General features: G+C 69.8%; 51 protein-coding genes and 1 pseudogene (1 of these 52 only partly in view). 25 read left to right on the forward strand and 27 right to left on the reverse strand.

Translation table 11 applies throughout. The annotated features are described in order from the left end of the window. Positions 1–367 precede the first annotated feature (367 nt). The 3 genes from WCD84_RS05235 (at position 368) to WCD84_RS05245 (ending at position 2974) form a co-directional block, all read left to right on the forward strand. On the forward strand, positions 368–1615 hold the full coding sequence (locus WCD84_RS05235; protein ID WP_343280656.1) for a DNA/RNA non-specific endonuclease: 1248 nt from the start codon (positions 368–370) through the stop codon (positions 1613–1615). A 16-nt stretch (positions 1616–1631) separates the two neighbouring features. Further along, positions 1632–2051 carry a hypothetical protein gene (locus WCD84_RS05240; RefSeq protein WP_343280657.1) on the forward strand — a complete coding sequence of 140 codons (420 nt, stop codon included), beginning with the start codon at positions 1632–1634 and terminating at the stop codon, positions 2049–2051. A 74-nt stretch (positions 2052–2125) separates the two neighbouring features. Beyond that, positions 2126–2974 carry a protein tonB gene (locus tag WCD84_RS05245; protein ID WP_343280658.1) on the forward strand — a complete coding sequence of 283 codons (849 nt, stop codon included), beginning with the start codon at positions 2126–2128 and terminating at the stop codon, positions 2972–2974. 28 nt (positions 2975–3002) lie between these two features. Here WCD84_RS05245 and cyoE read toward each other — a convergent pair whose 3' ends face one another. From cyoE to WCD84_RS05265, 4 genes are read right to left on the reverse strand one after another with little or no spacing between them, the layout of a single operon-like run. Next, complete coding sequence (cyoE, locus tag WCD84_RS05250; protein ID WP_343254602.1) at positions 3003–3923, reverse strand: heme o synthase; 921 nt, start codon at positions 3921–3923, stop codon at positions 3003–3005. 1 nt (position 3924) lies between these two features. Further along, positions 3925–5103: a COX15/CtaA family protein gene (locus tag WCD84_RS05255; protein ID WP_343280659.1), complete on the reverse strand. Its 1179-nt coding sequence runs from the start codon at positions 5101–5103 to the stop codon at positions 3925–3927. After that, entirely contained in the window at positions 5103–5693 is a 591-nt protein-coding gene (locus WCD84_RS05260; protein WP_343280660.1) for a hypothetical protein, read from the reverse strand. The genes WCD84_RS05255 and WCD84_RS05260 overlap by 1 nt, the downstream gene beginning before the upstream one ends. Next, the gene (locus WCD84_RS05265) at positions 5690–6409 is read right to left on the reverse strand and encodes an SURF1 family protein (protein WP_343280661.1); all 720 of its coding nucleotides are present in this window, start codon (positions 6407–6409) and stop codon (positions 5690–5692) included. Before WCD84_RS05265 ends, WCD84_RS05260 begins: the two co-directional genes overlap by 4 nt. Before the next feature lie 60 nt (positions 6410–6469). On the opposite strand from WCD84_RS05265, the gene WCD84_RS05270 reads away from it, so the two are divergent. Further along, on the forward strand, positions 6470–6688 hold the full coding sequence (locus WCD84_RS05270; protein ID WP_189498142.1) for a twin transmembrane helix small protein: 219 nt from the start codon (positions 6470–6472) through the stop codon (positions 6686–6688). A gap of 118 nt (positions 6689–6806) precedes the next feature. Here the strand turns inward: WCD84_RS05270 and WCD84_RS05275 are convergent, their stop codons facing one another. The 5 genes from WCD84_RS05275 to coxB are packed head-to-tail and all read right to left on the reverse strand — an operon-like array spanning position 6807 to position 11102. Continuing rightward, a complete protein-coding gene (locus WCD84_RS05275; protein WP_343280662.1) occupies positions 6807–7691 on the reverse strand; it encodes a cytochrome c oxidase subunit 3 in 885 nt (294 codons plus the stop codon). Positions 7692–7713: 22 nt separating this feature from the next. Beyond that, a complete protein-coding gene (locus tag WCD84_RS05280) occupies positions 7714–8313 on the reverse strand; it encodes a cytochrome c oxidase assembly protein (RefSeq protein WP_449280066.1) in 600 nt (199 codons plus the stop codon). Then, a complete protein-coding gene (locus tag WCD84_RS05285; RefSeq protein ID WP_343280663.1) occupies positions 8310–8450 on the reverse strand; it encodes a hypothetical protein in 141 nt (46 codons plus the stop codon). Before WCD84_RS05285 ends, WCD84_RS05280 begins: the two co-directional genes overlap by 4 nt. Then, positions 8434–10107: a cytochrome c oxidase subunit I gene (gene ctaD / locus WCD84_RS05290; protein ID WP_343280664.1), complete on the reverse strand. Its 1674-nt coding sequence runs from the start codon at positions 10105–10107 to the stop codon at positions 8434–8436. The genes WCD84_RS05285 and ctaD overlap by 17 nt, the downstream gene beginning before the upstream one ends. 23 nt (positions 10108–10130) lie before the next feature. Then, positions 10131–11102: a cytochrome c oxidase subunit II gene (gene coxB, locus WCD84_RS05295; protein ID WP_343280665.1), complete on the reverse strand. Its 972-nt coding sequence runs from the start codon at positions 11100–11102 to the stop codon at positions 10131–10133. A 245-nt stretch (positions 11103–11347) separates the two neighbouring features. On the opposite strand from coxB, the gene putA reads away from it, so the two are divergent. Together putA and WCD84_RS05305 are read left to right on the forward strand one after the other, a co-directional pair. Further along, complete coding sequence (gene putA / locus WCD84_RS05300) at positions 11348–14512, forward strand: bifunctional proline dehydrogenase/L-glutamate gamma-semialdehyde dehydrogenase PutA (RefSeq protein WP_343280666.1); 3165 nt, start codon at positions 11348–11350, stop codon at positions 14510–14512. A 236-nt stretch (positions 14513–14748) separates the two neighbouring features. Continuing rightward, complete coding sequence (locus WCD84_RS05305) at positions 14749–15174, forward strand: hypothetical protein (RefSeq protein ID WP_343280667.1); 426 nt, start codon at positions 14749–14751, stop codon at positions 15172–15174. 79 nt (positions 15175–15253) lie between these two features. On the opposite strand, the gene WCD84_RS05310 is transcribed toward WCD84_RS05305, so the two are convergent. Beyond that, on the reverse strand, positions 15254–16594 hold the full coding sequence (locus WCD84_RS05310) for an OmpP1/FadL family transporter (protein WP_343280668.1): 1341 nt from the start codon (positions 16592–16594) through the stop codon (positions 15254–15256). A 137-nt stretch (positions 16595–16731) separates the two neighbouring features. Here WCD84_RS05310 and WCD84_RS05315 point away from each other — a divergent pair, with 137 nt between their 5' ends. Further along, on the forward strand, positions 16732–17424 hold the full coding sequence (locus WCD84_RS05315) for a rhomboid family intramembrane serine protease (RefSeq protein ID WP_343254681.1): 693 nt from the start codon (positions 16732–16734) through the stop codon (positions 17422–17424). On the opposite strand, the gene WCD84_RS05320 is transcribed toward WCD84_RS05315, so the two are convergent. The 3 genes from WCD84_RS05320 to gpmI all read right to left on the reverse strand — a co-directional run bounded on the left by WCD84_RS05320 (position 17418) and on the right by gpmI (position 21819). Beyond that, positions 17418–18851, reverse strand: coding sequence for a S41 family peptidase (locus WCD84_RS05320; RefSeq protein ID WP_343280669.1), 1434 nt, complete (start codon positions 18849–18851; stop codon positions 17418–17420). The genes WCD84_RS05315 and WCD84_RS05320 overlap by 7 nt on opposite strands. A gap of 86 nt (positions 18852–18937) precedes the next feature. Then, positions 18938–20278 carry a murein hydrolase activator EnvC family protein gene (locus WCD84_RS05325; RefSeq protein WP_343280670.1) on the reverse strand — a complete coding sequence of 447 codons (1341 nt, stop codon included), beginning with the start codon at positions 20276–20278 and terminating at the stop codon, positions 18938–18940. Next, positions 20275–21819, reverse strand: a complete 1545-nt coding sequence (gene gpmI / locus WCD84_RS05330; protein ID WP_343280671.1) for a 2,3-bisphosphoglycerate-independent phosphoglycerate mutase — start codon at positions 21817–21819, stop codon at positions 20275–20277. Before gpmI ends, WCD84_RS05325 begins: the two co-directional genes overlap by 4 nt. 62 nt (positions 21820–21881) lie before the next feature. Here gpmI and WCD84_RS05335 point away from each other — a divergent pair, with 62 nt between their 5' ends. Together WCD84_RS05335 and WCD84_RS05340 are read left to right on the forward strand one after the other, a co-directional pair. Beyond that, on the forward strand, positions 21882–22568 hold the full coding sequence (locus tag WCD84_RS05335; protein WP_343280672.1) for a polymer-forming cytoskeletal protein: 687 nt from the start codon (positions 21882–21884) through the stop codon (positions 22566–22568). Between the two features lie 66 nt (positions 22569–22634). Next, on the forward strand, positions 22635–24344 hold the full coding sequence (locus WCD84_RS05340) for a M28 family metallopeptidase (RefSeq protein ID WP_343280673.1): 1710 nt from the start codon (positions 22635–22637) through the stop codon (positions 24342–24344). A 166-nt stretch (positions 24345–24510) separates the two neighbouring features. On the opposite strand, the gene tyrS is transcribed toward WCD84_RS05340, so the two are convergent. Beyond that, a complete protein-coding gene (gene tyrS / locus WCD84_RS05345; RefSeq protein ID WP_343254618.1) occupies positions 24511–25749 on the reverse strand; it encodes a tyrosine--tRNA ligase in 1239 nt (412 codons plus the stop codon). Between the two features lie 190 nt (positions 25750–25939). Here tyrS and WCD84_RS05350 point away from each other — a divergent pair, with 190 nt between their 5' ends. Both WCD84_RS05350 and WCD84_RS05355 read left to right on the forward strand, forming a co-directional pair. Continuing rightward, entirely contained in the window at positions 25940–27433 is a 1494-nt protein-coding gene (locus WCD84_RS05350) for a peptidoglycan DD-metalloendopeptidase family protein (RefSeq protein WP_343254619.1), read from the forward strand. A gap of 40 nt (positions 27434–27473) precedes the next feature. Beyond that, positions 27474–28592: an anhydro-N-acetylmuramic acid kinase gene (locus WCD84_RS05355; protein ID WP_343254620.1), complete on the forward strand. Its 1119-nt coding sequence runs from the start codon at positions 27474–27476 to the stop codon at positions 28590–28592. Positions 28593–28750: 158 nt separating this feature from the next. Here the strand turns inward: WCD84_RS05355 and WCD84_RS05360 are convergent, their stop codons facing one another. The 4 genes from WCD84_RS05360 to WCD84_RS05375 all read right to left on the reverse strand — a co-directional run bounded on the left by WCD84_RS05360 (position 28751) and on the right by WCD84_RS05375 (position 32564). Then, positions 28751–28999 carry a hypothetical protein gene (locus WCD84_RS05360; RefSeq protein ID WP_343280674.1) on the reverse strand — a complete coding sequence of 83 codons (249 nt, stop codon included), beginning with the start codon at positions 28997–28999 and terminating at the stop codon, positions 28751–28753. 82 nt (positions 29000–29081) lie between these two features. After that, entirely contained in the window at positions 29082–30404 is a 1323-nt protein-coding gene (locus tag WCD84_RS05365; protein WP_343280675.1) for an AmpG family muropeptide MFS transporter, read from the reverse strand. Next, positions 30401–31228 carry an exodeoxyribonuclease III gene (locus tag WCD84_RS05370; RefSeq protein WP_343277052.1) on the reverse strand — a complete coding sequence of 276 codons (828 nt, stop codon included), beginning with the start codon at positions 31226–31228 and terminating at the stop codon, positions 30401–30403. The genes WCD84_RS05365 and WCD84_RS05370 overlap by 4 nt, the downstream gene beginning before the upstream one ends. A gap of 100 nt (positions 31229–31328) precedes the next feature. Beyond that, entirely contained in the window at positions 31329–32564 is a 1236-nt protein-coding gene (locus WCD84_RS05375; RefSeq protein WP_343277053.1) for a cytochrome-c peroxidase, read from the reverse strand. A gap of 129 nt (positions 32565–32693) precedes the next feature. Between WCD84_RS05375 and pyrE the strand changes: the two genes are divergently transcribed. Beyond that, positions 32694–33356 (forward strand): orotate phosphoribosyltransferase, encoded by a 663-nt coding sequence (pyrE, locus tag WCD84_RS05380; protein WP_343280676.1) that lies wholly within the window; start codon positions 32694–32696, stop codon positions 33354–33356. A gap of 26 nt (positions 33357–33382) precedes the next feature. After that, the gene (locus WCD84_RS05385; protein WP_343280677.1) at positions 33383–34012 is read left to right on the forward strand and encodes a hypothetical protein; all 630 of its coding nucleotides are present in this window, start codon (positions 33383–33385) and stop codon (positions 34010–34012) included. A 139-nt stretch (positions 34013–34151) separates the two neighbouring features. Here WCD84_RS05385 and WCD84_RS05390 read toward each other — a convergent pair whose 3' ends face one another. The 3 genes and pseudogenes from WCD84_RS05390 to coaBC all read right to left on the reverse strand — a co-directional run bounded on the left by WCD84_RS05390 (position 34152) and on the right by coaBC (position 38205). Beyond that, positions 34152–36467: a phosphomannomutase/phosphoglucomutase gene (locus WCD84_RS05390; protein ID WP_343280678.1), complete on the reverse strand. Its 2316-nt coding sequence runs from the start codon at positions 36465–36467 to the stop codon at positions 34152–34154. Positions 36468–36483: 16 nt separating this feature from the next. Then, positions 36484–36942 (reverse strand): dUTP diphosphatase, encoded by a 459-nt coding sequence (gene dut, locus WCD84_RS05395; protein WP_343254628.1) that lies wholly within the window; start codon positions 36940–36942, stop codon positions 36484–36486. Between the two features lie 46 nt (positions 36943–36988). Continuing rightward, positions 36989–38205: pseudogene (gene coaBC / locus WCD84_RS05400) on the reverse strand (bifunctional phosphopantothenoylcysteine decarboxylase/phosphopantothenate--cysteine ligase CoaBC). A 201-nt stretch (positions 38206–38406) separates the two neighbouring features. On the opposite strand from coaBC, the gene radC reads away from it, so the two are divergent. The 5 genes from radC to WCD84_RS05425 all read left to right on the forward strand — a co-directional run bounded on the left by radC (position 38407) and on the right by WCD84_RS05425 (position 42968). Then, positions 38407–39081, forward strand: coding sequence for a RadC family protein (gene radC, locus WCD84_RS05405; RefSeq protein WP_343254629.1), 675 nt, complete (start codon positions 38407–38409; stop codon positions 39079–39081). A 76-nt stretch (positions 39082–39157) separates the two neighbouring features. Next, positions 39158–40846: an arginine--tRNA ligase gene (argS, locus tag WCD84_RS05410; RefSeq protein WP_343280679.1), complete on the forward strand. Its 1689-nt coding sequence runs from the start codon at positions 39158–39160 to the stop codon at positions 40844–40846. Then, a complete protein-coding gene (locus WCD84_RS05415) occupies positions 40847–41632 on the forward strand; it encodes an SPOR domain-containing protein (protein WP_343280680.1) in 786 nt (261 codons plus the stop codon). It begins immediately after the preceding gene. A gap of 60 nt (positions 41633–41692) precedes the next feature. Further along, positions 41693–42448: an SDR family NAD(P)-dependent oxidoreductase gene (locus WCD84_RS05420; RefSeq protein WP_343254632.1), complete on the forward strand. Its 756-nt coding sequence runs from the start codon at positions 41693–41695 to the stop codon at positions 42446–42448. A gap of 61 nt (positions 42449–42509) precedes the next feature. After that, entirely contained in the window at positions 42510–42968 is a 459-nt protein-coding gene (locus WCD84_RS05425; protein WP_343254633.1) for a DMT family transporter, read from the forward strand. 6 nt (positions 42969–42974) lie between these two features. Here WCD84_RS05425 and WCD84_RS05430 read toward each other — a convergent pair whose 3' ends face one another. Together WCD84_RS05430 and speA are read right to left on the reverse strand one after the other, a co-directional pair. Further along, the gene (locus tag WCD84_RS05430) at positions 42975–43379 is read right to left on the reverse strand and encodes a cupin domain-containing protein (protein ID WP_343254634.1); all 405 of its coding nucleotides are present in this window, start codon (positions 43377–43379) and stop codon (positions 42975–42977) included. A gap of 44 nt (positions 43380–43423) precedes the next feature. Next, entirely contained in the window at positions 43424–45325 is a 1902-nt protein-coding gene (gene speA / locus WCD84_RS05435) for an arginine decarboxylase (protein WP_343280681.1), read from the reverse strand. Between the two features lie 218 nt (positions 45326–45543). On the opposite strand from speA, the gene speE reads away from it, so the two are divergent. Beyond that, positions 45544–46392 (forward strand): polyamine aminopropyltransferase, encoded by an 849-nt coding sequence (gene speE / locus WCD84_RS05440; RefSeq protein ID WP_343280682.1) that lies wholly within the window; start codon positions 45544–45546, stop codon positions 46390–46392. Between the two features lie 214 nt (positions 46393–46606). Here the strand turns inward: speE and WCD84_RS05445 are convergent, their stop codons facing one another. Next, positions 46607–46945, reverse strand: a complete 339-nt coding sequence (locus tag WCD84_RS05445; RefSeq protein WP_343254637.1) for a P-II family nitrogen regulator — start codon at positions 46943–46945, stop codon at positions 46607–46609. Between the two features lie 144 nt (positions 46946–47089). Between WCD84_RS05445 and ubiK the strand changes: the two genes are divergently transcribed. The 4 genes from ubiK (at position 47090) to WCD84_RS05465 (ending at position 50114) form a co-directional block, all read left to right on the forward strand. After that, complete coding sequence (gene ubiK, locus WCD84_RS05450; RefSeq protein ID WP_343280683.1) at positions 47090–47383, forward strand: ubiquinone biosynthesis accessory factor UbiK; 294 nt, start codon at positions 47090–47092, stop codon at positions 47381–47383. A 10-nt stretch (positions 47384–47393) separates the two neighbouring features. Next, a complete protein-coding gene (locus WCD84_RS05455; RefSeq protein ID WP_343280684.1) occupies positions 47394–48920 on the forward strand; it encodes a YifB family Mg chelatase-like AAA ATPase in 1527 nt (508 codons plus the stop codon). 76 nt (positions 48921–48996) lie between these two features. After that, positions 48997–49395, forward strand: coding sequence for an antitoxin Xre-like helix-turn-helix domain-containing protein (locus WCD84_RS05460; RefSeq protein WP_343277067.1), 399 nt, complete (start codon positions 48997–48999; stop codon positions 49393–49395). Then, positions 49395–50114, forward strand: a complete 720-nt coding sequence (locus WCD84_RS05465; protein ID WP_343277068.1) for an RES family NAD+ phosphorylase — start codon at positions 49395–49397, stop codon at positions 50112–50114. Before WCD84_RS05460 ends, WCD84_RS05465 begins: the two co-directional genes overlap by 1 nt. Before the next feature lie 79 nt (positions 50115–50193). Here WCD84_RS05465 and WCD84_RS05470 read toward each other — a convergent pair whose 3' ends face one another. The 3 genes from WCD84_RS05470 to aceB form a co-directional block, all read right to left on the reverse strand. Then, a complete protein-coding gene (locus WCD84_RS05470) occupies positions 50194–50700 on the reverse strand; it encodes a hypothetical protein (RefSeq protein WP_343254642.1) in 507 nt (168 codons plus the stop codon). Between the two features lie 308 nt (positions 50701–51008). Continuing rightward, positions 51009–52301, reverse strand: coding sequence for an isocitrate lyase (aceA, locus tag WCD84_RS05475; RefSeq protein ID WP_343280685.1), 1293 nt, complete (start codon positions 52299–52301; stop codon positions 51009–51011). Positions 52302–52625: 324 nt separating this feature from the next. Continuing rightward, a complete protein-coding gene (aceB, locus tag WCD84_RS05480) occupies positions 52626–54242 on the reverse strand; it encodes a malate synthase A (RefSeq protein ID WP_343280686.1) in 1617 nt (538 codons plus the stop codon). Positions 54243–54356: 114 nt separating this feature from the next. On the opposite strand from aceB, the gene WCD84_RS05485 reads away from it, so the two are divergent. Beyond that, positions 54357–55319, forward strand: coding sequence for a LysR family transcriptional regulator (locus WCD84_RS05485; RefSeq protein ID WP_343254645.1), 963 nt, complete (start codon positions 54357–54359; stop codon positions 55317–55319). A 115-nt stretch (positions 55320–55434) separates the two neighbouring features. Continuing rightward, positions 55435–55899 carry the beginning of a M28 family metallopeptidase gene (locus tag WCD84_RS05490; protein ID WP_343254646.1) on the forward strand. It continues 924 nt past the right edge of the window, so 465 of the gene's 1389 nt are visible here — the first part of the coding sequence; the start codon lies at positions 55435–55437; the stop codon falls past the right edge of the window.

A 55899-nucleotide genomic window follows, 5' to 3' on the forward strand; every position in this document is an offset into this window, starting at 1 on the left:
CTGGACGGGAGAGCACTCTTGCCGGCCCACGCTTGTGCAGTGCGAGCTGCTGACTCGTTCAACTGTTCGGGCTTTGGCAAGAGCCTGGAGTGCGGGCGCCCTGGCTCCCACACGTGCTTTACGGCACCCCGGCTTGTCGGCGTCCCGCACTCCGCTCTCGCCTACACGCTAAGGCAAAGCTAAGACACAAGCGGCTACAGCCGCGACTACCGGCTCCGGCCCGGCCGCGATCGCCGCCATAGCGGCTCCTGCAAGGACGGTCGGGATCTGATGTGTCATGCGGAAGACAGGGGTTTCCCCCAATGGTGGCCATGGGTACGGCCCCGTATCGTTCGCTGCGACGCTTCCGCCAACCGGTGTCTGACGCATGTCGTTCGAAACCCACAGCCTGCTCGCTTCCCTGCCTCCACCGCAGCCTTGGGGCGATGGGCCCGGCAATCTGCTGCGTCCCGATGCCGGCAAGCCGGCGCTGGATCCGGCGCTGCTGGACGCACGGCCCGAAGAGGTCGCCTTCGAGCTCGACCCGCGCAGCGTGGTCACCGGCAACGAAAGGTCCGACCAGTGGAATACCCACTACGAGGCCAGCGGCCAAATGACCGTGCACGGCCCCGACGGCGCCGCCACCGATGTGCCGGTGCGCTACGAGGTCACCTTGCGCAACGAAGAGGCCACGCCGGCGGCGATGGCATCGGTCAATCCTTTCGATCCCGCGACCATTCCGCTGCGCACCCGCATCGAGGTGCACGGCGCCGACTACGCGGGCACCGCGCTGGAACCGGCCTTTCGCGAACTCGCCGCGGCCAACGACCTGGCCTCCATCGACGACCTGCGCCTGTCGCTTGAAATGACCGAAAAGAAGGGTCTGCGGGTGATGACCGGCTCCGAACGCCTGTTCGACGCCCCGCGCGACGGCGGCCCCGGCTCGCCCGCACTGGAGCGCGAGGACTTCACCCGCCACACCAGCATGCTGTCCGACCCGGCCGGCGCCGACCTTGGGCAGTACACGCGCATGCTGCTGACCGGCCAGGTGCCCGACGGCACCGTGACCGTGAGCGAGGACGTGGAGCCCGGCGCAGTGCGCGGCACCGTGGCCGAAGCCGGCTCCGGCGAAGTCAACGACATCACCTGGACGCTCGACGCCGAAGGCCGCCCCACCGGCGCCGAGGCGGTGCTGACCTGGGAGCCGTCGAGCCGCGGCCGCGACTCCGACCGCATCGAGGGCAATGCGCAAAGCGGGTTTCGCGCCGACAACGATATGAAGGGCAGCGGCGACGACGTCGGCCACCTCGTGGCCTACCGCTTCGCGCAGGGACATGGCGAGGTCAACATGTTCCCGCAGTTCAGCAACTTCAACCAGGGCGCCTACGCCAGGATGGAGCAGGAGTGGAGCGACTGGCTGGGCGCGGGCATGGACGTGCGGATCGACATCGACCTGGTGCGCAATGACGCGGCCCGCCCCGACGAAGTGCACGTCGACTACGAAGTGATCGACCCGGTCACCGGCAGCGTCGTCTACGACCCCTCGCTGCTCGCCTTCGGCAACAGCGATGGCCAGTCCTTCGACGCCATCGCCTCCAGGCGCATGCCCGACATGATCGACAGGGCCGCCGCCTGACGGCAGACTGCCCCGCATGCACGCAGGCCCCGCGCTGGATCGCAATGAACTGATCGCCCGCATCGGCAAGCTGCTGGTGGCGGACCCCGCCGTGTCGGACGGCGAATGGCAGGGCTATGCGCTGATCGTCCGCTACGGCGACGGCGTCCTCGCCCGCCGAATGACCGGCTTCCGCTATGCCGCCGACGGCGGTTACGCCGCCGCCACGCCGGACGCCGAGGCGCTGGGCCCGGCCTTCGACGACCTGCGCGAAGCCACCCGCCTGCCCGGCAGGGAACCCTGGGGCGCCTGCGTCATCCGCCTGTGGCGCGACAGCGGGCGCATGGCGGTGGAGTTTGAATACGACGCACCGCAGCGCTGGGATGTCACCCCGCTGACGCTGGCGGATGTGGCGGCACGCGCGGCGCCCGCTGGATTCGAAGGAACGGTTGCATAGGGCCCAGGGCCTCCCCTTGCGGACGTGTCCAGTGCCGGCTACCGTCCGGACGGCATGATCACGAGGACACAGGGATGCTCGGACGCGTTTTTCTTCTATTGCTGCTCGCGAGCTGTTCGCTGCCAGTCCTGGCACAGAGTGAGCGGGACATGCGCGCGCAGGCGCAAGCATCGATGGTCGTAAGCGGCATGGTCGATATCGAGCCGGACGGCTCCGTGTCCGCTTACGAGCTGGATCACAGGGACGAATTGCCGCCGTATGTCGCGGACGTGATCGACAAGGCGGTACCTGACTGGCGCTTCGCGCCCGTCATGGTGGACGGTGTCACGGTACCGGCCCGCGCGCGCATGGGGGTGCGTCTTGTCGCTGCGCGTGCCGGGATCGATGGAGTCGAAGTCACGATCCGCAGTGCGAGTTTCGGCGCGTACGACGAAGGTGACACCGGTTCCGTCGGTGTCGTGTCGCGGAAGCCGCCATCGTACCCGACCAGGGCGGCGCTCCTGTACGCGAGCAGCGATGTCTATGTTGTCCTGAAGATCGGGCGCGCGGGCGAGGTACTTGACGTGGCTGTCGAGCAGGTCAACCTCCGCTCGGCGGCAAACGGTACGAGGTCGAAGCGCCTGAGGACACTGTTTTCGAAGGCGGCGGTCGAAGCGGCGCGCGAATGGGTCTTCCGGCCGCCAACGACCGGGGACCAGGCAGACGCACCCTACTGGTCCGCGACCACAATGATCAGCTTTGTGATGCAGGGAGAGCCTGTTCACGACTATGGGCGCTGGATCGCCTATATCCCGGGGCCGCGGCAGATGGCGCCCTGGCTGCGGGAAGCTGACCACAACGCGAACGATGCGCTGGCGGCCGGTACGATCCAGCAACTCGGTACGGGCCCACGGCTCTTGACACGGCTGCAGCCGGAAACGTGAACCTGGCGTGGCGTTGTCCGCGTGCGACCTACCCCACCCGATGCAGCTCGAGCAGCGGCCCCGGCTGCAGGAACGGCAGCAGCCAGTGGTCGATGAGCAGGAACGCGAACAGCGCCATCAGGTAGACCACTGAATAGTTGAACACCCGCATGGCGAAGAACTCGTCCGGCGGGTCCATCAGCCGCCATGCGTACCACAGGAACACCAGGCCCAGCACCAGCGCGCCGCCGAGGTAGAACAGGCCGCTCATGCCCGCCACCCAGGGCAGCATGGTCACCGCCACCAGCAGCACGGTGTACAGCAGGATCTGCCAGCGCGTGTACTGCACGCCGTGGGTCACCGGCAGCATCGGCACCAGCGCGCGCGCGTAGTCATCGCGGCGGAAGATCGCCAGCGCCCAGAAGTGCGGCGGCGTCCACACGAAGATGATCAGCACCAGCAGCAGCGCGTGCGCCCAGTCCCACTCGTTCTGCATGCCGGTCACCGCCGACCAGCCCAGCAGCGGCGGCGCCGCGCCGGCGATGCCGCCGATGACGATGTTCTGCGGCGTGGCGCGCTTCAGGAAGCCGGTGTAGACGATCGCGTAGCCGATCAGCGAGGCGAACGTCAGGACCGCGGTGATCACGTTCACCAGGGCCACCAGGAGGGTCATCGACAGCGCCCCCAGGAACACCGCGAACGCCAGCACCTGCACCGGCGCCAGGCTGCCGGTGGCCAGCGGGCGGTTGGAGGTGCGCACCATGACCTTGTCGATGCGCTGGTCGATGAGGTGGTTGATGGCCGCGGCCGATGCGGCGGCCAGCCAGATGCCGATGAAACCGGCCACCGACTCGCGCAGCGGCGGCAGCCCGGGCACCGCCATGAACATGCCCACGAACGCGGTGAACACGATCAACGCCACCACGCGCGGCTTGGTCAATTGCCAGTACTGGCCGAACTTCGCGGCCATGTCAGTCCACCCCGCGCAGGCGCGCCAGCAGCGAGACCAGCACGAACACCAGCAGGGCAGCGCCGCCGTTGTGCATCACCGCCACCGGCAGCGGCAGCGACAGCTTGACGTTGAGGATGCCGAGCGTGACCTGGGCCACGGTCAAGAGCGCGAGCACCGTGCCCCAGCCGCGCAGCCCCGGCGTGCGCAGCATGCGCACCGCGGCCCACAGCAGCACCACCGCGGCCACCACCGCACCCAGGCGGTGCGCGACATGGATGGCGATCCGCGCGGCGCCATCCAGCACGCCGCCCTCGTAGTCCACGCCGATGCCGCGCCAGAGCACGAAGCCTTCGCTGAAATCGGTGGGCGGGAGCCACATGCCGCCGCACTGCGGGAAATTCGCGATCGACCAGCCGCCGGCGCCGCAGGACAGCGCGGCGTAGTTGGCGCTGACCCAGCCGCCGAGCGCGACCTGCACGCCCAGCACCGCCAGCGCGCCCCACAGCAGGCAGCGCAGCCGCCCGGCATAGGCCAGCACGATCGGCCGGTCGAGGGCACGCCAGGCCATCCACGTGAGCAGCGAGAAGGTCAGCAGCCCGCCCAGGAGGTGGCCCATCACCACCACCGGTTTCAGCAGCCAGGTCACCGTCCACATGCCCAGCAGGGCCTGGAAGATGATCACCGCCAGCGTCAGCGAGGCTTCGCGCGCGAGGTCGCCGCCGCGCCAGCGCAGCGCGGCCGCGAGCAGGATGGCTTCACCCGCCACCGCGAGCACCGAGGCGGCCACGTGCGCGCCCGACATGTACACCGGGATCGCCACCGCCACCACGCCGGCGGCGGCCAGCACCTGGGCGAGGCCGCGCGGGCGCCGGCGCGCGGCCAGCAGCGCCATCGCCAGCACCAGCAGGCCCAGGGTCGCGGCGGCGTGGCGGTGCACCTGCTCGCGCCAGGCCTTGTGGTCCTCGAACTCGCGGATGCTGCTGGCGGCATGGTCGGCGACGTGCTCCGCCGCCTGCGGCCAGGTGGCGCGGCCGTAGCAGGTCGGCCAGTCGGGGCAGCTGAGGCCGGCGTGCGACAGGCGCACGAAGGCGCCGAACACGATCACGCCCAGCGCCAGCGCCACCGCCAGCCAGGCGATCCGGTGGAAGTGGCGGTGGATGTGGCGGGATCCGTAGTGCGTGGCGTGGCCGTTGGTCATCACTTCAGCTTGAGCAGGCGCGCCAGGTCCGTGCGCAGGTGGCCGGGATCGAAGCCCGGCGCGTAGCGCAGGATGACGAAGCCGTGGGGGTCGACAACATACACCGGCACGCCCTGCGCGCCGCCTGCATCAAGTCCGGGAAGCTCGGCGTTGAACGCGGGTGCCGGCTCGATGACGTGCCAGACGCGGTTCTGAAGCGCGCCCTCGGGCGGCGCGCCGACCCAGAGGATGTGCACATGGTCGGCATTGTGGCCGAACAGGCGCCAGACCTTGTCCAGGTCCTGCGACAGGGCCACGCAGGCGGTGCTGCAGTCCGCGGGCGGCGCGACCACGATCCGCCAGGTGCGCTCGACGGGGTTCCAGTGGTATTGGCCACCGTCGACCAGCTGCGGCACCACCTCGCGCAGGTCGCCGGGCGGCTGCAGCAGCTCGCCGTGGTTCTTCATGCCCGCCGGGCGCCAGCCGGAGAAGCGCAGCGCGCCGGCCACCAGCGCGCTGCCGAAGAACACCGCCACGATCAGCAGCAGCAGCGTGCGGTTGCGGTTGCGCTGGCGCGGGGTCACCGGCGGTCGGGTCGTGGGGTCGGTCATGTGCGGGGCCTGCGGAAAGTGAGGACCAGGGCGGTGGCGAACACCGCAATGGCAAGCGCGAACCACTGCACGGCATAGCCGAGGTGGCGTTCGGGCGGCAAGGTATTGGGCAGCACGTCGAGGTCGCGGGCGTAGCCGAGTTCGATCGCGGGATCGAGCTTCAGCACCCGCGGCGCAAGCACGGCCTGGTGCAGGGGCGGCGCGAGCGCGGCCGGGTCCAGTCCGATCGCGAGCAGGGTGCCATCGGCCTGCGCGGCGAAGCCGGCGGGCCCGATGCCGTGCGAGGGCGGTGGCGCCAGCAGTCCGGCCAGCGCCTGGCCACCGACCGGGCGCGGCACCTGCGGCAGCGTGCGGTCACCGGGCAGCGGCAGCCAGCCCAGTTCCACCAGCAGTGGATCGCTGCCCGCTTCGGGCACGAACACACGGTAGGCGCGCACGCCGGCGCGGCCGCCGCGCTGCTGGTTGTCGAGCAGCACCGTCGGCACCTCGGCGAACTGCCCCGGGCCGGCGACCCAGTCATATCCGCGTACGCGCGCGGGGTCGGCCGCCGCAGCCAGCGCCAGCGGCGCGCGCGCCGCCACGGTCGCCGCCACTTCGTCCAGCATCGCCTGCTTCTGCTGCTGGCGGCCGAGCTGCCACTGCCCCAGCGCACAGAAGCCGGCGATGGCCAGCAGCGCCAGTGCCCAGCCGAAGGACAGGCTCGCGCTGCGGCTCATCGCGTGGCCCACCCGAGGTGAGATACTGCGGGGATCGCACAGGCCCGCTGGAGGCCACGCATGAGTGATTCGCTGAAAACCCTGCTCATCATCGGATTCCTGATCCTGATCGTATGGAACCTTGGCGCCGGCCTGTACTACATGCTGGTCGACAAGGGCACCACCAAGCGCACCGTGAATGCGCTCACCAGGCGCATCGCGCTGTCCGTGGCGCTGATCCTGATCGTGCTCCTGTCGATCTGGATGGGCTGGATCACGCCGCACGGCATCCAGGGCTGAGCGCATCCGGCCGGAGGCGCCGTTCCGCGGCGTCGATCCGGTCCGGCGACGCAGACACGAAGGCCGGCAATCGCCGGCCTTCGTCATTCCATGACGGCCGCCCTGGCGGGCGCGCGCATCAGACCACGTAGACGAACAGGAACAGCGCCAGCCATACCACGTCGACGAAGTGCCAGTACCAGGCCACCGCCTCGAAGGCGAAGTGGTTGTCCTTCGTGAAATGGCCCTTGAGGCAGCGGAACCAGATGATCGCCAGCATGATCGTGCCGAGCGTCACGTGCGCGCCGTGGAAGCCGGTGAGCATGAAGAAGGTCGAGCCGTAGATGCCCGAACCCATGGTCAGGTTGAGGTCGCGGTAAGCGTGGATGTATTCCTCGACCTGGAAGAACAGGAAGGTGCAGCCCAGCAGCACCGTCAGTCCCAGCCACACCAGCAGCTGGCGGCGGTTGTCGGCCTTCAGCGCGTGGTGGGCGATGGTCAGCGTGACGCCCGAGGTCAGCAGGATCAGGGTGTTGAGCAGCGGCAGGCCCCAGGCCGGAATGGTCTGGAAGGTGCCGCCGATCGCGCCCGGGCCGGCCGACGGCCAGGCCGCGCTGTAACCCTCCCACAGCAGGGCGTTGGTCATCACGCCGTCACCGGCGCCGCCAAGCCACGGCAGCGACAGCGCGCGCGCATAGAACAGCGCGCCGAAGAACGCGGCGAAGAACATCACCTCGGAGAAGATGAACCACACCATCCCCATGCGGAACGAGCCGTCGACCTGGCGGTTGTGGTAGCCGGAGACCGACTCGAGGATCACGTCGGCAAACCACTTGAACAGGATCAGGATCAGGCCCGCGGCGCCGACGAAGAACATCGTCTTGCCCCAGGAGACCTCGTTGAACCAGCTCGCGAGCCCGAAGAAGAGGACGAACAGCGCCATCGACGCGAACAGCGGCCACTTGCTGTCGTGCGGGACGAAATAGATGTTCGGGTCTTGGTGGTCGGCTTGGGCCTGTGCCATGTCGGTATCCGTTGTTGCTGGGTCAGGGTGCCGCGTGCGGCACGGTGGTCGCGGCCGCGGCGGCGGCGGTGGCCTGTTCGCGCTCGGTCAGGACGTCGTTCTTGTAGAAAGTGTAGGACAGGGTGATGGTCTTGACGTCGGCGGGCAGCGAGGGATCGATGATGAAGCGCACCGGCATGTCGCGCGTCTCGCCCGCGGCCAGGGTCTGCGCGGTGAAGCAGAAGCACTCGGTCTTGGCGAAATAGCCCGACGCGCGCGCCGGCGCCACCGACGGCGTGGCCGTGCCGACGATCGCGCGGCCGGCGTCGTTGTGCGCGTAATAGGTGGTTTCGTACTGCTGCCCGACCTGCACCTGCATGCGCGCCTGGTTGGGGCGGAACGACCACGGCAGCGAGGAGTTCACGCCGCCGTCGAATTCCACCGTGACCATGCGCGCCTCGGCCGCGGCACCGGCGGCGGCCGCGGTGCCGGCATCAACCGCGGTGTTGTCGAGGCGGATGCCGAAGACTTTCTCGCAGGCGATCCGGTACAGCGGCACCAGCGAGAAGGTGAACGCGAACGCCACGCCCGCAGCCAGCACCATCTTGCCGATGCCGGCGGTATTGGAGCGCTTGTCGGTCATGACGCCAGGACTCCCGAAAGGATGAACGCGATGTAGATCGCCAGCGCGACGGCACCAAGCACGAGCGCCAGGCGCAGCGCGCGCCGCCGCTGGGCGGCAACGCGATCGGGATCGTGCGGGTCAGGCGCGGCTGGCATCGTTGACAGGTTCGACTTCATGGCCTTCCGGATCCAGGTCGCCGTGGGCAAGGTCACCCGGGCGGATCACCGGCGGCGTGGTGAAGGTGTGGTGCGGCGCCGGCGACGGCACGGTCCACTCCAGGCCACGCGCGCCTTCCCACGGACGCGCAGGGGCCACGGCACCCTTCTTCAGCGAATGGAACAGGATGCCGAACATCATGAATGGCGTGACGAACATGCCGAACGCACCGATCGAGCTGATCAGGTTCCAGTCGGCGAAGACCACGTTGTAGTCGGGGATGCGGCGCGGCATGCCGGCCAGGCCCAGGAAGTGCTGGGGGAAGAACAGCAGGTTGACGAAGACCATCGTCCACCAGAAGTGGAACTTGCCCCAGGCCTCGTTGTACATGCGGCCGGTCCACTTCGGCCACCAGTAGTAGACCGCGCCGATCAGCGCCAGCACCGAGCCGGTGACCAGCACGTAGTGGAAGTGCGCGACCACGAAGTAGGTGTCGTGGTACTGGAAGTCGGCCGGGACGATCGCGAGCATCAGGCCCGAGAAGCCGCCGATCGAGAACAGGATCACGAAGGCGATCGAGAACAGCATCGGGGTCTCGAAGGTCAGCGAGCCCTTCCACATGGTGCTGACCCAGTTGAAGATCTTCACGCCCGTGGGCACCGAGATCAGCATGGTCGCGTACATGAAGTAGATCTCGCCGCCCAGCGGCATGCCGGCGGTGAACATGTGGTGCGCCCACACGATGAAGCTCAGGAAAGCGATCGCGGCGGTCGCGTACACCATGGCCTGGTAGCCGAACAGCGGCTTGCGGCTGAAGGTCGGGATGATCTCCGAGACCACGCCGAAGGCCGGCAGGATCATGATGTAGACCTCGGGGTGCCCGAAGAACCAGAAGATGTGCTGGTACATCACCGGGTCGCCGCCGCCGGCGGCGTTGAAGAAGCTGGTGCCGAAGAACTTGTCGGTCAAGAGCATCGTCACCGCGCCCGCCAGCACCGGCATCACCGCGATCAGCAGGAACGCGGTGATCAGCCAGGTCCACGGGAAGATCGGCATCTTCAGCAGGTCCACGCCGGGCGCGCGCATGTTGAGCACGGTGGCGATGACGTTGATCGCGCCCATGATCGAGCTGATGCCCATCATGTGGATGGCGAAGATCGCGAAGGCCATGCTGGAGCCGCCCTGCAGGGACAGCGGCGGATACATGGTCCAGCCGCCGGCCGGCGCGCCGCCCGGGATGAACAGGGTCATCAGCAGCATCGTGAAGGCGAACGGCAGGATCCAGAACGACCAGTTGTTCATGCGCGGCAGCGCCATGTCGGGCGCGCCGATCTGCAGCGGAATCAGCCAGTTGGCCAGGCCGACGAAGGCCGGCATCACGCCGCCGAAGATCATCACCAGCGCGTGCATCGACGTCATCTGGTTGAAGAAGTGCGGGTCGACGTGCTGCAACCCCGGCACCGCCAGCTCCAGGCGGATGACCACGCTCATCGCCGCCCCGATGATGAACATCATGAAGCTGAAGAGCAGGTACAGCGTGCCGATGTCCTTGTGGTTCGTGGAGAAGAACCAGCGCTGGACGAAGCCCTGCTTGTGGGCGTGATCGTCGTGATCGTGTTCGTTTGGAGCGGCAGCGGTGGCGGTATGCGTGGACATGGGTGTCGGCCTTTCGTATTCGGTCAGCCGGCGCTGGAAGCGTCGGCGGGGGCGGCGGCGGGCGCCTGCGGGGCGGTGGGCTCCTCGCCCTGCATCACGTCGTCGACCATGTCTGGGTCGACCGAGCTCGGGGCATTGCCGTCACCGCCCTGCGGCACCGCCGAGGGCTCGCTTGGCACGCCGGCGCCGGACTGCTTCATCGATGCAAGCCAGCTTGCGTACTCGTCCTTCGGCACCGCGCGCACCACGATCGGCATGAAGCCGTGGTCCTTGCCGCACAGCTCGGCGCACTGGCCGCGGTACACGCCGGGCTCGCGGATCTCGGTCCAGTGCTCGTTGACGATGCCCGGGACCGCGTCCTGCTTCCAGCCCAGCGCCGGCACCCACCACGAGTGGATGACGTCGTCGGCGGTGATCACGAAGCGGATCTTGGTGTCCACCGGCAGCACCAGCTCGTTGTCGACGTCGAGCAGGTAGTAGGGATTGGCGACCAGGTCGGGGCGCTCGCCGCTCTGGCGGATGCGGTCGCTCTCGCGGTCGAGGCGGCTGGTGATGGAGACGTCCTCGCCGAGGTAGTCGTACTTCCACATCCACTGGTAGCCGGTGACCTTGACGGTCATCGCCGATTCGCGGGTGTCGTACATCGCGATCAGCTTGGCGGTGGCCGGCCAGGCCATGATCACCAGCAGGATCACCGGGATCACGGTCCAGACCACTTCGGCCTTGAGGTTGTGGCTCCACTTGGCGGCCACCGCACCCTTGGACTTGCGGAAGGCGAACATCGCGTAGGCCATCGCACCGAACACGACCACGCCGATCGCCACGCAGATCCACAGCACCAGCATGTGCGCCTCGTAGGCGTTCTGCGACGAGGACGTGACCCCGCGCCCCATGTTCAGCTGCCAGCGGGTCGGATCTGCCGACTGTGCCAATGCCGCTGCCGGTGCCGCGGCGACGGCCGCCAGAATCCACCGCAAGAATCGCGCCTGCCTCATGCGTGCAACCCCAAATGTGGTCGGTGGCAGCCGGCTGGCCGCCTGTTGGAACGGTTGTTCGGAAGGCCCCCGGCCGGCATGACGCCCCGACAAGTGGACCGGCCACACCCCGGTGGGTGGCGCCTGATCGTCGTGATGTTAGCCGCCGCGCCGCCTGACCGGCAAGCGCGGCGGCTCCGCAGCTGCCCTGCGGGTGCGCCTCTGGCCCGCCCCGACAGCTAGAATTGCAGGCTCCCTCCCCCCGCATGATCCCAGTGAACGACTTCCTCCCGGCTGCCCCGCTCCCGCCGTCCGATCCGCTGCGCACGAACATCACCCGCCACTGGCTTGCGGACGAGGCGACGCGGGTCCGCGCCCTGCTGGAAGAGGCCCGCCAGCCGCCCGGAGACGCGGCCGCGATCGCCGCCACCGCCGCGGATCTGGTCCGCCGGGTGCGCCTGCGCGCGCCCGACCAGGGCGTGGTCGAGTCCTTCATGCGCCAGTACGACCTCGGCAGCGAGGAAGGCGTGCTGCTGATGTGCGTGGCCGAGGCCCTGCTGCGCATCCCGGATGGCGAAACCACCGACCGCCTGATCCGCGACAAGCTCGGCGAGGCCGACTGGAAGCGGCACATGGGCCAGTCGGAGTCGGTGCTGGTCAACGCGTCCACCTGGGGCCTGATGCTCACCGGCCACCTGGTCGACCTGGCCGACGGCACCAAGCGCGACGTGCACGGCGCCTTCAAGCGCCTGGTCGGCCGCGCCGGCGAGCCGGTGATCCGCCTGGCCGTTCGCCAGGCGATGAAGATCATGGGCCACCAGTTCGTGATGGGGCGGACCATCGGCGAGGCGCTCACGCGCGCGCGCAAGGGCCGCAACGCCAACTACCGCTATTCATTCGACATGCTGGGCGAGGCCGCCCTGACCCGACATGACGCCGATCGCTACCTCGAGGCCTACCGGGCCGCGATCGACGCCATCGGCCGCGACGCCGGCCGCCCCGCCGACGCCATCGTCGCGCCCTCGATCTCGGTCAAGCTTTCCGCCCTGCACCCGCGCTACGAGCACGCCAAGCGCGCGCGCGTGCTGGCCGAGCTGGCGCCGCGCGTGCTGGATCTGGCACAGCGGGCGAAGCAGCACGGCATCGGCCTGACCGTCGACGCCGAGGAGGCCGACCGCCTGGAGCTGTCGCTGGACGTGATCGAGGCCGCGTGGCTCGACCCGTCGCTGGACGGCTGGGACGGCTTCGGCATCGTCGTGCAGGCCTACCTGAAGCGGGCGCCGTTCGTGATCGACTGGATCGCAGGCCTTTCCCGCCGCGGCGGGCGCCGGATCCCCGTGCGCCTGGTCAAGGGCGCCTACTGGGACGCCGAGATCAAGCGCGCCCAGGTCGACGGTTTCCCGGACTACCCCGTCTTCACGCGCAAGCCCAATACCGACGTCAGCTACCTCGCCAATGCCCGCCGCCTGCTCGATGTGGGCGACGCCGTGTACCCGATGTTCGCCACCCACAACGCGCAGACCATCGCCGCCGTGCACCGGCTGGCCGCCGGGCGGCCGTTCGAATTCCAGAAGCTGCACGGCATGGGCGACGACCTCTACGACGAGGTGATCCCGGCCGACCGCCTGGGCGTTCCCTGCCGCGTGTACGCGCCGGTGGGCAGCCACGAAGAGCTGTTGCCCTACCTGGTGCGGCGCCTGCTCGAGAACGGCGCCAACTCCAGCTTCGTCAACCGCATCACCGACACCGACGTGCCGATCGACGACCTGGTCCGCGATCCGGTCGACGTCGTGGCCGCGTTCGACAGCATCCCGCACCCGCGCATCCCGCTCCCGGCCGACATGCTTCGCAGCCAGGGCACCGACAGGACCAATTCCATGGGCATCAACCTCGCCAACGACGACGACCTGCGCAGCCTGGCCGCGGCGATGGCCGCCGGACCCGGCAGCTGGCAGGCCACGCCGCTGGTCCCGGGCGCCACCAGCGCCGGCGACTGGATCGACGTCACCAGCCCCGCCGACCGCCGCCGCGCCGTCGGCCGCTGGCAGACCACCGACGCCGCCACCGTGGAGCGCGCGATGGCCAACGCGGTCGCCGCGCAGCCGGCCTGGGACGCGACCCCCGTCGCCAGCCGCGCCGCCCTGCTCGAGCACGCCGCCGACCTGCTGGAACAGCGGATGCCGCGCTTCATGGCGCTGTGCACGCTGGAAGCCGGCAAGACCATTCCCGACGGCGTTGCCGAGGTGCGCGAAGCGGTCGATTTCCTGCGCTATTACGCCGCCCAGGCGCGCAGCCTGTCCGCACCGGAAACCCTGCCCAGCCCGACCGGCGAGACCAACACCCTGCAGCTGGCCGGGCGCGGCGTGTTCGCCTGCATCTCGCCGTGGAATTTCCCGCTGGCGATCTTCATCGGCCAGGTCGCCGCCGCCCTGGTCACCGGCAACAGCGTGCTGGCCAAGCCCGCGGAGCAGACCAGCCTGGTCGGCTTCGAGGCGGTGAAGCTGCTGCACGAGGCCGGCGTGCCGGAGGCCGTGCTGCAGTTCGTGCCCGGCGATGGCGCAAGCGTGGGCGCTGCGCTGACCGGCGACCCGCGCATCGCCGGCGTGGTGTTCACCGGCTCCAACGGCACCGCGCTTGCGATCAACCGCGCGCTGGCCGCGCGCGACGGCGCGATCGGCACCCTGATCGCCGAGACCGGCGGCCAGAACGCCCTGATCGCCGATTCCTCGGCCCTGCCCGAGCAGCTGATCAAGGACGTGATGGCCTCGGCCTTCACGTCCGCCGGCCAGCGCTGCTCGGCCGCGCGCGTGCTGTTCGTGCAGGACGACATCGCCGACAAGGTCATCACCATGCTCGCCGGCGCCATGGCCGAGCTCAAGGTCGGCGACCCCGGCGAGCTGTCGACCGACGTCGGCCCGGTGATCGACGCCGACGCGCTGGGCATGCTCGACCGCCACGCCGCGCGCATGCAGGACGAGGCGCGCCTGATCGCGATCGCCGCGATGGGCGAAGACACCGCGCACGGCACCTACTTCGCCCCGCGCGCCTGGGAGCTGAAATCGCTGTCCCAGCTGGAACGCGAGAACTTCGGCCCGGCGCTGCACGTGATCCGCTGGAAGGCCGACCAGCTCGACCAGGTGATCGATGCCATCAACACCACCGGCTATGGCCTGACGCTGGGCATCCACTCGCGCATCGACGACACCGTCGAGCTGATCGCCGCGCGCGCGCGCGTCGGCAACGTCTACGTCAACCGCAACCAGGTCGGCGCGGTGGTCGGCGTGCAGCCCTTCGGCGGACAGCGACTGTCGGGCACCGGGCCCAAGGCCGGCGGCCCGCACTACCTGCCGCGCTTCACTACCGAGAAAGTCGTCACCATCAACACCACGGCGGCCGGCGGCAACGCATCGCTGCTGACGCTGGGCGACTGAAACCGGCGGGCATGCGCGGAGCCGCGGTCCGTCATCGACCCCGCTGCCGTGCGGGGACCCTCTCTCGTTTTTGTCCGGCCCGTGCTGCTTTCATCGTTCTGGATGGACTGGCCTAGCGCCAGCACCCGCCCACAACCGGAGCCCGATTAATCATGCGAACCGCACTAGCTACCGTTTTTCTCACAGGCGCCATCGCGGCGGCCCTTCCTGTTGGCGCCGCCACTCAGAACCATTGGATGCAAGCCAACGGCAGCGGTGTCTGCCAGGCCGCCCTTCCCAACTTCGAAGGTCAGATCCGCAAGCGCCCCCTGGCCATCCAGAACGAAGGCACCGCAACCGCGTTCGTGACCTGTTCGCCAACCAGCCTGCAGTTCGCGGAGGCTTCGAGTGGAGGGCATGGCGTCTTTTTCAAGAACGATTCCGATGCGGGCGTCACCATAGGTTGCACCGGCGTGATGGGTGCCTCCGACTGGAGCACCGAATATTCACCGCGGTCGGTCACCATCGCGGCCAATGACACCGGCGCCATTTACTGGGACCCCACCGATTTCCCGACAAATGGCTCATCGAGCCAAACCACGTTCAACGTCAGCTGCACGCTCGCGCCGGGCGTTGGACTGCGCACGGTGTACATCAACCAGCTGATCGAGATCGGCAACTGACTAGCGGGTTTCTTTACGCAAAAAGCCCCGCTTTCGCGGGGCTTTTCTTTTGCCTGCGTCGGCGGAAACCCGCCTGCCGTCAGAAGCGGTACTGCGCCGACACGCCGAACAGGTTGGCGTCGCCCTCGTAGGGACCGCTGATGGTGCTGCCACCGGACGCGAAGTCGACCTTGGGATCCTTCGGCTTCAGGTGGGTGAAGGCGAAGCTCACGTCCATCGCATCGCTGACGTTCCAGGTGGCACCGATCGAGTACCAGCGGCGATCGTCGTCGGGCAGGCGCGGGGTGCGGTGCTCGATGCTGGTCGGGGTTTCGTCATACGCGACGCCACCGCGCAGGGTCCAGGCGTCGTTGAGCTTGTATTCCGCGCCCAACGACATGAACGCGGTGTCCTCCCAGCCGAAGGGCTCGACCGAGTCCGGGTCGGCGTTGTCGAACTCGACGCGCACTTCGCGCAGCGACGACCAGCCGGTTTCGGTCCAGTTGGCCATCATCGCGAAGCGGTCGGTGAAGTCATAGCGGGCGACGACCGCGAAGGTCGACGGCGTGGTCAGCTGGGCACCGGCGCTGCCGTTGTTGAACAGCTGAGCGGTCATCGGGTTGCTGTTGAACACCGCGCGCACGTCGCCGGGCACGGTCCATTCGGCGGTGCCGCGCAGCTCGTAATCGATCTCGGACTGGTAGCTGACGCCGATGGCCAGGCGATCGGTCGGGCGCAGGTTGAAGCCGACCAGCCAGCCGAAGCCGGTGTCGTCGCCTTCGATCTCGGCGTGGCCGTCGCGGGCCTGCGGCAGTGCGAACGGCAGCGGGCGGGTGGCCGGGTTGGAGAACAGCAGGGTGCCGAAGTCGACGGCCTTGGACAGGGTCACGTCGGCCTTGGAGTACACCGCGCCCACGCCGACCGACAGGTGGTCGTTGAGGTCCAGCGCCGCCGACAGGGTCAGGTTCACGACCTGCACGTCGGAGGTGTCGGCGAAGTAGCGGCCCTGCCAGTCGGGGTCGTACTCGGTCTTCAGGCCGAACGGCGCGCTGACCATGGCGCCCAGCGCCAGGCCGTTGTCGAGCTTGTGGATCACCGAGAACGCGGGAATCGGGATGACATCGCCGGCTTCGCCGCCGTCGCCGCCGTTGAGCGGGCGGCCGAGCGCGTCGGTGCCGCTGCCTTCGAAGCGGTAGCTCAGGTCGATGACCGAAAGATCGGCCTGGACCGTGGTGCCCTCGAAGCGGGTCATCGTGGCCGGGTTGTTGACCACGACCGAGGCGTCGCCTTCATTGACGCCGGAGCCGGCGAACGCGGCGCCGAGGCCCTTGACGCTGTTTTCCTTGAGCTGGAAGCCGGACGCGTGGACGGGGGCCAGGGCCAGTGCGCCGAGGATGCCGAGCGCGAGGGCCGAAGCCTGCAGAGTGGGGGAGATACGCATTGAAAAACTCCTGACAGAATGCTTGCGGATAGTGGTGTGGCGCGCACTATACCGTGGCGGATGGTCCTGCACAGGTGTCCCGCGTCACGCCTGCCGCCGGTTATCTTTGTGAATTGTCCCTGCCCGGCCTGCAACGCATGTTCGTCTCGATCCCGACGCGTTCCCGCCCCGCAATGCGCTGGGCAACCCCCCTGCTGTGTGCGGCACTGTGGGTCGTCTACCTGTGGGCCAGCACCCGCCCGGAAGCCGTGGAGCAGGCGCTGATGGTGCGCTGGGGCGCGCTTACCGGCGCGCTGGGGCCGGGCGACCTGCTGGTGTCCTGGGCCGATGGCGAGCGCGGCCTGCGGCTGCTGACCGCGCTGTTCGTGCACGCCGACTGGGCCCACCTGCTCGGCAACCTGGTGTTCCTGCTGATCTTCGGACTGCCCGCGGAGCGGGTGATGGGGCCCTGGCGACTGCTGGCCCTGTTCCTGGTTGGCGGCGCGGCAGCCAACCTCGCGACCGTGCTGGTGATCGACACGCCCGACCGCCTGGTGATCGGGGCCAGCGGCGCGGTGTCGGCGCTGATCGGCACGTATCTCGCGCTGTTTCCGCGCGCACACCTGGGCGTGGTGCTGCCGCTGGGGCTGTTCCTCGAGTTCGTGCGCGCGCCGGCACCGCTGCTGATCGGGATCTGGGCGCTGCTGCAGGTGGTGTTCGCCTACATCGGCCCGGCGTTCGGCGCCGTGGCCTGGTCGGCGCACGTCGCGGGCTTCGCGTTCGGCGTTGTCTTCGCGCTGTTCTCGCGGCGCGCCATCGCGCGCCGCCTGCGCCGGCAGAAGGGTTACTGAGCCAGCGGCGGCGGCACGCACTCGCCGCCATCGGCCAGGCGGCGCAGCGCGGCCATCGCCTGCTGCACCGGCTCGTCGCCGTCGAGCACCTGGCCGGCGCGGCTGCCCTCCTCGCCGTCGGCGACCAGGTGCCCGGGCAGCGTGATTTCGCCGAAGCCGGCAACCGCTGCGCCCTTGACGTCGAGCACCAGGTCGGGCTCGATGCCGCGGGCCTGGATGGAGGTGCCGTCGGGCGTGAAGTAGCGCGCCGTGGTCAGCTTGACCGCATCGCCGTTGTCCAGCGGCATTACCGTCTGCACCGAACCCTTGCCGAAGCTGCGGCTGCCGACGATGCAGGCGCGGTCGTTGTCGCGCAGCGCGCCGGCCAGCACCTCGGAGGCGCTTGCCGAACCGGCGTCGACGAGCACCACCACCGGACGCCCGCGCATGCGCTCGCCGGGGGTCGCGCTGAAGGCGGTGTCGCCCACCTGGATGCGGCCGCGGGTGCTGACGATGCCGCCGCTCTCCAGCAGGTCGTCGGCAATCTGCACCGCCGAGGTCAACAGGCCACCGGGGTTGCTGCGCAGGTCGACCAGCAGCCCCCGCAGGCCGTCGACGCCGGCGCTGGCCTGGAGTCCGTCCAGGGTATCGGCGAAGTCGCTGGCGGTATCGGCCTGGAAGCCGGCGATGCGGATATAGCCGAAGCCGGGCTCGCGCATGCTGCCGCGCACGCTGGGCGTGCGGATGACCGCGCGCGCGACGCGCAGCTCCAGCGGCGCGGCCTCGCCCTCGCGGACGATGGTGACGCCGACTTCGGTGCCCGGGGGTCCGCGAAGCGGTCCGCTTCCCTCGTGGCTGGCGGGCGTCAGCTCTTCGCCGTCCACGGCCACGATCACGTCGCCGGAGCGGATGCCCGCGCGCTGTGCCGGACTGCCGTCCATCGGCGAGATCACGCGCATGCGGCCGTCAGGCAGCTGCATGACCTCCACGCCGATGCCCTCGTAGGCGCCGGTGGTGCCCTCCTCGAAGGCTTCGGCGTCGCTGCGCTGGAGATAGGCGCTGTGCGGGTCGAGGTCGAGCAACAGGCCGCGGATCGCCGCCTGCATCAGCTCGCGGTCCTCGACCTCGTCGACGTAGCCGGCGCGCACGGCGTTGAACACCAGCACGAAGCGGCTGATCTCTTCCAGCGGAATCGCGCTGGCGGGATCGCCGTCGACGGAGGGCGCCGCAGCAGCGATGTCGGCATCGGCATCGGTGTCTGTGTCGGTGTCGGTGTCGGCATCGGTGTCGGTGTCGGTGTCTGCATCCTGCGGTGGCGGGACGGCCTGCTTTTGCGGCGCGGCCTCAGGCGCGACCGGCGGCGCAGCGGGCACGGCGGGCGCGTCCTGGGCGATGGCGGGCAGCGCCAACAGGCTGGCGAGGGCGAGCGTCAACAGGCTGGCGCGCATGCGGAACTCCGGGAGGGAACGGGATTTGGACCGCGCATCCGCGCGCGGGTTCAGTCGATTATGCCGCCGGCACGGGGCGGCGCCCGTCAGCGCTTCTGCAGCCAGGTGCCGGGATCCACGGGCTTGCCGTCGCGGCGCAGCTCGAAATAAAGCGCCGCGCGGCCCTGGCCGCCGGACGTGCCGACGGTGGAGACCGCATCGCCGCGGCGGACGCGGTCGCCGGGGTTCTTGAGCAGACTGTCGTTGTGCGCGTACAGGCTCATGTAGCCGTTGCCGTGGTCGACGATCAGGATCAGGCCGTAGCCGGTCATCCATTCCGCGAACACCACCGTGCCTTCGGCCACCGCGGTGACCGGGGTGCCCGCGGCGGCGGCAACCAGCACGCCGTCGCTGCGGCGGCCGTCGGGCATGCGCGCGCCATAGCCGGCCAGCAGGCTGCCGCTGAGGGGCCAGGACAGGCCGCCGACCTGGACCGCGGAGGTGCGTGCCACGGTCACCTTCGGCGCCTCGGGCACGGGGCTGCCGCGCACGCTGCTGCCAGCGCCCGGCTTGTCGCCATCGCGCGCGGCCGCGGCCGCGGCCGAGCGGCGTGCGGCGGCGGCCTTGCGCTCGGCTTCGGCCTTGCGCGCCGCCTCGCGCAGGCGCGCGAGCAGGCGCTCGAGCGATTTCGCGTCGGCACCCAGGGCTTTCTCGCGCTCGCTGCGGTCCCTGTAACTGGCATCGAGTCCGGCCACCGCCCTGGCGCGCTCGGCGCGCTCGCGCTCCAGCGCTTCGGATTGCGCGCGCTGGCGCTCGCTGGTGGCGACCAGGGCCGCGCGTTCGGCAGCGATCGCCTGTTCCATCTCCTCGAGTCCGGCGAGTTCGGCCGACAGCTCCGCGATCCGCGCGCCGCGGCCGCGCTGCAGGTAGCCGTGATAGGCCAGGCTGCGATTGGCGCCCGCGGCATCATCCTGTGCCAGCAGCAGCTTCAGCGGCGTGGTCGCGCCCACGGTATAGGCCGCGCGCAGCAGCCCGGCAAGCTCCTCGCGCTGCGTCGAAAGGCCTTCGGCGAGGACGTCCCGCTGCATTTCCAGATCCGCAAGCGCCTGCTGCTGCTGCGCCAGCGCCGCCGCGGTGGCGGCAAGTTCCCGGGCATTGCGGGCCACGCGCTCATCGGCCTCGCGAAGCTCGCGACTGGCCTTGCCGCGGTCGCCTTCGATGCGGCGGCGTTCGCGCCCGACCTCGTTGAGTTCGCGCTTGACCCTGTCCAGCCGGCGCTGCGCGTCGCGGCTGTCCTGGGCCGATGCCGGCCCGATGGAGACGGCCACCAGCAACAGCAGCGTCGACAGCAGCAGCAGCCGCGGCACGGACCCGGCCAGCAGCGGCCGCGAGGGCACGCGCCGGGGCAGGCAGTCGCGTCGCGGCGGCGTGGCCAGGCCCGGGTTCACGCCAGCAGGCTGCAACCGGTCATCTCCACCGGCTTCACGACGCCCAGCAGGTCGAGCATCGTTGGCGCGAGGTCGCGCAGAGAACCGCCCGTGCGCAGGGTCGCGTCGCCGCGCCCACCGACATAGATCAGATCCACCGGACCGACGGTGTGCGACGTGTGCGGCTCGCCAGTGACTGGGTCGCGCATCATTTCGACGTTGCCATGATCGGCGGTGACCAGCAGTTCGCCGCCCTGCGCGACGACCGCGGCGGCGACCTCGCCCAGCGCCCGGTCCACCGCCTCCACGGCCAGGATCGCGGCCTGCAGGTCGCCGGTGTGGCCGACCATGTCGGGATTGGCGAAGTTGCAGACCACGGCGTCGAAGCGGCCTGAGGCGATCGCGGCCACCAGCTTCGCCGTCACTTCGGGACAGCTCATTTCCGGCTGCAGGTCATAGGTGGCGACCTTGGGGCTCGGCACCAAAATGCGCTCCTCGCCTGCGAACGGCGTCTCTCGGCCACCGTTGAAGAAGAAGGTGACGTGGGCGTACTTCTCGGTCTCGGCGATGCGCAGCTGGGCCAGGCCGTTGGCACCCAGGACTTCGCCCAGGGTGTTGCGCAGGTCGTCGGGCGCGAACGCCAGTGCCACCGGCAGGGTGGCGTCGTACTCGGTCAGGCAGGTGAAGTCGGCCAGCGCCGGGCGCCGCGCGGCGAATCCATCGAATGCCGGTGCCACGAACGCCGCGGCGAGCTGGCGCGCGCGATCGGCGCGGAAGTTCATGAACACGATCGCGTCGCCGTCGCGCATGGGTTCGGCGCCGGCGATCACCGTCGGCCGCACGAATTCATCGTTCTCGCCGCGCGCGTAGGCGGCGTCTAGCGCGGCCATGGCATCGGGCGCGACGTGTTCCGCCCGCGCATCGACCATCGCGTCCCAGGCCAGGCGCACGCGCTCCCAGCGCTGGTCGCGGTCCATGGCGTAGTAGCGCCCGCTGACGCTGGCGATGCGCGCATTGCCATGCAGCGCGCAGGCATCGGCCAGCGCGCGCAGGCTGGGCGCGGCCGAGCGCGGGGGCATGTCGCGGCCGTCGGTGAACGCGTGCACGGCGACGCGGGCCACGCCTTCGCGCTTCGCCAGCTCAAGCATCGCCAGCACGTGCGCTTCATGGCTGTGCACGCCGCCGGGCGAGAGCAGGCCCATGACGTGCAGGGTGCCGCCCGAAGCGTTCACCGCGGCGCATGCCGCGCGCAGGCCGTCGTTGGCGAAGAAGCTGCCGTCGGCGATCGCGGCGTCGACCCGGGTCAGGTCCTGGTAGACCACGCGTCCGGCGCCGATGTTCATGTGCCCGACCTCGGAGTTGCCCATCTGCCCGTCGGGCAGGCCGACGTGGGTGCCTTCGGTGTGCACCAGGGTGGTCGGATGCGCCGCGGACAGGCGCCGCCAGTTGGGGATGTCGGCGAGCGCCAGCGCGTTGTCGCGGGGATCGTCGCGATGGCCCCAGCCGTCGAGGATCAGCAGCACCACCGGCTTCGGCCGGCGGACGGAATCGGGCTCAGGCACGACGTTCGACCCTGTGACGTTGGACGCATGCATTGTAGCGCCGGCCGGCGCAGACTCGGGCCATGGACATCCGCCAGACTCCCCGGTTCGCCCTTCTTTTCATCGCCGCGCTCGCCGCCGGCTCCGCGCTGGCCGCCGAAGACATCAACCGCGTCAACGGCGCGATCACCGCCCATGCCGGCAGCGAGTACGGCCGGCTGGAAACCGTCAACGGCAGCATCACCCTGGACGATGGCGCCCGCAGCGGCGACGCCAGCACGGTGAACGGCGCCATCCGCGCCGGCAACGACATCGCGAGCGGCGGACTGTCGACGGTCAACGGCGGCATCCACGCGGGCGAACGCGCGCGCATCGGCGGCAGCGTGGAAACCGTCAACGGCAGTGTGTTCATCGGACGCGGCGGCGAGGTCGAGGGCGACGTCGAGACCGTCAACGGTGCCATCGGCCTGGTCGCGACGGTCGTGGCCGGCGACGTCACCACCAGCAGCGGCAACGTGACCATCGGCGCCGGCTCGCACGTGCGCGGACGCCTGCACGTCGACAAGCCCAGCGCCAACTGGATGCCGATCCGCATCAGCACCCGCCGCCAGCGGATCATCATCGGACCGGGCGCCGTGGTCGATGGCCCCCTGGAGTTCGAACGCGAGGTCACGCTGTACGTGCACGACAGCGCACGCGTCGGCGAGATCAGCGGCGCCACGCCGGTGCCCTATTCGACGGCGACCGCGCCGCCCCGCGCCAGCGACTGAAGCCCGCGCCCCCGCAGGGCGCCGAACGCATAGAATCGGGGATTCCACTTCTGCAGGACCCGACGAATGCGACCGACCCACCTTGTGCTCAGCCTCGCCGTGGCCACCGCCCTGGCCGCGTGCGGCAACGGCGAGCCCGCCGCCGCCGGCACCGCGGCCAACACCGGCGATGCGCCGGCCGCGACCGCCTCCACGCACGCGTTCAGCCCGGAGCTGAGCAAGGACGACTTCGCCGAGATGGTGAAGACGCTGTCCTCCGATGAGTTCCAGGGCCGTGCGCCCGGCTCGCCCGGCGGCGAGATGACCGTTGAATACATCAAGGCGCAGTACGAGCGCATCGGGCTGGAACCCGGCGGCGACGACGGCAGCTTCTTCCAGACCGTGCCGATGGTCGAGACCACCGCCGACGAATCCACCGTGCTGCACATGGAGGTCGCCGGCGAGCCCCGCGAGCTCGCGTTCGGCACCGACATGGTGATCGGCACCCGCACCGGCGAGGCCGAGGTCAAGGTCGCCGACAGCGACCTGGTGTTCGTGGGCTACGGCGTGGACGCGCCGGAGCTGGGCTGGAACGACTATGCCGGCATCGACGTCACCGGCAAGACCGTGGTCATCCTGGTCAACGACCCGGGCTTCCACGCCAAGGACGACTCGCTGTTCGAAGGCGAGCGCATGACCTACTACGGCCGCTGGACCTACAAGTTCGAAGAGGCCGCGCGCAAGGGCGCCGCCGCCGCGCTGATCATCCACGACACCGCCGGCGCGTCCTACGGCTGGGACGTGGTCAAGAATTCGTGGTCCGGCCCGCAGTTCGACCTCCGCGCTTCAGACGATCCGGAGCCGCGCCTGCCGGCCCAGGGCTGGCTGAGCGCCGAAGCCGCGACGCAGCTTTTCGCCGATGCCGGCCAGGATCTGGAGGCGCTGTACACCGCCGCCAACCAGCGCGGCTTCAGCGCCGTGCCGCTGGACGCGCGCGTGTCCTTCGACCTCGCCAGCACCACCAGGGAAAGCTCGTCGCGCAACGTCATCGGCGTGCTGCGCGGCAGTGAAGCGCCCGACGAAGCCATCGTCTACATGGGCCACTGGGACCACCTGGGCACCCACGAGGGCGAAGGCGACACGATCTACAACGGCGCCATCGACAACGCCACCGGCATCGCCGGCATCATCGAGATCGCGGAGAAGTTCAAGGCCGACGGCCAGCCCAAGCGTTCGATCGCGTTCGTGGCCGTGACCCTGGAAGAATCGGGCCTGCTGGGCTCCAAGTACCAGGTCGCACACCCCGCGTTCCCGCTGGAGGACACCGTCGCCGTGATCAACCTCGACGCGATGAGCGTCGCCGGTCCGTCGCGCGACATGGTCGTGGTCGGCAAGGGCAACTCGGAGCTCGAGGACGTGCTGAAAACCTTCACCGACGGCCAGGAGCGGGTGATCGTCGCCGAAGGCAACCCGGCCGGCGGCTTCTTCTTCCGCTCCGATCACTTCAACTACGCCAAGGCCGGCGTGCCGGCGCTGTACGCCAAGGGTGGCGACGACCTGCTCGACGGCGGCACGGACGCCGGCGCCGCGTACGCGAAGCGCTACGGCGAGGTCGCGTACCACAAGCCGGCGGACGAGTTCGACCCGTCGTGGAACCTCGACGGCGTGCTGCAGGACCTCGAGGTGCTCTACGGCGTCGGCCGCACCCTGTCCGACGACGGCAGCTGGCCGAACTGGTACGAAGGCAACGCCTTCAAGGCCGCGCGCGACGACATGCGCGCCGGCGGCGGCGACTGACCCTGCGGAACGCGGCGGGTCGCCATCGACCCGCACCTTTCCGCAACACGACGACGGCGCCCCAGGGCGCCGTCTTCATTTCCGGCATCGCGGCTTTTTTAGGAGCAGCTAAAGCTGCGACCCCGCACCGCAAGCACCCGACCAGATTCGCCCACCGCGACAGCTCTCAACCAGCCGCGTTCACCAGCCTCACCCGCGCGAAGTTGCGCTTGCCGACCTGCAGCACGCCTTCGAAGCCGGGCGCGAACGTGGTGCCGGCATCATCGACCACCGTGCCGTCCACCTTCACCGCGCGCTCCTTCAGCTTGCGATTGGCCTCCGAGTTCGACGGCGTGATCCCCGCCGCAGTCAGCAGCGCGGCGATGCGCAGGCCGTCGGCCGGCACCGCCACGTCCTGCAGCGGAAGCAGCGAAGTGTCGCCCTGCCCCGTCACCGCCGCGTGCCAGCCTGCGATCGCGGTGTCCGCCGCTGCCGCGTCGTGGAAGCGCGTGGCCAGCTCGCGCGCCAGGCGCAGCTTCACCTCGCGCGGATTCAGCGCTCCGGATGCCACGTCCGCCTTCAGCCGCGTCGCCTCTTCGATGCCGATGTCGAAGCTCAAGAGCTCGATCCAGTCCCACATCAGGTCGTCGCCGATCTTCATGCTCTTGTTGACGATGTCGATCGCCGGATCGGTCACGCCGATGTAGTTGCCGAGCGATTTGGACATCTTGTTGACGCCGTCCAGGCCCACCAGCAGCGGCATCGTCAGCACCACCTGCGGCTTCTGACCGTAGTGCTCCTGCAGGCCGCGGCCCATCAGCAGGTTGAATTTCTGGTCGGTGCCGCCGAGCTCGACGTCGGCCTGAAGCGCCACCGAGTCGTAGCCCTGCACCAGCGGGTAGAGGAATTCGTGGATCGCGATCGACTGCTGCGCCGCATAGCGCTTGGCGAAGTCGTCGCGCTCGAGCATGCGCGCCACGGTGTGCTGGCCAGCCAGGCGGATCATGTCGGCCGCACCCATTTTCCCGAACCACTCGGAGTTGAAGCGGACCTCGGTGCGCTCGCGGTCCAGCACCTTGAACACCTGGTCCTGGTAGGTCTTCGCGTTGGCCAGCACGTCCTCGCGCGTCAACGGCCTGCGTGTCGCGCTCTTGCCCGAGGGGTCGCCGATCATCCCGGTGAAGTCGCCGATCAGGAACACCACCGTGTGCCCCAGGTCCTGGAACTGGCGCATCTTGTTGAGCAGCACGGTGTGGCCGATATGCAGGTCGGGGGCGGTCGGGTCGAATCCCGCCTTGACCCGCAGGGCGCGGCCGGAGGCGAGTCGGGCCTCGAGCTCCTCGCGCTTGAGGATTTCGTCGGTGCCGCGGGCGATCAGTTCGAGGCCGTCTGCTTGGAGGGCGTGGTCTTGGGAATTCTGTGACAAGGGTCGAGTCCGGCTGAGCGTCATGACGATGTGAAAATGTGACGCGGGTTCAAGTGCGTGTTAACGGCAAGTTAAATTATTGCCCGGGGGAAATTCCAGTCGCATCAATCGTTTGACGCATGGTCTTAGCGTGATTATGGTGGCTCCGTGACGCGCCCGTCACGCACGGGCCCGGGGGTCCGATCCGCTTATGACCACGCCCGAATCGCCCCAGTCCGAAGACCTGCGCAGCCAGCGCATCCGCCTCGAGAACCTGCGCGAACTCACGCGCCAAACCGAATTCAGCAACCACCAGGCCGACATCGCCACCGAAACCATCGGCAACCGCCGCTGGTCGCGCCGCCAGTGGGCCCATGCCAGCCTCGTGGCCACCGCGGGCGCCCTGCTGCTGGCCATCGTGCCCGGTTTCAATACCGCCGTCGACGTGCCGCACAGCGCGCGCCTGACCACCCTCTCGCTGTCGCTGCCGGTGCTTCCCGTGCAGCCGGAGCCGGAAGCGGCGGCCGCCAGCTGGATGCCGGTGACGGTGGAAAAGGGCCAGACCCTTGGCGCCATCTTCGACGAACTGGGCATCCCGGCCAGCACCATGCACGCGCTTCTCGAGCAGCCCGGCGCGCGCGATGCCCTGACCCGGCTTCGCCCGGGCGCCCAGCTGGGCTTCGCCTTCAATCCGTCCCCGGCGAACGGTGGCCGCGGCAGCCTGCACGCCTTGCGCTATGACCGCGGCGAAGCCGAGCGCGTCGAGCTCGCGCTGGAGGCCGGCAAGGTCGTTGAAACCGTCATCGAGCGCCCCATCGAGGTCCGCACCTCCGTGGTCAGCGGCAAGGTCGGCCGCTCGCTATTCCACTCCGCGCGCAAGCTCGGGCTGTCGGGTTCCAGCATCAACATGCTGACCGACGAGATCTTCCAGTACGACATCGATTTCAACACCGACGTCACCCGGAACGACCGCTTCAGCGTGGTCGTCGAGCAGGTCTACCGCGAGGGCGAGCTGCTGCGCACCGGCAAGGTCCTGGCCGCTGTGTTCACGGCGAAGAACAAACCGTTCACCGCGTTCCGCTTCGAGCAGGACGGCAAGACCGAGTACTACAACGCCGAAGGCCGGCCGCTGAAGAAGAGCTTCATCCGCATGCCGATCCAGTACGCGCGCCTGAGTTCGCGCTTCGGCTCGCGCAGGCACCCGGTGAGCGGCAGCGTGCGCCAGCACAAGGGCGTGGACTACGCCGCGCGCACCGGCACGCCGATCATGGCCGCCGGCGACGCCCGCGTGCAGTTCAAGGGCTGGCGTGGCGGCTACGGCAACACCGTGATCCTCGACCACGGCCGCGGCTACACCACGCTGTACGCGCACATGTCCGGCTTCGGCAACATCCGCCAGGGGCAGCGCGTCAGCCAGGGCACGGTGATCGGCCGCGTCGGCAGCACCGGCCTGTCCACCGGCCCGCACCTGCACTACGAATTCCGCATCAACGGCGTGCACCGCAACCCGCTGCAGCACACCATGCCCGAGCCCGAGCCGCTTAAGGGCGTCGCGCTGGCCGCCTTCCACGCCCAGACCGGGCCGGCGCTGGCGCGCATCCGCACCGTCGAAGACATCATCTACGCCCAGGTGCCGGATGCCGCGGATGGCACCCGCGTGGCCGAGGCAAAGCGCGACGCGCCGTCCGGCCGCGGACAGGGCTGATCGCCGCGCCGCCCACGCGGCGCCACAGGGGGCTTCACGCATGGCCGGTCGGCAGCGCTTCCTCGGGCTGATCTCGGGCACCAGCGCCGACGGCATCGACGCCGCGCTGGTCGACTTCGACGACGCCGCCGCCGGCACGCGCCCGGCGCTGCGCTTCGCACGCACCTATGCCTGGGAGCCGGTCCTGCGCGAACGGCTGGTAGCGCTCGGCCAGGAAGACGCGCTGCTGTCGCTGGACGCCGTGGGCGAGCTTGACGTCGCCATCGGACGCGCCTTCGCCGCCGCCGCGCAGCACGCGCTGGCCGACTCGGACACCGACCCGGCAACCGTCGCCGCCATCGGTTCGCACGGACAGACGCTGCGCCACCGCCCGCACGGCTCCCTGCCCTTCAGCCTGCAGCTCGGCTGCGCGGCGACCATCGCCGAGCGCACCGGCATCACCACCGTGGCCGACTTCCGCCGTCGCGACGTGGCCGCCGGTGGCCACGGCGCGCCGCTGGTCCCGGCGCTGCACGCGGCGCTGCTGCACGATCCCGCCGAATCGCGCGCGGTGCTCAACCTCGGCGGCATCGCCAACCTCACCCTGCTGCCCGGCGAAGGACCGGTGCGCGGCTTCGACACCGGCCCGGCCAACGGCCTGATGGACGCCTGGTGCCTGCGCCACCGCGGCAAGGCCTTCGACGCCGGTGGCGCGTTCGCCGCCGAGGGCCGGGCCGACGCCGCACTGCTGGCACGCCTGCTGGACGAACCCTGGTTCGCCCTGCCGCCGCCGAAGTCCACCGGGCGCGACGCGTTCCACCTCGGCTGGGTGGAGTCGCGGCTGGCGGGCACGCAATCACCGGCCGACGTCCAGGCCACCCTGCTCGCGCTGACCGCGCGCACCGTGGCCGACGCCCTGCGCGCGACCCAGCCCGGCACCACGCGCGTGATCGCCTGCGGCGGCGGCGTGCACAATCCGCGCCTGATCCAGGCGCTGGCGGCGGAGATGCCGGGCATCGCGGTTGAATCCAGCGCCGCGCACGGACTGGACCCCGATGCGATCGAGGCCATGGCCTTTGCCTGGCTGGCGCGCGAGACCCTGGCCGGACGGCCGGGCAACCTCGCCAGCGTCACCGGCGCCGCGGGGCCGCGGATCCTTGGCGCCATCCACCAGGCGTGATCGGGCGTCCTGTAGGAGCAGCTATAGCTGCGACCAGCCCCGCCCTGTAGGAGCAGCTATAGCTGCGACCAGCGGCGCCCTGCAGGACCAGCTATAGCTGCGACCACCGGATGGGATCGGGCTCCGGCCGGAGATCCCGGTCGCAGCTATAGCTGCTCCTACTGGGGGAGCTGGCCGATCATCGAGAAATCGCCGTCGGGCACGCTTTCCAGGGCCGCGATCGCGGCCTGCAGCACGTCGGCCTCGGAGTTGTCGAAGCTGAGCTTGCCGTCGCCTTCGGCCGCGTACAGGCCGCGCTCCAGCAGCTGCAGCAGTGCGTGCGACAGCGCCCAGCCGCGGCGGTCGGCGACGCGCTTGATGCGTTCAAGCAGCACTTCGTCGATGTCCTTGAGCACGATGTCGGTCATGGCTCCGGTCCAATCACCATCGTTCATGGCAACGTGCCATAGATACGACGACGCGCGCGGATCGGCAAGGCCCGGCACGCGCTCACCGGGCGTCCTCGGCGACAGCCCCCGCCTCGTCGCCCAGGCGCAGCCGCGGCTTCAGCCAGAAAAACAGCAGCACCGCCGGCACAGCCACCACCGCGGTGATCAGGAAATAGGTCGCATAGCCCCCGGTGCTGGTCTCGACGATGGCGCCCGAGAAAAAGCCCAGCACCTTGCCGGGCAGCATGATGAACGACGAGAACAGCGCGTACTGCGTCGCGGTGTAGCGCTGGTTGACCAGTGCCGACAGGTAGGCGACCGCGGCGGTGCCGAGGAAGCCCTGGGCCAGGTTCTCGCCCGAAATCACCAGGGTCAGCAGGCCGATGTCGCCGTTGGCGCCGATCAGCGCCAGGTACAGCAGATTGCTGGCCGCGCCGAGGATGATCGCCGCCAGCAGCGGCCAGTGGATGCCCCAGCGCGCGACCGCCACGCCGCCGAGGAAGGCACCCGCGATTCCCACCCAGATGCCGTAGACCTTGGTCACCGCGGCGATCTCGGTCTTGCTGAAGCCCTGGTCGAGGTAGAACGGGCCGATGATGCCGCCGACGATCGCCTGGTCGGAAATCTTGATCGACAGGATGAAGAGCAGCACCACCAGGCCGATGCCGCTGCCGAAGCGGCGGAAGAAGTCGGCGAAGGGCTCGACCACGCCTTCGCGCAGCCCGGCCGCCCAGCCCCGGGTGCGCACGCGGACCACGGCGGGCTCGGTCGCCAGCAGGCAGGCCACCATCGGCACCAGCATGCAGGCCGCCATCACCCGGTACACGTTCGCCCACGCGGCATGGTCGGCCAGCACCAGCGCCAGCGCGCCGGACACGATCAGCGCGATCCGGTAGCCCAGCGAATAGGTCGCCACCAGCGCGCCCTGCTCGGAGGCGGGCGCGATCTCGACGCGGTAGGCGTCCACCGCGATGTCGAGCGTGGCGCCGGAAAATGCCACGAACAGCGTCAGCGCCACGAAAACCGCCAGCCGCTCGGGCGTCAGCGCCGACATCGCCAGCAGCCCGATCATCACGCAGGCCATCGCCAGCAGCAGCCAGCCGCGGCGCTGCCCGAAGCGGCCGAGCAGCGGCAGCCGCCAGCGATCGACCAGCGGCGCCCAGACGAACTTGAACGAATACGCCAGGCCGGCGCTGGCGATCATGGTGATCTCGCGCAGCTCCAGCCCGCCGTCGCGGAGCCAGTAGGCCAGCGTGCCGGCGACCAGCAGGAAGGGCAGTCCGGACGCGAAACCGAAGAAGAACATGATCCGCGCCGATGGCTGCGCGAACGCGCGCCAGGCGGACGGCTTCCGCGGCACGCCGGCGCCTTCGGCCGTGCTCACTCGCGGTAGTCCACGACCAGCGGCGCATGGTCCGAGAAGCGCGGCTCGCCATGGACCGCGCAGGCTTCGACCCGCTTCGCCAGCGCCGGGGTCGCGAACTGGTAGTCGATGCGCCAGCCGACGTTCTTGGCGCGCGCGGCGCCGCGGTTGCTCCACCAGGTGTATTCGTCCGCCGCGTCGGGCCGCAGCATGCGCAGGGCGTCGCCCCAGCCATGCCCCGGCGCCTCGCTCAGTCCGTCGCCGCAGGCGTCGGCGATCATCGTGTTCAGCCAGGCGCGCTCGGGCGGCAGGCAGCCGGAATTCTTCTGGTTGCCGGTCCAGTTTTTGATGTCGTTGCGCGAACGCACGATGTTCCAGTCGCCGCACAGCACGTAGTCGCGGCCGCTGGCCAGCCACTGGTCGAGGATCGGCCGCAGCCAGTCCATGACTTCGAACTTGAAGCCCTGGCGCAGCTCGCCGGACGAGCCCGACGGGATGTAGAACGACACCACGCTCAAATTGCCGAAGCGCGCCTCGATGTAACGGCCTTCGTCATCGAATGGCGCCCAGCCGAGCGCGGTGCGCACCTCGTCGGGCTCGCGGCGGCTGTAGATCGCCACGCCGCTGTAGCCCTTCTTCGTGCTCGCGTCCTTGAACCAGGCCTTGTAGCCGTCGGGAAGGAACTCGGAGTTGAGGCCATCGCCGTCCGCGGCCAGGAGCTGGTGCTCCTGGGCCTTGGTTTCCTGCACGCAAAGGATGTCGGCGTCCTGGGCGCGGAACCAGTCGAAGAAACCCTTGCTGGCGGCCGAGCGGATGCCGTTCGCGTTGAAGCTGATGATGCGCATGGTGTGCCGGTGTCATGACGGATGCGGCGGGCACGGGCCCGCGGACCGGCAAGGTTAGCGCACCGCCGGCACGGCCGCCGGCAGTGCGCGGGCACGCGCGTTACATCGCGACCGGCCTGGGTGTTTCCGGCGTGCTCGGCGGCAGGACCGGGTACTCCACCACCGGCTGGCGCCCGGTCAGCGTGCGCAGGAAGGCGGCGATGGCGCCGGACTCCTCCTGGTCAAGCTCGCGGCCCAGCTGCGCGGTGCCCATGATCGCCACCGCCTGTTCCAGGCTCCACACCTGGCCGCTGTGGAAATAGGGCGCGGTCAGCTCGACGTTGCGCAGCGGCGAGGCACGGAAGACGTATTCGTCGGTCGCGGTATTGGTGACGGTGAACCGGCCCTTGTCGCCCTCGGGCAGGATCTCCGCGCCAGGGCGCTCGATCACCCCGAACGGGAAGTAGGTCTGGCCGCCGAAGTTGCGGCCGTTGTGGCAGGACGCGCAGCCGCTGCTGACGAACAGCTCCAGGCCACGGCGCTCGGTCGCGTCCATCGCGCTGTCGTCGCCCAGGACCCAGCGGTCGAAGCGCGCATCCGGCGTTACCAGCGTGGCCTCGAAGGCCTCCAGCGCCAGCGCCATGTTGTCGAAGCTCACCGGGCGTTCGCCGGGGAAGGCTTCGCCGAACCGGTCCACGTATTCGGGAATGCTCTGCAGGGTCCTGACCACGAGCTCGGGCGTGCTGTTCATTTCCACGCTCGCCTGCACCGGCCCCTTGGCCTGTTCGGCCAGGTCCGCGGCGCGGCCGTCCCAGAACTGGGCGGCGTTGAACACGGCGTTGAGCATGGTCGGCGAATTGCGCGGGCCCTTCTGCCAGCCGTGCCCGATCGAGACCGGCACGTTGTCGGCACCGCCGGTGCCGAGGCTGTGGCAGGTATTGCAGGTGATCAGGTGGCTCTGGGAAAGCCGCGGTTCGAACCAGAGCATGCGACCCAGCTCGACCTGGCGGGCGACCAGCGGCTTGCCGCGGAGTTCGTCGACGCTGGCGGGGATCGTGCCGAACATGGCCGTGGCCATGGCCCGCAGCGGATCGCCATCGACATCGCCGGCCACCGCCGGCTCCGCCGCCTGCGCGGTCTCCGCCGTGCCCGGCACGCCACCGGCCGCGGCCGCATCGGCAGTTACGGCCGCGGGTCCGGCCGGGGCCGCGGCACCAGCGGCATCAGTGGCGGCCACGTCGGCAGTGGGGGCGCCGGCCGCGCCTGTATCCGCCCCGTCGCCACCGCTCTGTCCGCAACCGGTGGCCACCACCAGCGCCAGGGCAATCGACACCACGAGCTTCGTCCGAACGAGCATCACGCGTCTCCGTATCCAGGCCATCGTCACGATCCACCATAGGCCAGTGCCGGCGAAGGCCTGTTGACGGAGGTCAACCCCGGCGGGGTTGCTAACATGGCCACCCCGCCGCGGCCGCCTGCACACGCCATGTCCGATCACCGCTCCCGGTTCCTGCAGCTGGCACTGGCGGCCGAAGCGCTGCGCTTCGGCGAGTTCACGCTGAAGTCCGGCCGCACCAGCCCCTACTTCTTCAATGCCGGCCGCTTCGACTCCGGGGCGACGCTGGCGGCGCTCGCGGGCTGCTATGCCGACGCCATCGACGCCGCCGGCCTCGACTTCGACCTGCTGTTCGGCCCGGCCTACAAGGGCATCCCGCTGGCCACTGCGCTCGCCTGCGAATACGCAGGCCGCGGCCGCGACCTGCCGCTGGCCTACAACCGCAAGGAAGCCAAGGCGCATGGCGAAGGCGGCAGCCTGGTCGGCGCGCCGCTGGCCGGCCGCCGCGTGCTGGTGGTCGATGACGTGCTCACCGCGGGCACCGCCGTGCGCGAGGCGCTGGCGCTGATCCGCGACGGCGGCGGCACGCCGGCCGGCGTGGCCATCGCGCTCGACCGCCAGGAAGTGCTCGACGCCGATTCCACCGACCGCCGCTCGGCCGCGGCGCTAGTGGCCGCCAACGAGGGCGTGCCGGTGGTGGCGATCGCCAGCCTCGGCGACCTGCTTGCGTTCACCGGCGAAAACGCGACACTGTCGGACGAGCGCGAGCGCCTGTTCGCCTACCGCGCGCGCTATGGCAGCGCGGCGGGTTGACGCGGCCGACCGGGGGGACGGACACGATGAAGACCATGAACTGGATCGCCGGCATCGCGCTGGCCACGCTGCCGCTGGCGGCCGTGGCGCAGAAGACGCCTGCCGAAAAGAAGCTCTACTGCTGGGACGAAGGCGGGGTCCAGGTCTGCGGCGACACCCTGCCCGCCAGCGCCCTCGATCGCGCCCGCACCGAGATCAGCGCCGCAAGCGGCAACCGCACCGGGGACGTGCCGCGTGCGCTGACCGGCGATGAGCGCACGGCCGCCGAGGCCGACGCCCGCGCCGCCGCCGAGGCCGAGATGGCCGAAGCCGAACGCCATCGCCGCGACCTGGCCATGGTCGAGTCCTATGCCACCGAGAACGACCTGCGCCGCGCCTATGGCGAGCGCATCCTGCTGGTGGAGGAGTCGCTGAAGACCTCCGAGCTCAGCATCGCCAACCTGCGCCAGAGCCTGCTGTCGCTGCTGCGCCAGGCCGCGGAGCGCGAGCTGCTTGAACAGCCGGTGGGCAAGCCCCTGGCCGATGGCGTCCGGTCGCAGCACGGCGACCTGCTGCGTCAGCAGGCGATCATGGAGCGGCAGCTGGTCGATCGCGCATCGCTGGGCAGCGACCTGGACGGTGCCCTCGCACGCTACCGCGCGATGAAGGGCGGCTGAGGCGTACAGCAAGGCCGCCCCTGCACCTGTGGGAGCGGCCATGGCAGCCCATGCACCTGTATAGCAGCGGCCATGCCGCCCATGTACCTGTGGGAGCGGCCATGGCCGCGATCGCCGCCATGGCAGCGCGGACCACAGGCTAGAACGGCAGCGGCAGCCCCGGGTCGATCGCGAGCAGCTGCTCGCGGAACTCGCCGCGGATCCGATCCAGCGCCTCCTCGCTGTCGGCATCGAAGCGCAGCACCAGCACCGGCGTGGTGTTCGACGCGCGCACCAGGCCCCAGCCATCCGGGAAATCCACGCGCAGACCGTCGATGGTCGACGGACGCGCACCGCCTTCGAACTTCGCCTCCGCCACGAAGCGCTCGACGAAGGCATGCGGGTTGCCGCCGGGGGCATCCACCTTGATCTCCGGAGTGGCGATGCCGGCGGGCAGCGCGGCCAGCACCTCGCTGGGCGACTCCGTGCGCGAGGCCAGGATCTCGAGCAGGCGCGCGGCGGCGTAGATGCCGTCGTCGAAGCCGTACCAGCGCTCGCCGAAGAAGAAGTGCCCGCTCATCTCGCCGGCAAGCTCGGCCTCGGTCTCGCGCATCTTGGCCTTGATCAGCGAGTGCCCGGTCTTCCACATCAGCGGGCTGCCGCCGTGGCGCAGGATGTGGCCCTGCAGGCGGCCGGTGCACTTCACGTCGTACACGATCACCGCGCCCGGGTTGCGCTCCAGCACGTCGGCGGAGAACAGCATCAGCAGGCGGTCGGCGAAGATGTTCTCGCCGCTCCTGGTGACCACGCCCAGGCGATCGCCGTCGCCGTCGAAGGCGATGCCCAGGTCGGCGTCGAATCGCTCCACCATGTTGATCAGGTCGACCAGGTTGTCCGGGTCGCTCGGGTCCGGATGGTGGTTGGGGAAGGTGCCGTCGATCTCGCAGAACAGGGGTTCGACCGTGGCACCGATGGCTTCGAGCACGCGCGGCCCGATCTCGCCGGCGACGCCGTTGCCGGCATCGACCACCACCTTCAGCGCGCGGTCGATCTGGACGTCGGAGGCGATGCGCTCGACGTAGTCATCGGCGATGTCGCGCTCGGTGACGCCGCCGGGCGCCGGTGCGGTGTGCAGGCGGTCCTCGGCGATGCGCGCGTACAGGTCGGTGACCGCATCGCCGGCCAGCGTCTCGCCGCCGACCACGATCTTGAAGCCGTTGTAGTCGGGCGGGTTGTGGCTGCCGGTCACCGACACGCAGCAGCCGGTACGCAGGTGATAGGCACCGAAATACACCACCGGCGTCGGCACCATGCCGATGTCGATGACGTCGCGGCCGGCCTTGCGCAGGCCGGCGGTGAGCCCGGCGACCATGTCGGGACCGGACAGGCGGCCGTCGCGGCCGATCACGATGTCCTTCAGCCCCTGCTCGTGCATCAGCGAGCCGATGGCGTGGCCGATCAGTTCGGCGACGCCGACGTCGAGCGTCTGGCCGACGATGCCGCGGATGTCGTAGGCGCGGAAGATGCCGGGGTCGATCGCCACTGCCGCCGGCGCCATGTCACGCACCGGCGCCGCCGGAACGGCACTGTCATCGGCCATCGGCCCCAGCTCGAGCGCCTGCTCGAGCGTGGGTGTGTCGCCCGCGTCTTCATCTTCCGGCCTGCCGAGCAGCGACGGCAGCCGTGCAAACAGGTATCCGAGCAGCAGCAGCACGCCGGCGACCACGAACGACGGCACCGCAGCCAGGCCGAACAGCGCCTGCGGGCGCGCCGGCAGGCCGGCGGCGACGCGGATCCCGCTGCCGGCGATCGGCACCGCCATGCGTTCCGCGGATTCGGCGTACCTGGCGTCGCCGCGCTCGGCGAGCGTGAAGCCGCCCTGGCGGAGCGCGAGATAGGTCGAGCCCGGCACGTCCACGGCGGCCAGGCTGGCACTGGCGCGGGCCAGCGGCAGGCGCACGTAGGCGACGGCAACCGGCGTGCCGTCCACCTGCGCAGGCGCGGCCAGGGCCAGCATCGGCGCGCCGCCGTCGCGCACCACCCACAGCACCGGCTTGCCCTCGGCGATCGCGGCTTCGCCGACGAGGATCCGCCCGTAGCCGGCATCGTCGATCGCCTCGTAGGCATCGGCCAACGTGATGTCCTGGATCACGGCCTGGTCGAGGTTCGGCCAGTCGCGACCCAGGGCCTCGCCCGCCGCGGCGAAGTCGCCGGCCGCCAGCGCGTCGCGCACCGGCGACGAAGCAAGGCGTTCTTCGAGGCGGTCGAGCTCGGTTTGCAGCGAGCGCGCGACCGCCTGCGCCACGGCGTCGCGGTTGACGGCAAGCGAGTCGCGGCGCGCCTGGTCCTGCATCTGCCGCCAGCCCGTCCACGCCAGCCACAGCGCCAGCACCACCACCAGCCCGGCCAGCAGCAGCAGCAAGGGCCGCGCCTGCATCACGGCCTGCCGTGCCTTGTTGGAAACCTTGAGATCCATGCCTGCGTCGCCCCCTTCAGCGCGTGCCCGTATGGCCAAATCCACCCGTGCCCCGCGCGCTCTGTTCAAAAGTATCCACCACCCGCAGCCCCGCGCGCACCACCGGCACCAGCACCAGCTGCGCGATGCGGTCGCCGGGCTGCACCACATAGGCCTCGCGCGAGCGATTCCAGAGGCTGACCATCAGCGGGCCCTGGTAGTCGGCGTCGATCAGCCCGGTGCCGTTGCCCAGCACCAGGCCATGGCGATGGCCGAGGCCCGAGCGCGGCAGCACCATCGCGCACAGGCCGGGATCGCCGATATGGATGGCGATGCCGCTCGGCACCAGCGCGGTGTCGCCGCCCGCGAGTTCGAGCGGCGCGTCGATCGCGGCGCGCAGGTCCATTCCCGCGCTGCCTTCGGTGGCGTGCGCCGGCAGCGGCCAGTCGCCGCCGATGCGCGGGTCGAGGATCTTCAGGTCCAGCGTGTGCTGCATGGCGTGATGCGTCCTGGTAGGCGCCGTGGCGGGCGGAATGTGCGGATCAGGCCAGGCGCGCGGCGACGAGGTCGAGCAGTGCGCAGGCGAGTTCGGTCTTGGGAGCCGGTCCGAGCACCTGCATGCCTTCGGAGCTGAAGACATGGAGGGTGTTGTCGTCGGACTCGAAGCCGCTGCCGGCGATACCGACGCGGTTGGCGGCGAGCAGGTCGACGCGCTTGCGCTGCAGCTTGCCGCGGGCGTTGGCGTCAAGGTCGCTGGTCTCGGCCGCGAAACCGACGACCAGCCGCGGGCGCAGCGCGTGCGACGCGACGTCGGCAAGGATGTCGGCGGTGCGCACCAGTTCCAGCACCAGGCCGTCTTCGCCGGGTCGCTTCTTGATCTTGCCTTGGGCGACCGCGGCGGGAGTGAAGTCGGCGACCGCGGCGGCACCGATGTAGATGTCGGCCGGCAAGGCGGCGAGCACGGCCGCGTGCATCTGCGCGGCGGAGCGCACATCGGCGCGCGCCACGCCCGTGGGGGTTGCCAGTGCGACCGGGCCGGCCACCAGCACCACCTCCGCGCCGCGCCGCGCTGCCGCGGCGGCGATCGCGAAGCCGGTCTTGCCGCTGCTGCGGTTGCCGATGAAGCGCACCGGGTCGATGTCTTCGAACGTCGGCCCCGCGCTGACCACCACGCGCAGGCCGGCGAGCGGGTCCCGGCTCATGCCCTCGCGGCCGCCAGCGCGGCGACGATGTCGAGCGGCTCGGCCATGCGCCCGGGGCCGGACTCGCCCTCGGCCAGCGGACCGTCGACCGGATCCATGACCAGCGCGCCGCGCTCGCGCAGCAGCGCCATGTTGGCCACCGTGGCCGGATGCAGCCACATGCGGTGGTTCATCGCCGGTGCCAGCGCCAGCGGCGCGGTGGTCGCCAGGCACAGGGTGGTGACGAGGTTGTCGGCAAGGCCGTGGGCAAGCTTGGCCAGCGTATTGGCCGTGGCCGGCGCCACCAGCACGCGCGTGGCCCAGCGCGCGAGCTCGATGTGGCCCATCGCGGCTTCGGCCGCCGGGTCCCACAGCGACGTGCGGACGGCCTCGCCGGACAGCGCCTGGAAGGTGGTGGCGCCGACGAAGTGCATCGCGCTTCCGGTCATCGCGACCCGCACCTGCGCGCCGGCGTCCTGCAGGCGGCGCACGAGGTCCGCGGACTTGTACGCGGCGATGCCGCCGCACACGCACAGCAGGATGCGCTCGCCTTCAAGCTGGCTGTCGACCTTGGCCATGCGCGTTCGGAGTGTCCTGACCCGGGAACGGTCGGACAGCTTACCCGAACGCCCGGGGCGGGCCGGCGGCGGCGCGGGGCCGTATCGCGTGCAATGGATCCACGTCGGCAGCCGGTGCAGGCCCCCCGCTTTGCCAGCCATGCGGCCCCACCCCTGTCGCGATGCACCGGCGGCCGACGACCACCCTCATGGAGCACGCCCATGCACATCCGCGATTGGCCCAGCGGCGAACGCCCGCGCGAGAAGCTCCTTGCACGCGGCGCCGCGGTGCTTTCGGACGCGGAGCTGCTGGCGCTGTTCCTCGGCTCCGGCGTACGCGGCCTGGACGCCGTCGCGACTGCGCGCAGGCTGCTTGCCGGGCACGGCCCACTGCGGCGCCTGCTGGACCTTCCAGGGCCGGAGCTGGTCAAGCTGCCCGGCCTGGGCCCCGCCAGCGCCTGCCAGCTGGCCGCCGCGCTGGAGCTTGCCAGCCGGCACATGGCCGCGGGGCTGGAGCGCGGCGAGGCGCTGACCGATCCGCATGCCGCCGGCCGCTACTTCGCCCAGCGCCTGCGCGGGTATCCGAGCGAGGTCTTCGCCGCCCTGTTCCTCGACACCCGGCACCGCGCGCTGGCCTTCGAAGAGCTGTTCCGCGGCACCGTGGACGGCGCCGAGGTCCATCCGCGCGAAGTGGTGCGGCGGGCACTCGGCCACAATGCGGCCGCGGTCATCGTCGGCCACAACCACCCCAGCGGCAGCAGCGAGCCCAGCGCCGCCGACCGCGCGGTTACCGCCCAGCTCAAGCAGGCCCTGCGCCTGGTCGACGTGCGCCTGCTGGATCATTTCGTGATCGGCGACGGCGCGCCGGTCTCGCTGGCCGCCCGGGGCTGGGTCTAGGCGGTTCAGCCGCAGGCCGGCCGGGGCGGGCCCCTCGCGTACAATGTGCGGCCGTACGTTCCCGCTGCGAATCCCAGTGAAATCCACGCTCAAGGCCCTGGTTGAACAGGGCATCGCCACTCTTCGCGACCAGGGCACCCTGCCCGCCGACCTGGCCACGCCCGACTTCGTGATCGAGCGGCCCAAGGACCGTGCGCACGGCGACTTCTCAAGCAACGCCGCGATGCTGCTGGCCAAGCCCGCGCGCAGCAATCCGCGCGCGATCGCGCAGGCGCTGGCGGAAGCCATCCCTACCGGCGGCGACATCGCCGCGGTCGAGATCGCCGGGCCCGGCTTCCTGAACTTCCGCCTGTCCGCTGGCGCCTGGCAGGGCCAGCTGCGCGAAGTCCATGCGCAGGGAGCGGCCTACGGCCGCAATGCCAGCGGCGCGGGCCGCGTAGCGGGCGTGGAATACGTCTCCGCCAACCCCACCGGCCCACTGCACGTCGGCCACGGCCGCGCGGCGGTGATCGGCGACTGCATCGCGCGCGTGCTCGACGCCAACGGCTGGGACGTGAAGCGCGAGTACTACTACAACGATGCCGGCGTGCAGATCGAGAACCTGGCTCACTCGGTGCAGGCGCGCGCGAAAGGCCTCACGCCCGACGACGCCGGCTGGCCCGAAGCCGGCTACCGCGGCGACTACATCGCCGACGTCGCACGCGCGTTCCTGGACGGCGCCAGCGTCGAGGTCGAGGGCCAGGTGGTCAGCGGCAACGGTGACGCCGACGACTTCGACGCCATCCGCCGCTTCGCCGTGGCCTGGCTGCGCAAGGAGCAGCACGGCGACCTCGCCGCGTTCGGCGTCGACTTCGACGTGTATTTCCTGGAGTCGTCGCTGTATGCCGACGGCAAGGTCGAAGAGACCGTGGCCGCGCTGGTCGCCGCCGGCCACACCTACGAGGACGGCGGCGCGCTGTGGCTGCGCAGCACCACCTTCGGTGACGACAAGGACCGCGTGATGCGCAAGTCCGACGGCACCTATACCTATTTCGTGCCCGACGTCGCCTATCACCTCGGCAAGTGGCAGCGCGGCTATGAGCGCGCGATCACCGAGCTCGGCGCCGATCACCACGGCTCGCTGGCCCGGGTAAAGGCCGGCCTGCAGGCGCTCGATGCCGGCATCCCGCAGGGCTACCCGGAATACGTGCTGCACCAGATGGTCACGGTGATGCGCGGCGGCGAAGAGGTGAAGCTCTCCAAGCGTGCCGGCAGCTACCTGACGCTCCGCGACCTGATCGACGAGGCCGGCCGCGACGCGACGCGCTGGTTCCTCGTCGCGCGCAAGCCGGACTCGCAGCTGGTGTTCGACATCGACCTGGCGCGCAGCCAGTCGCTCGACAACCCGGTGTATTACGTGCAGCTCTCGCACGCGCGCATCTGCGGCCTGATGCGGCAGGTGGACGAGCGCGGCCTGGCCTTCGACCTCGAGAACGGACTGGCGCAGGCGCTGGACCTCGACAGCTCCGCCACGCTCGAGCTGGTCACTTCGATCAGCCGCTGGCCGGAACTCTTGGCCGCGGCCGGGCAGCTTCTGGAGCCGCACCTGGTGGCGCAGTACCTGCTTGAGCTGGCACAGGCCTTCCAGTCGTATTACAACGACCACCAGTTCCTGGTGGATGAAACCGATGTCCGCGACGGCCGCCTGGCGCTCGCGCTCGCGACCCGCCAGGTGCTGGCGAACGGACTCGACGTACTGGGCGTGCAAGCCCCGGAGGCGATGTAAGTGGCAGTCAAGCGCGGCAAGTCCCAGGCCCGTCGCAACAGCGGCAGCAGCGCGCCGCTGCCCGGCTGGGCGTGGATGATCATCGGCATCCTGCTGACGGTGGCCGTGGTGCTGGTGGCGCCGCGGCTGCTGAAGCCGGACGGCGAATCCAGCTTTTTCCGCCCGACCCCGAATCCGGACGCGCGCCCCGCCGTGGCCAGTCCCGAGGCCGGCGACAGCGTCGCCGACGATGCGCCCTCCGCGCGGCCGCGACCGGCCGCCGACGCCGCCGACGCCGCCGACGGGTCCGCCGCGCCCGAGACACGCTACGAGTTCTACGACCTGCTTCCCGGCCAGGAAGTGGCCATGACCGACGCCGAACTCGCCGCCAGCGCGCGCGCGGAACAGGCGCGCCAGGACGAACTGCTCGCCCGCGAACGGGCGGCCCGGCAGCAGCAGGAGCGCAGCACCGACGCCGCGGACCTTGCCGACGCCGCCACGCCCGACCCGGCGCCATCGGCACCGAAGGCGCCGGTGGCCACGGCCACCCCGCCTGCCGCGGCGACCGCCGACGGCGCCCGCTACATCCTCCAGGCCGGCTCCTTTGCCAGCAACAACGACGCCGAGGCGCTCAAGGCGCGCATCGCGATGCTCGGGCTGGTGGCCCGCGTGGAGACCGCACAGATCGACGGCCGCGCGATGCACCGCGTGCGCATGGGCCCCTACGGGACCGCGTCGGAACTGGCCGAAGCCAAGCAGAAGCTCGGCAACGGCGGCCTTGAAGCCCTGGCGATCCGCGCCCGCTGAGCGTCTTCTGTTGGAGCGGCCAAGGCCGCTCCAACAGGGCGCCGGCGTAGAATCCCGGGCATGAAGACCCTGCTTGTCACCGGCGCCACCGCCGGCTTCGGCGCCGCGATCGCCGAGCGCTTCGTCTCCAATGGCTGGCGCGCGGTCGTCACCGGCCGTCGTCAGGCGCGCCTCGACGCCCTGGCCGAACGCCTCGGCCGCGACCGCGTGCACACCGCCTGCTTCGACATCCGCGACGCCGACGCCATGGCCGCCGCGATGGACGCGATCCCGGAAGGCTTTCGCGACGTCGACCTGCTGGTCAACAACGCCGGCCTCGCGCTCGGCACCGCGCCCGCGCAGGCCAGCGACCTGGCGCAGTGGCGGCAGATGATCGACACCAACGTCACCGCCCTGGTCGCCGTCACCCACCGGCTGCTGCCGACGCTCATCGAACGCCGCGGTGCCATCGTCAACATCGGTTCGATCGCGGGCGTGTATCCGTATCCGGGCGGCAACGTCTACGGCGCGACCAAGGCCTTCGTCGACCAGTTCTCGATGAACCTGCGCTCGGACCTGCACGGAACCGGCGTGCGCGTGAGCGTGCTGGAGCCGGGGCTGGCGGAGACCGAGTTCACCCTGGTGCGCACCGGCGGCGACCAGTCGGCATCGGATGCGCTGTACGCCGGCAGCGCGCCGATCACCGCCGCCGACATCGCCGAATCGACCTGGTGGATCGCCAACCTGCCGCCGCACCTCAACATCAACCGCCTGGAAGTGATGCCGGTGAGCCAGTCGCTGGCGGGGCTGCAGATCCACCGGGATCCGCACGCGTGAGTCCGCGCCGGCCCGGGCCGGAATGCGCGGGCCGCGGCGCGGGCGCCAGGGAGCGCAGGCCGTGAACGCGTGGCTGGCGATGCTCGCGATCGTCGCCATCGGCGCGGTGCTGCCGCTGCAGGGCCTGGTCAACGCGCGCCTGGCCACGGCGCTGCACGGGCCGGTGATGGCGGCCTTCGTTTCGTTCCTGGTCGGCAGCGTGGTGCTGGGCAGCTGGCTGCTGGCATCGCGCACGCCCTGGGCCGCGGCGCCCGATGCGCGCTTCCCGGCATGGATCTGGATCGGCGGCGTGCTCGGCGCGATCTACGTCGCGGTGTTCACCCTGCTGATCCCGCGCGTGGGCGCGGCGGCGGCGATCTGCCTGGCGGTATTCGGCCAGGTGGTGGCTTCGCTGCTGCTGGACCACTACGGCGTGCTGCAGGCGCAGCGGCCGGCGGACTGGACGCGGATCACCGGCGCCGTGCTGGTGCTGCTGGGCGTGGCGCTGGTGGCGGCGCCGTGGAAGGCGCCGCCGGCCTGATACCGCTTACTCGGTCGGCTTGCCGTCGTAGTGATCGGCTTCGTGCCGCGCTTCGGCGATCGCCGCGGTGGCGTGCACGGTGCCGTCGCGATGCTCGGGCGGGCCATACAGGGTGTAGAGCTTGAGCGGCGCATCGCCGGCGTTGATGACGTTGTGCTCGGCACCCGCGGGGACGATGGCGATGTCGTCATGCTCCAGCGTGTGGCTGACGCCGTCGATCAGAAGCGTCGCCTTGCCCTGCTCGACCCGGAAAAACTGGTCGATGTCGGGATGCACTTCCTTGCCGATCTCCTCGCCCGGTTGCAGCGACATCAGCACCAGCTGCAGGTGCGCGCCGGTGTAGAGCACGCGGCGGAAATCTGTATTTTCGAGGGTGCGGTCCTCGATGTTGTCGACATAGCCCTTCTTCACGCCTTGGCCTCCTTGGGGAAAAACGGTGTCGGACAGGATCCGCGTCATTCCAGCGGGGTATCGTCCAGATAGGTATAGCCGGTCAGTCCGGCCTCAAGCGCGTCGCGCAGGCGTGCCGACTCGTCGGCCGGCAGTTTCGCGGCGGCGACCTTGGCGTCGTATTCCGCGCGAAGGTCGTCCAGAGCATAGCCCACGTAGTCGAGCATCACGTCGGTGGTGTCGCCGCGGCGCTGCCGGACGATGGCATAGCCCTCGACCTCGCCCTCGCCCTCGACCTTGACCGCGATGACATCGGTGTCGCCGAACAGGTTGTGGATGTCGCCCAGGATCTCCTGGTAGGCGCCGACCAGGAAAAAGCCGAGGCGGTAGTTCTCGCCCGCGCGCAGCGGATGCAGCGGCATCGAGCTGTCCAGGTCCTCGTTCTGGACGTAGGTGTCGATCTTGCCGTCGGAGTCGCAGGTCAGGTCGGCGATGGTGCCGCGGCGCGTGGGCGCCTCGTCCAGGCGCTCGATCGGCACGATCGGGAACACCTGGTCGATCGCCCAGACGTCCGGCATCGACTCGAACACGCTGAAGTTGACGAAGTACTTGTCGACCAGGCGCTCGTTGAGTTCGTCGAGCAGCGGGCGGTGGCTCTTCTCGTCATAGGTCAGGCGCGCCCTGACCGCGTGCGCGATGGCGTAGAACAGGTCGTCGATGCGCGCGCGGTGCACCAGGTCGAGCTGGCCCAGCGCGTACAGGCTCAGGCCCTCGGCGTGGTGGTGCTGGGCCTCGTGGAACAGCTCCACCGCCGGCCGCGATTCGAGCTCGGCGTGGATCTCGCGCAGGTGGCGGATCACCGCGGGCTCGTCGTCGTGCTCATCGGGCACGCGGCCCTCGGGCGCGGCTTCGACCTCGGACACGTTGGCCACCAGCACCGCGTGGTGCGCGGTCATCGCGCGGCCGCACTCGGTGACGATGCGCGGCTGGCGCAGGCCGGCTTCGGCGCAGGCGTCGGCCAGCGGCTGGACGATGTTCGACGCGTACTGGGCCATGCCGTAGTTGACCGAGTTGTAGCTGCGCGAGCGCGTGCCCTCGTAGTCGATGCCGAGGCCGCCGCCGACGTCGACGTAGTCGATGTCCGCGCCCAGCTGCGACAGCTCGACGAAATAACGCGTGGCCTCGCGCATGCCGCGCGCGATGTCGCGCACGTTGGAAATCTGCGAGCCCATATGGAAGTGCAGCAGCTTCAGCGCATCGCCCATGCCGGCGTCGCGCAGCGACTTCCACAGGTCCAGCAGCTGCCGCGGGCTGAGCCCGAACTTGGCCTTGTCGCCGCCGGAGTTCTGCCACTTGCCCGCGCCAAGCGTCGCCAGGCGCATGCGCACGCCGAGCACCGGCTCCACGCCCAGCGCCTTCGACTCTTCCATCACCAGCCTCAGCTCGGATGGCTTCTCGACCACGATGAAGACGTTCATTCCGAGTTTGCGCCCGATCAGCGCCAGGCGAATGTATTCGCGGTCCTTGTAGCCGTTGCAGATGACCAGGCCGCCGGGGCGCGACAGCGCCAGCACCGCCATCAGCTCGGGCTTGCTGCCGGCCTCCAGCCCGAAGCCGTCACCGGCGTGCGACGCCAGGGTACCGGCCACGCCCTGGTGCTGGTTGACCTTGATCGGGTAGACCGCGGTGTAGCCGCCTTCGTACTCCCAGTCGGCCTGCGCCTGCGCGAACGCCGCCTGCAGCGCGCCCAGGCGGTCGCCGAGCACGTCGGGGAAGCGCACCAGCATCGGCAGGTTGGCGCCCTGCTCCAGCGCGCGGTCGACGACCTCGGGCAGCGCGATCGACGGCCCGCCGGCGCCGCACGGGCGGACCACGACGCGGCCGGCGTCGTCGACGTCGAAATAACCCGAAGACCAGTGCGGGATCGAATAGGTCTTGCGGGCCTGGTCGATGGACCATGCGGTCATGTGCGCAATCCGGAGCCGTGGGGTGAGGCGCGCATTCTAGCCTTCGCACGCATCGGCGGCCGTGACCGGCATGGCCCCGCACTGCATGCTGCGCGTGCGCCGCTGCCGGACGCCGCCGTCGGGCGTCAGCACGGCACGCCATCCGGGCCGCATGAACGGTGCGCCGCGACCCGTCCGCTACAATCCGCGGCCTTCGATCCCGCTTCCGGACGCCCGCAATGACCGCCCCGACCTGGCTCTACGAGAACTTCGACCCCTCCGGCTCCGCCATCGGCTACCGGGTCACCCGCAAGCTGGACGAGGTGCAGTCGCCGTTCCAGAAGATCGAGATCTTCGAATCGACCGACTGGGGCAACGTGATGCTCATCGACGGCGCAATGATGGTCACCACGCGCGACAATTTCCTCTACCACGAGATGATGACGCACCCGGCGCTGTTCACCCATCCCGACCCGAAGAACGTCGTGATCATCGGCGGCGGCGACTGCGGCACGCTGCGCGAGGTGCTGAAGCACCCGGGCGTTGCGCGCGCGGTGCAGTGCGACATCGACGAGCAGGTCACGCGCATGGCGGAAAAGTATTTCCCCGAGCTGTGCGAATCCAACGGCGATCCGCGCGCCGAGGTGATGTTCGACGACGGCATCGCTTACATGGCGAACTGCGCGCCGGGCTCGCTCGACGTCGTGATCGTGGACTCGACCGACCCGGTCGGTCCGGCCGAGGGACTGTTCAACAAACGCTTCTTCGAAAGCTGCTTCCGCGCGCTGAAGGACGACGGCATCCTGGTGCAGCAGTCGGAGTCTCCGCTGGTGCTGCTGGAGCTGATCCAGGCCATGCGCGCCGAGATGGGCAAGGCCGGCTTCGACAGCTTCCAGACCCTGCCCTTCCCGCAGCCCTGCTATCCCACCGGCTGGTGGAGCTGCACGCTGGCCCGCAAGGGCGGGCGGGGCTTTGGATTCCGCGAGGCGGACGCGTCGGCGAAGGCGTTCGACACCAAGTACTACAGCGCCGACATGCACAGGGCGGCGCAGGTGCTGCCGCCGTTCGTGGCCGAAGCCCTGGGCTGAGGCACGGCCACGCCGGATACCTGACCGCGCCGGATACCTGTGGGAGCAGCTATAGCTGCGATCAGCGCCTCCGGAATATTGCAGCGCCGGAAACAGCGATCGCAGCTATAGCTGCTCCCACACAGGGCTGCTGCAAGGCTCCATAGGGCTCCATAGGGCTCCATAGGGCTCCATAGGGCTCTGCAGGGCTCCTGCGTGGTGTCTACAGGATGGGCTACAGCGCGTCCGCGTCCAGCTCGCCGGTGCGGATGCGCACCGCGCGCTCGAGGTTGTAGACGAAGACCTTGCCGTCGCCGATCTTGCCGGTCGAAGCGGCTTTCAGGATCGCCTCGGTGACCAGCTCCGCCTGGTCGTCGGTGACCGCGACCTCGAGCTTGATCTTGGGCAGGAAGTCGATCACGTACTCGGCGCCGCGATAGAGCTCGGTGTGGCCCTTCTGGCGGCCGAAACCCTTGACCTCGGTCACGGTGATGCCGGCCACGCCGGCCTCCGACAGCGCTTCGCGCACGTCGTCGAGCTTGAACGGCTTGATGATCGCCATGATCATCTTCATCACGCGGCCTCCGCTTGCAGGGCCCGCAGGATACCGCGGCCCGCGCGCTGCACGGGCTTTTTCCCACATGCCGGCACGCGCCCGGCCGATGGCGCCAGGCCCGTGCCAGGGCCAGACTGCTGCCAACACCGGAAGGACACCCCCATGATCGATCTCGGCCACATCGACGACCTCGCCCGCCGCCTCAGCAGCCTGGTGCCCCCGGGCCTGCGCGAAGGCCGCGAGGAGCTGCAGGAAAACTTCAAGTCCGTGCTCCAGGCGGGGCTCTCGCGCCTGGACCTGGTGACCCGCGAGGAGTTCGACGTCCAGCGCGCGGTGCTGCTGCGCACGCGCGAAAAGCTTGAGGTGCTGGAGGCACAGGTGGCGCAGCTGGAAGCCCGGCTGGCCGCGGGCGGTGCGGCGCAGTCCATGCCGCCCGCGCCGCAGCAGCCGCACTAGGGCCTCCGCCATGCCGGGGCTTGCGATCGTGCACGGCCGTGCACGCGCCGGCGTGCGCGCGCCGGAAGTCACGGTCGAGGTCTACATGAGCGGCGGCCTGCCGCGAATGTCGATGGTCGGCCTGCCCGAGGCGGCGGTGCGCGAATCCAAGGACCGCGTGCGCGCCGCCATCCGCTGCGCGCAGTTCGAGTTTCCTCCGCGGGTCACCACCGTCAACCTGGCGCCGGCCGACCTGCCGAAGGGCGGCGGACGCTTCGACCTGCCCATTGCCTTGGGCATCCTCGCTGCCAGCGGCCAGCTGCCGGCCTCGGCGCTGGCCGGCCACGAGTTCCTGGGCGAGCTGGGCCTGACCGGCGAGCTTCGCGCGGTCGACGGCGTGCTGCCGGCCGCGCTGGCCTGCGGCGAGGCCGGCCGCGTGCTGGTGGTGCCTGCGGTGAACGGCGCCGAAGCCGCACTGGCCCGGGGCGTCGAGGTGCGCGTGGCCCGTACGCTTTCGGAAGTCTGCGCACACCTCACCGGGCAGCGGCCATTGCCAAAAGCCGAGGCCGGACCGGCCGCGACCGGCCCGGCTGCGGGCGTGCCCGACCTTGCCGACGTGCGCGGCCAGCTCCGCGCCCGCCGCGCGCTGGAGATCGCCGCGGCCGGCGGACACCACCTGCTGCTGGCAGGCAGCCCCGGCTGCGGCAAGACCCTGCTCGCATCCCGCCTGCCCGGCATCCTGCCCGAGGCCAGCGAAGCCGAGGCGCTGGAGACCGCGGCCATCGCCTCGGTCAGCGGCCGCGGCATCGACCCGGCGCGCTGGCTGCAGCGTCCGTTCCGGGCGCCACACCACACCGCAAGCGCCGTCGCCCTGGCCGGCGGCGGCAGCGAGCCGCGCCCGGGAGAGATCTCGCTGGCCCACAACGGCATCCTGTTCCTCGACGAACTCCCCGAGTGGAGCCGCCACGTGCTGGAAGTGCTGCGCCAGCCGCTGGAATCGGGCACCGTCACCGTTTCGCGCGCAGCGCGGCAAAGCGAGTTCCCCGCGCGCTTCCAGCTCGTCGCGGCGATGAACCCCTGTCCCTGCGGCTGGGCCGGCGACGCTTCGGGCCGCTGCCAATGCAGCACGGACGCCGTGCAGCGCTACCGGATGCGGGTATCGGGACCGCTTCTCGACCGCATCGACCTGCACGTCGACGTGCCGCGCGTGTCTCCCGCCGAGCTCCGCCCGGACGCGCCCCACGGGGAATCCAGCGCCGCCGTGCGCGAGCGCGTCGTCGCGGCGCGCAGCGTCCAGCTCGAGCGCGCCGGCGTACTCAATGCCCACCTGGACCAGTCCGCCACCGGCACGCACTGCCGCCTCGCCACCGCCGACCAGGTCCTGCTCGAACGGGCCATCGACAACCTGCAGCTCTCCGCCCGCGCCATGCACCGGATCCTGCGGGTGGCGCGCACCATCGCGGATCTTGCCGGCAGCAGCGCCATCGGCAGCGCCCACCTCGCCGAAGCGCTGGGCTATCGCGGCATCGATCCCCGGGGACAGCCGCTGGCAGCGTGATATCGGGGCGAGCCGATTTGCGCAAAGTCCCGATTGGGACTAAAATTCCCTTCAAGTCCCCTGAAGGACACGAGACATGACCCGGCCACGCATCGCAGAAGCCCCCGCCCGCCGCGACCTTGCCGCACCCGCGCTTCGCGCCTTCTTCAACATCACCGCGCTCTGGAAGCTCAACAACGATCAGGAACGCCTGCTGCTCGGCAACCCCGGCCGCTCCACCTTCTATCGCTGGAAGCGCGATCTCTCCGGCCAGCTCCCGCACGACGTGCTGGAGCGAATCAGCTACGTCCTCGGCATCTACAAGGCGCTGCACCTCATCTTCAGCAGCGACCGCCAGGCCGACGAGTGGATCGGCCGCGCCAACTCTTCGCCACTGTTCGGCGGCCGCTCGGCCCTGGACCGCATGCTCGGCGGCCAGGTCGCGGACCTGTTCGTCGTCCGCCGGTACCTGGACGCCCAGCGGGGCTGGGGCTGATGCAAGCCCCGAAGACCACCCGGGTGCGCTTCCGCCCGGCCTACCGCGTGGTGTCCAGCCGCTTCCCGCCGGTGGGCGTGTTCGACGCCATCGCCGATCCGGCCGACATCGCCGCTCTGCACGAGCTGGAGTCGATGACCAACCCGCGAATGCGCGACGAACTGGGCGCCATCGAACTGGTGCCGCCAAAGCGACGCATCGCGGGCCCTGGAACTACGCCGATCATGGCCTCGTTCACCCACCTCAATCCCGAGGGCTCGCGCTTCACCCCGGGCTGGTTCGGCGCGTATTACTGCGCGCGCGAACAGCAGACCGCCGTAACCGAAACCGTGTTCCACAAATCACGCTTCCTGCGCGCCACCCGCGAGCCCGCCTGCGTGCTCGACATGCGCTGCTACCTGGGCGACGTCGATGGCCGCTTCCACGACGTCCGCGGCGGGTATCCGGACCTGCACGATCCGGACAGCTACGCGGCCAGCCAGCGCTTCGCGGTAGAACTGCGCGAGGCCGACAGCAACGGCATCGTCTACGACAGCGTGCGTGCGCCCGGCGGCACCTGCCTGGCGGCGTTCCATCCCGACATGCTGAAGCCGGTGCGGCAAGGCCCGCACCTGCAGTACCACTGGGACGGCGAGCGCATCGCGCGCGTCACCGAGGCGCGCATCGTCCCGTTCCAGCCCCGCCCGCGCCCGCCTCGCGCTGGTGCTTCACCGCGCTGAAGCCCCGTCGGCGGCGGCGAACCCGGCCTCCGAACTGTGCTCGCTCGCGTATCCGGACGACTGCATCCGGATGATCGCTTCACGGTAGTTGGCAAGCAGGATCAGCCGGACTGAATGGGGAAGAGTGGTTGCTGGCTGCCACAGTTGTTCCATTGGGATACACGACCTGGACCTGATTTCCGGAACCGGAGCAAACGATAGTCGCAATGCTGGAAATTTCGGCCGGGAACCTGACATGTTCTGCAACGAACGTATCCAGCTCGGGATAGTACCGCGCAGCATCCGCATAAGCGGATATGCCATCGATCTTCAGCTCGACATTTCCATACATCTCAAAGACATAGGGGCTTTTTTGTGCATCCGGCGAATCGGAAGCGTCCTGGTCACCCGTCACGGATACAACTCGATCCGCCGTGGCCCGGCCATTTGCGGGAGTAGTGATGGTCGCCCGCCTGGCTTCAACGCGCTCACCTTCCTTCAACACCTCCTGGACGGAGAACCCGGACTGCCGTGGTTCCGCGTGCCCGACGAACGCAAGGAGAACGGTTGCAACCGCCAACATCGCCAACATGGTCCGCGCATTCATGGCATGACTCCTTTCTGCGAGGGAGCTGCTACCACACCAGAAAGCTACATGCAAGTCAAACTACAAACGCACGACTGGATCGCGCCTCCCCTCCGGCCCGATGGACCTGGACTGCATCAAGATGGACAGGTTTATTCGTCGACCGCGATAGCGGCCGCTTCAAGCACTTCCCGCACCGGTTGCAGCTGCGACTGGTAGCGTTCCATCGCCCGTCAGCCCCGCGGCCAACCGCTTCGCGCACCCGGCCGGCGCTCGCGGTTGCCGATGTCCGGGATGCACGTTGATGGGCTTCCCTGATGGGAGTCTGGTCAGGCCACAGCCTCCTGGAACTGCTCCTCCTCGGTCGAGCCCGTCAGCGCCGTCGTCGACGATTGGCCCTGCTGGATCGCCTGCGTCACCGCGTCGAAATATCCCGTGCCCACCTCGCGCTGGTGCTTCACCGCGGTGAAGCCCTTGTCGGCGGCCGCGAACTCCGACTCCTGCAGCTCCACGAACGCGCTCATCTGCCGGCGGGCATAGCCGTGGGCCAGGTTGAACATCGAGTAGTTGAGCGCGTGGAAGCCGGCGAGCGTGATGAACTGGAACTTGTAGCCGTAGGTGGCGATCTCGTCCTGGAACTTCGCGATCGTGGCGTCATCGAGGTTCCGCTTCCAGTTGAAGCTCGGCGAGCAGTTGTAGGCCAGCATCTTGCCGGGATACTTCTCGTGGACGGCCTCGGCGAAGGCGCGGGCGAAGCCGAGGTCGGGCTTGCCGGTTTCGCACCACACAAGGTCCGCGTAGGGCGCATAGGCCAGGCCGCGGCTGATCGCCTGGTCGAGTCCGTTGCGGGTCTTGAAGAAGCCTTCGACCGTGCGCTCGCCGGTGGTGAACGGACGATCGTTGTCGTCGATGTCGCTGGTCAGGAGGTCGGCGGCCTCGGCGTCGGTGCGCGCGACGATCAGGGTCGGCACGCCCACGACGTCGGCGGCCAGGCGCGCGGCGTTGAGCTTCTCGACCGCCTCGCGGGTCGGCACCAGCACCTTGCCGCCCATGTGGCCGCACTTCTTGGCGCTGGCCAACTGGTCTTCGAAGTGCACGCCCGCGGCGCCGGCCTCGATCATCGCCTTCATCAGCTCGAAAGCGTTGAGCACGCCGCCGAAGCCGGCCTCGGCGTCGGCCACGATCGGCTGCAGAAAGTCGATCGAATCGTCGCCCTCGGCGTGCTGCAGCTGGTCGGCGCGCAGCAGCGTGTTGTTGATGCGCTTCACGACCGCCGGCACCGAGTCGGCCGGATACAGCGACTGGTCGGGATACATCTGGCCGGCGAGGTTGGCGTCGGCCGCCACCTGCCAGCCACTGAGGTAGATCGCCTTCAGCCCGGCCTTGACCTGCTGCATGGCCTGGTTGCCGGTCAGCGCACCGAGCGCGTTGACGTAGTCGCGTTCATGCAGCGAGGTCCACAGCTTTTCCGCGCCCAGCCGGGCAAGGGAATGCTCGACGTGCACGGTGCCGCGCAGGCGCACCACGTCATCTGCTGTGTAGTTGCGGGTAATGCCGGCCCAGCGTGGGCTGGTGGTCCACTCGTTGCGGATGGCGTCGGCGGTCGGAAGCTTCGTGCTCATGTGGATCTCCGGTGGAATTCTGCAGCGTTGAAATGAGGTAGAGGTTTTTGTGAAAGCGGCTTTAGTCGCAGAACCGGCTCTTATGGGAACGGTCCTGGTGACATGGCCGGCTTTTTTGTGGGAGCGGCTATAGCCGCGATCGGGGTTCTGGAATCGCGGATATAGCCACTCCCACAAAAGCCGCTGCTACAGAATCTGCTGCTACAAAATCTGCTGCTAAAAATGCCGCTGCTAAAAAGCTGCTGGAAAAAAGGCCGCTGCTAAAAAGCCGCTGCTACAAGGCTGCTGCTGGAAAGTCTGCTCCCATGGGGGTCGAGGAACGCTTCACGGCAATCGTTCGTATGCGGACAGGGTCAGGAACTCCTCGAGCTTGTCGCTGCGCGTCAGCTCCTCGAGCATCCTGATGGCTTCGACAACGCGGCCGGCGCCGGGCATCGGCCCCTGCGCCGCCAGCCGCGAGGGCAGGTTCAGCAGCGCGCGCTCGAACAGGCAGTCGTCGATGTCGGTGCCGTCATCCAGGCACAGCGGTTCGCCGCCGCGGTCGGTGGCGTGCAGCCACTGCCAGAGCTGCGCGCGGGCGATCTCGGCGGTGGCCGCGTCCTCCATCAGCCAGTGGATCGGCACGCAGCCGTTGCCATCGAGCCAGGCGGCGAGGTAGCGCACGCAAACCTCGACGTTGCCCTCGAAGCCGGCGCGGGTGATGGTTCCAAGCGAAGGCGTGATCAGCACGTCGCGGTCGGCAACAACGTCCTCGCGCATGACCGCGTGCTGGTTCGGCCCCGGCATCGCCGCATCGAAGATCTCCTTCGCGATCGGCACCAGCGCCGGGTGCGCGACCCAGGTGCCGTCGTGCCCGGCCGTGGCTTCGCGCTCCTTGTCCGCGCGCACGCGCGCCAGCGCGGCCTCGTTCGCCTCCGGGTCGCCGGAGATCGGGATCTGCGCCGCCATGCCGCCCATCGCATGCGCGCCGCGGCGGTGGCAGGTGCGCACCAGCAGCTCCGAATACGCCTTCAGGAAGGGCTGGGTCATGCCCACCTGGCCGCGCTCGGGCAGCACCCGGTCGCGATGCGCGCGGAAGGTCTTGATGTACGAAAAGATGTAGTCCCAGCGCCCGCAGTTGAGCCCGGCGATGCGGCCGCGCAGGGCGTGCAGGATCTCGTCCATCTCGAACACCGCCGGCAGCGTCTCAACCAGCACGGTGACCTTGATGCAGCCGTCGGGCAGGCCCAGCACCTGTTCCACGTACGCCAGCACCTCGTTCCACAGCGCGGCCTCTTCCATCGACTGCAGCTTGGGCAGGTAGAGGTAGGGGCCGCGGTCCTTGGCTGCCAGCGCGGCGCCGTTCTCGAGGCAAAAGAGCCCGGCATCGAACAGGCTGGCGCTGATGCGCTCCCCATCCACCAGCAGGTGCTTCTCGGTCAGGTGCCAGCCGCGCGGGCGCACCATCAGCACCGCGCGCTCGGCCTCGGGCTTCATCCGGTAGGACTTGCCGCTGTCGGCGTCGAAGGCCAGCGTTCCGGCCACCGCGTCGCGCAGCGAACGCTGGCCGGTGAGCAGGGCGTCCCAGGTCGGCGCGGTCGAGTCCTCGAAGTCGGCCATGTAGCAGCTGGCGCCGGAGTTGAGCGCGTTGATGACCATCTTCGGATCGACCGGGCCGGTGATCTCGACGCGGCGGTCGAGCAGCGCGGCCGGCAGCGGCGCCACCCGCCAGTCACCCTCGCGGATGGCGCGGGTGTCGGCGCGGAAGTCCGGCAGGCCGCCGCCGTCGAAGAAGGCCTGGCGCTCGCCGCGGGCCGCGAGCAGGGCGCGGCGGCGCGCTTCGAAGCGCTGGTGCAGGCCGGCCAGGAAGGCCAGGGCGCGTTCGTCTAGCAGGTCGCTCGCGTCCGCCGTGCCGGGCGCGAGCCGGGCATCGGCGACGGTGAGATGGGGGGCTGCGGACATGTCGGCCTCGGCGAGGGATCGGGCAGCCACCATCCCTGCAGGGCGACTATTTGACAAAACAGATATGACAATGCGATTGATAAGTTCTGCTTATACGAAAGGACTGACGCGGCCTTGGACCCCGTTCGCACCCCCCGCTTCGCCTACAAGGGTGACCGCCTGAAACCGCTGCGGGCCTTCTGCCAGGTCGCGCGCCTGGGCTCGGTGTCACGCGCGGCCGAGGCCCTGTATGTCAGCCAGCCCGCCGTCAGCCAGCAGCTCCAGGCCCTGGAGCGCGAGATGGGCACCCCGCTGCTGGAGCGCAACGGCCGCCGCCTGCTTCCCACGCCGGCGGGCGAGGCGCTGTACGAACTGGCGCGGCCGCTGGTGGACGGCATCGACGCCCTGCCCACGGCCTTTCGCCACGCCCTGGCGGGCATGGACGCAGGCGAGCTGGAAATTGCCGCCAACAGCTCCACCATCCTCTACCTGCTGCCGCGGATCGTCGGCGCCTTCCGCGAGCAGCATCCCGAAGTGCGCCTGCGCCTGCACAACACCATCAGCGCCGACGGCACCGACCTGTTGCGCGCGGACACCGTGGAGCTGGTGGTCGGCTCGATGCTCGACGTGCCCGCCGACCTCAGCTACGTGCCGGTGTATTCATTCCAGCCGATGCTGATCACCCCGCGCGACCATCCGCTGGCGCGCACGCCGCGGCTGACGCTCGAGGACATCTCCAGGCACGGCCTGATCCTGCCGCCGCAGCGCCAGGTGACCTGGCGCCTGGTGGACCTGGTGTTCCAGCAGGCGCGGGTCCCCTACACGGTGTCGCTGGAGGTCGGCGGCTGGGAGGTGATCAAGCAGTACGTGGCGATGGGCCTGGGGATCTCGATCGTGAGCTCGATCTGCCTGGATGACGCCGACGCCGAGCGCCTGGCGATCCGCCCGCTCGATGCCTGGTTCCCCGCGCGCAGCTACGGCGTGGTGGTGCGCAAGGGCAAGGTGCTGTCGCCGCAGGCGCGCGCGTTCGTGGACCTGATCAGGCCCGACCTGTTCGTGCGCCGAAGCCGCGAGGACAGCGGGCATTCCGAACGCTGAGCGCGCTGGCACGCACTGCGCGCCCGCGCGCAACCGCGTGCGTGCAACGTGGTGCCGCACATGCCATCACCGATGGCGTACGGTTGCGCCTACTCCCGAACGCCGGAACCCGCGCATGCGCCACCTGCCAATCGCCATCCTGTCCGCCTGCCTGGTCGCACCGGCAGCAGCGGCTGAAACGCCCACAGCGCCGCCCGCCACCCAGGCGCTGCTGCACGACATCGGCACCGCACCCTCGGCCGCGCGCATCGAGGCCGACATCCGCAAGCTGGTGTCGTTCGGCACCCGCCACACGCTGTCGGACACGACGTCGGACACCCGCGGCATCGGCGCGGCAAGGCGCTGGATCCACACCGAGTTCGAGCGCATCTCGGCGGAGTGCGGCGGCTGCCTTGAAGTGGTCGACGTTGCCGGCACGATCTCCGGCGAAGACCGCATCCCCGAGGCCACCGAGGTGGTGAGCGTGCTCGCGATCCAGCGCGGCAGCAGCGATCCGGGCCGCTACGTGATCATGAGCGGCGACATCGACTCGCGCGTGTCAGACGTGATGGATGCGACGTCCGACTCGCCGGGTGCCAAC

Source organism: Luteimonas changyuni (genome assembly GCF_039548395.1).
Classification (GTDB): Bacteria; Pseudomonadota; Gammaproteobacteria; order Xanthomonadales; family Xanthomonadaceae; genus Luteimonas.

Excerpts from the sequence above, each read along its gene's own strand:
- WCD84_RS05235 (WP_343280656.1), top strand. The coding sequence starts at position 368 with ATGTCGTTCGAAACCCACAGCCTGCTCGCTTCCCTGCCTCCACCGCAG.
- WCD84_RS05240 (WP_343280657.1), top strand. The coding sequence starts at position 1,632 with ATGCACGCAGGCCCCGCGCTGGATCGCAATGAACTGATCGCCCGCATC.
- WCD84_RS05245 (WP_343280658.1), top strand. The coding sequence starts at position 2,126 with ATGCTCGGACGCGTTTTTCTTCTATTGCTGCTCGCGAGCTGTTCGCTG.
- cyoE (WP_343254602.1), bottom strand. The coding sequence starts at position 3,923 with ATGGCCGCGAAGTTCGGCCAGTACTGGCAATTGACCAAGCCGCGCGTG.
- WCD84_RS05255 (WP_343280659.1), bottom strand. The coding sequence starts at position 5,103 with ATGACCAACGGCCACGCCACGCACTACGGATCCCGCCACATCCACCGC.
- WCD84_RS05260 (WP_343280660.1), bottom strand. The coding sequence starts at position 5,693 with ATGACCGACCCCACGACCCGACCGCCGGTGACCCCGCGCCAGCGCAAC.
- WCD84_RS05265 (WP_343280661.1), bottom strand. The coding sequence starts at position 6,409 with ATGAGCCGCAGCGCGAGCCTGTCCTTCGGCTGGGCACTGGCGCTGCTG.
- WCD84_RS05270 (WP_189498142.1), top strand. The coding sequence starts at position 6,470 with ATGAGTGATTCGCTGAAAACCCTGCTCATCATCGGATTCCTGATCCTG.
- WCD84_RS05275 (WP_343280662.1), bottom strand. The coding sequence starts at position 7,691 with ATGGCACAGGCCCAAGCCGACCACCAAGACCCGAACATCTATTTCGTC.
- WCD84_RS05280 (WP_449280066.1), bottom strand. The coding sequence starts at position 8,313 with ATGACCGACAAGCGCTCCAATACCGCCGGCATCGGCAAGATGGTGCTG.
- WCD84_RS05285 (WP_343280663.1), bottom strand. The coding sequence starts at position 8,450 with ATGCCAGCCGCGCCTGACCCGCACGATCCCGATCGCGTTGCCGCCCAG.
- ctaD (WP_343280664.1), bottom strand. The coding sequence starts at position 10,107 with ATGTCCACGCATACCGCCACCGCTGCCGCTCCAAACGAACACGATCAC.
- coxB (WP_343280665.1), bottom strand. The coding sequence starts at position 11,102 with ATGAGGCAGGCGCGATTCTTGCGGTGGATTCTGGCGGCCGTCGCCGCG.
- putA (WP_343280666.1), top strand. The coding sequence starts at position 11,348 with ATGATCCCAGTGAACGACTTCCTCCCGGCTGCCCCGCTCCCGCCGTCC.
- WCD84_RS05305 (WP_343280667.1), top strand. The coding sequence starts at position 14,749 with ATGCAAGCCAACGGCAGCGGTGTCTGCCAGGCCGCCCTTCCCAACTTC.
- WCD84_RS05310 (WP_343280668.1), bottom strand. The coding sequence starts at position 16,594 with ATGCGTATCTCCCCCACTCTGCAGGCTTCGGCCCTCGCGCTCGGCATC.
- WCD84_RS05315 (WP_343254681.1), top strand. The coding sequence starts at position 16,732 with ATGTTCGTCTCGATCCCGACGCGTTCCCGCCCCGCAATGCGCTGGGCA.
- WCD84_RS05320 (WP_343280669.1), bottom strand. The coding sequence starts at position 18,851 with ATGCGCGCCAGCCTGTTGACGCTCGCCCTCGCCAGCCTGTTGGCGCTG.
- WCD84_RS05335 (WP_343280672.1), top strand. The coding sequence starts at position 21,882 with ATGGACATCCGCCAGACTCCCCGGTTCGCCCTTCTTTTCATCGCCGCG.
- WCD84_RS05340 (WP_343280673.1), top strand. The coding sequence starts at position 22,635 with ATGCGACCGACCCACCTTGTGCTCAGCCTCGCCGTGGCCACCGCCCTG.
- WCD84_RS05350 (WP_343254619.1), top strand. The coding sequence starts at position 25,940 with ATGACCACGCCCGAATCGCCCCAGTCCGAAGACCTGCGCAGCCAGCGC.
- WCD84_RS05355 (WP_343254620.1), top strand. The coding sequence starts at position 27,474 with ATGGCCGGTCGGCAGCGCTTCCTCGGGCTGATCTCGGGCACCAGCGCC.
- WCD84_RS05360 (WP_343280674.1), bottom strand. The coding sequence starts at position 28,999 with ATGACCGACATCGTGCTCAAGGACATCGACGAAGTGCTGCTTGAACGC.
- WCD84_RS05370 (WP_343277052.1), bottom strand. The coding sequence starts at position 31,228 with ATGCGCATCATCAGCTTCAACGCGAACGGCATCCGCTCGGCCGCCAGC.
- WCD84_RS05375 (WP_343277053.1), bottom strand. The coding sequence starts at position 32,564 with ATGCTCGTTCGGACGAAGCTCGTGGTGTCGATTGCCCTGGCGCTGGTG.
- pyrE (WP_343280676.1), top strand. The coding sequence starts at position 32,694 with ATGTCCGATCACCGCTCCCGGTTCCTGCAGCTGGCACTGGCGGCCGAA.
- WCD84_RS05385 (WP_343280677.1), top strand. The coding sequence starts at position 33,383 with ATGAAGACCATGAACTGGATCGCCGGCATCGCGCTGGCCACGCTGCCG.
- WCD84_RS05390 (WP_343280678.1), bottom strand. The coding sequence starts at position 36,467 with ATGGATCTCAAGGTTTCCAACAAGGCACGGCAGGCCGTGATGCAGGCG.
- dut (WP_343254628.1), bottom strand. The coding sequence starts at position 36,942 with ATGCAGCACACGCTGGACCTGAAGATCCTCGACCCGCGCATCGGCGGC.
- radC (WP_343254629.1), top strand. The coding sequence starts at position 38,407 with ATGCACATCCGCGATTGGCCCAGCGGCGAACGCCCGCGCGAGAAGCTC.
- WCD84_RS05420 (WP_343254632.1), top strand. The coding sequence starts at position 41,693 with ATGAAGACCCTGCTTGTCACCGGCGCCACCGCCGGCTTCGGCGCCGCG.
- speA (WP_343280681.1), bottom strand. The coding sequence starts at position 45,325 with ATGACCGCATGGTCCATCGACCAGGCCCGCAAGACCTATTCGATCCCG.
- speE (WP_343280682.1), top strand. The coding sequence starts at position 45,544 with ATGACCGCCCCGACCTGGCTCTACGAGAACTTCGACCCCTCCGGCTCC.
- WCD84_RS05445 (WP_343254637.1), bottom strand. The coding sequence starts at position 46,945 with ATGAAGATGATCATGGCGATCATCAAGCCGTTCAAGCTCGACGACGTG.
- ubiK (WP_343280683.1), top strand. The coding sequence starts at position 47,090 with ATGATCGATCTCGGCCACATCGACGACCTCGCCCGCCGCCTCAGCAGC.
- WCD84_RS05455 (WP_343280684.1), top strand. The coding sequence starts at position 47,394 with ATGCCGGGGCTTGCGATCGTGCACGGCCGTGCACGCGCCGGCGTGCGC.
- WCD84_RS05460 (WP_343277067.1), top strand. The coding sequence starts at position 48,997 with ATGACCCGGCCACGCATCGCAGAAGCCCCCGCCCGCCGCGACCTTGCC.
- WCD84_RS05465 (WP_343277068.1), top strand. The coding sequence starts at position 49,395 with ATGCAAGCCCCGAAGACCACCCGGGTGCGCTTCCGCCCGGCCTACCGC.
- WCD84_RS05470 (WP_343254642.1), bottom strand. The coding sequence starts at position 50,700 with ATGAATGCGCGGACCATGTTGGCGATGTTGGCGGTTGCAACCGTTCTC.
- aceA (WP_343280685.1), bottom strand. The coding sequence starts at position 52,301 with ATGAGCACGAAGCTTCCGACCGCCGACGCCATCCGCAACGAGTGGACC.
- aceB (WP_343280686.1), bottom strand. The coding sequence starts at position 54,242 with ATGTCCGCAGCCCCCCATCTCACCGTCGCCGATGCCCGGCTCGCGCCC.